This window comes from Pollutimonas bauzanensis, from assembly GCF_040393045.1.
GTDB lineage: Bacteria > Pseudomonadota > Gammaproteobacteria > Burkholderiales > Burkholderiaceae_B > Pollutimonas > Pollutimonas bauzanensis_A.
On the sequence record NZ_JBEBUX010000010.1, the window covers coordinates 1 to 53,894 of the forward strand.

At 54.8% G+C, this 53,894-nt stretch carries 51 protein-coding genes and 1 tRNA gene; 27 read left to right on the forward strand and 25 right to left on the reverse strand.

What is annotated here, in order from left to right:
* Both nhaA and ABWO67_RS02825 read left to right on the forward strand, forming a co-directional pair.
* Window positions 1-1,212: Na+/H+ antiporter NhaA (gene nhaA, locus ABWO67_RS02820; RefSeq protein WP_353147197.1), on the forward strand; the 1,212-nt coding region annotated here is incomplete at its 5' end.
* 112 nt (window positions 1,213-1,324) lie between these two features.
* The gene (locus ABWO67_RS02825; protein ID WP_353147200.1) at window positions 1,325-3,229 is read left to right on the forward strand and encodes a potassium transporter Kup; all 1,905 of its coding nucleotides are present in this window, start codon (window positions 1,325-1,327) and stop codon (window positions 3,227-3,229) included.
* Window positions 3,230-3,295: 66 nt separating this feature from the next.
* On the opposite strand, the gene ABWO67_RS02830 is transcribed toward ABWO67_RS02825, so the two are convergent.
* The 3 genes from ABWO67_RS02830 to ABWO67_RS02840 form a co-directional block, all read right to left on the reverse strand.
* Complete coding sequence (locus tag ABWO67_RS02830; RefSeq protein WP_353147203.1) at window positions 3,296-3,595, reverse strand: hypothetical protein; 300 nt, start codon at window positions 3,593-3,595, stop codon at window positions 3,296-3,298.
* A 100-nt stretch (window positions 3,596-3,695) separates the two neighbouring features.
* A complete protein-coding gene (locus tag ABWO67_RS02835; RefSeq protein ID WP_353147205.1) occupies window positions 3,696-3,854 on the reverse strand; it encodes a hypothetical protein in 159 nt (52 codons plus the stop codon).
* A 137-nt stretch (window positions 3,855-3,991) separates the two neighbouring features.
* Window positions 3,992-4,207, reverse strand: a complete 216-nt coding sequence (locus ABWO67_RS02840; RefSeq protein ID WP_353147208.1) for a hypothetical protein — start codon at window positions 4,205-4,207, stop codon at window positions 3,992-3,994.
* 538 nt (window positions 4,208-4,745) lie between these two features.
* Between ABWO67_RS02840 and ABWO67_RS02845 the strand changes: the two genes are divergently transcribed.
* The 6 genes from ABWO67_RS02845 to ABWO67_RS02870 all read left to right on the forward strand — a co-directional run bounded on the left by ABWO67_RS02845 (window position 4,746) and on the right by ABWO67_RS02870 (window position 9,630).
* The gene (locus ABWO67_RS02845) at window positions 4,746-5,324 is read left to right on the forward strand and encodes a TetR/AcrR family transcriptional regulator (protein ID WP_353147211.1); all 579 of its coding nucleotides are present in this window, start codon (window positions 4,746-4,748) and stop codon (window positions 5,322-5,324) included.
* Window positions 5,321-6,490: a YbfB/YjiJ family MFS transporter gene (locus ABWO67_RS02850; RefSeq protein ID WP_353147214.1), complete on the forward strand. Its 1,170-nt coding sequence runs from the start codon at window positions 5,321-5,323 to the stop codon at window positions 6,488-6,490. The genes ABWO67_RS02845 and ABWO67_RS02850 overlap by 4 nt, the downstream gene beginning before the upstream one ends.
* A 44-nt stretch (window positions 6,491-6,534) precedes the next feature.
* Window positions 6,535-6,909, forward strand: coding sequence for a glutaredoxin family protein (locus tag ABWO67_RS02855; RefSeq protein WP_353147217.1), 375 nt, complete (start codon window positions 6,535-6,537; stop codon window positions 6,907-6,909).
* A 186-nt stretch (window positions 6,910-7,095) separates the two neighbouring features.
* A complete protein-coding gene (locus ABWO67_RS02860) occupies window positions 7,096-7,515 on the forward strand; it encodes a multidrug/biocide efflux PACE transporter (RefSeq protein WP_353147220.1) in 420 nt (139 codons plus the stop codon).
* The gene (gene mntP, locus ABWO67_RS02865) at window positions 7,512-8,075 is read left to right on the forward strand and encodes a manganese efflux pump MntP (RefSeq protein WP_353147223.1); all 564 of its coding nucleotides are present in this window, start codon (window positions 7,512-7,514) and stop codon (window positions 8,073-8,075) included. Before ABWO67_RS02860 ends, mntP begins: the two co-directional genes overlap by 4 nt.
* Window positions 8,076-8,247: 172 nt before the next feature.
* Entirely contained in the window at window positions 8,248-9,630 is a 1,383-nt protein-coding gene (locus ABWO67_RS02870) for a methyl-accepting chemotaxis protein (RefSeq protein WP_353147226.1), read from the forward strand.
* Window positions 9,631-9,733: 103 nt separating this feature from the next.
* Here the strand turns inward: ABWO67_RS02870 and ABWO67_RS02875 are convergent.
* The 3 genes from ABWO67_RS02875 to purB form a co-directional block, all read right to left on the reverse strand.
* A tRNA-Lys gene (locus ABWO67_RS02875) sits at window positions 9,734-9,809 on the reverse strand.
* A 131-nt stretch (window positions 9,810-9,940) separates the two neighbouring features.
* A complete protein-coding gene (locus ABWO67_RS02880) occupies window positions 9,941-10,393 on the reverse strand; it encodes a c-type cytochrome (protein ID WP_353147229.1) in 453 nt (150 codons plus the stop codon).
* A gap of 51 nt (window positions 10,394-10,444) precedes the next feature.
* A complete protein-coding gene (gene purB, locus ABWO67_RS02885) occupies window positions 10,445-11,821 on the reverse strand; it encodes an adenylosuccinate lyase (protein WP_353147232.1) in 1,377 nt (458 codons plus the stop codon).
* Window positions 11,822-12,074: 253 nt separating this feature from the next.
* Between purB and ABWO67_RS02890 the strand changes: the two genes are divergently transcribed.
* Window positions 12,075-12,689: a glutathione S-transferase N-terminal domain-containing protein gene (locus tag ABWO67_RS02890; RefSeq protein WP_353147235.1), complete on the forward strand. Its 615-nt coding sequence runs from the start codon at window positions 12,075-12,077 to the stop codon at window positions 12,687-12,689.
* Window positions 12,690-12,788: 99 nt separating this feature from the next.
* Here the strand turns inward: ABWO67_RS02890 and ABWO67_RS02895 are convergent, their stop codons facing one another.
* The 7 genes from ABWO67_RS02895 to aroG form a co-directional block, all read right to left on the reverse strand.
* Window positions 12,789-13,601, reverse strand: a complete 813-nt coding sequence (locus tag ABWO67_RS02895) for a sulfite exporter TauE/SafE family protein (RefSeq protein ID WP_353147238.1) — start codon at window positions 13,599-13,601, stop codon at window positions 12,789-12,791.
* Window positions 13,602-13,666: 65 nt separating this feature from the next.
* Window positions 13,667-14,782 carry a tRNA 2-thiouridine(34) synthase MnmA gene (gene mnmA / locus ABWO67_RS02900; RefSeq protein WP_353147241.1) on the reverse strand — a complete coding sequence of 372 codons (1,116 nt, stop codon included), beginning with the start codon at window positions 14,780-14,782 and terminating at the stop codon, window positions 13,667-13,669.
* 26 nt (window positions 14,783-14,808) lie between these two features.
* On the reverse strand, window positions 14,809-16,059 hold the full coding sequence (gene glcF, locus ABWO67_RS02905) for a glycolate oxidase subunit GlcF (protein WP_353147244.1): 1,251 nt from the start codon (window positions 16,057-16,059) through the stop codon (window positions 14,809-14,811).
* A 10-nt stretch (window positions 16,060-16,069) separates the two neighbouring features.
* Window positions 16,070-17,170: a glycolate oxidase subunit GlcE gene (gene glcE, locus ABWO67_RS02910; RefSeq protein WP_353147247.1), complete on the reverse strand. Its 1,101-nt coding sequence runs from the start codon at window positions 17,168-17,170 to the stop codon at window positions 16,070-16,072.
* A gap of 9 nt (window positions 17,171-17,179) precedes the next feature.
* The gene (locus ABWO67_RS02915; RefSeq protein WP_353147250.1) at window positions 17,180-18,667 is read right to left on the reverse strand and encodes an FAD-linked oxidase C-terminal domain-containing protein; all 1,488 of its coding nucleotides are present in this window, start codon (window positions 18,665-18,667) and stop codon (window positions 17,180-17,182) included.
* 46 nt (window positions 18,668-18,713) lie between these two features.
* Complete coding sequence (locus ABWO67_RS02920; protein ID WP_353147254.1) at window positions 18,714-20,126, reverse strand: FAD-binding oxidoreductase; 1,413 nt, start codon at window positions 20,124-20,126, stop codon at window positions 18,714-18,716.
* A gap of 52 nt (window positions 20,127-20,178) precedes the next feature.
* Window positions 20,179-21,273, reverse strand: coding sequence for a 3-deoxy-7-phosphoheptulonate synthase AroG (gene aroG / locus ABWO67_RS02925; RefSeq protein ID WP_353147257.1), 1,095 nt, complete (start codon window positions 21,271-21,273; stop codon window positions 20,179-20,181).
* 376 nt (window positions 21,274-21,649) lie between these two features.
* Between aroG and ehuB the strand changes: the two genes are divergently transcribed.
* From ehuB to ehuA, 4 genes are read left to right on the forward strand one after another with little or no spacing between them, the layout of a single operon-like run.
* Window positions 21,650-22,507: an ectoine/hydroxyectoine ABC transporter substrate-binding protein EhuB gene (ehuB, locus tag ABWO67_RS02930; protein ID WP_353147260.1), complete on the forward strand. Its 858-nt coding sequence runs from the start codon at window positions 21,650-21,652 to the stop codon at window positions 22,505-22,507.
* Between the two features lie 12 nt (window positions 22,508-22,519).
* A complete protein-coding gene (gene ehuC / locus ABWO67_RS02935) occupies window positions 22,520-23,191 on the forward strand; it encodes an ectoine/hydroxyectoine ABC transporter permease subunit EhuC (protein WP_353147263.1) in 672 nt (223 codons plus the stop codon).
* Between the two features lie 2 nt (window positions 23,192-23,193).
* A complete protein-coding gene (gene ehuD / locus ABWO67_RS02940; RefSeq protein WP_353147266.1) occupies window positions 23,194-23,886 on the forward strand; it encodes an ectoine/hydroxyectoine ABC transporter permease subunit EhuD in 693 nt (230 codons plus the stop codon).
* Entirely contained in the window at window positions 23,883-24,659 is a 777-nt protein-coding gene (gene ehuA / locus ABWO67_RS02945) for an ectoine/hydroxyectoine ABC transporter ATP-binding protein EhuA (RefSeq protein ID WP_353147268.1), read from the forward strand. The genes ehuD and ehuA overlap by 4 nt, the downstream gene beginning before the upstream one ends.
* Before the next feature lie 5 nt (window positions 24,660-24,664).
* On the opposite strand, the gene ABWO67_RS02950 is transcribed toward ehuA, so the two are convergent.
* The 4 genes from ABWO67_RS02950 to ABWO67_RS02965 form a co-directional block, all read right to left on the reverse strand.
* A complete protein-coding gene (locus ABWO67_RS02950) occupies window positions 24,665-25,909 on the reverse strand; it encodes an aminotransferase class III-fold pyridoxal phosphate-dependent enzyme (protein WP_502929952.1) in 1,245 nt (414 codons plus the stop codon).
* Between the two features lie 76 nt (window positions 25,910-25,985).
* On the reverse strand, window positions 25,986-26,531 hold the full coding sequence (locus ABWO67_RS02955) for a MarR family winged helix-turn-helix transcriptional regulator (protein ID WP_353147271.1): 546 nt from the start codon (window positions 26,529-26,531) through the stop codon (window positions 25,986-25,988).
* 115 nt (window positions 26,532-26,646) lie between these two features.
* Window positions 26,647-28,104 (reverse strand): metalloprotease TldD, encoded by a 1,458-nt coding sequence (gene tldD / locus ABWO67_RS02960; protein ID WP_353147274.1) that lies wholly within the window; start codon window positions 28,102-28,104, stop codon window positions 26,647-26,649.
* Between the two features lie 22 nt (window positions 28,105-28,126).
* Window positions 28,127-28,945: a carbon-nitrogen hydrolase family protein gene (locus ABWO67_RS02965; protein ID WP_353147276.1), complete on the reverse strand. Its 819-nt coding sequence runs from the start codon at window positions 28,943-28,945 to the stop codon at window positions 28,127-28,129.
* Window positions 28,946-29,117: 172 nt separating this feature from the next.
* Between ABWO67_RS02965 and ABWO67_RS02970 the strand changes: the two genes are divergently transcribed.
* The gene (locus ABWO67_RS02970; protein ID WP_353147279.1) at window positions 29,118-29,480 is read left to right on the forward strand and encodes an H-NS histone family protein; all 363 of its coding nucleotides are present in this window, start codon (window positions 29,118-29,120) and stop codon (window positions 29,478-29,480) included.
* 20 nt (window positions 29,481-29,500) lie between these two features.
* On the opposite strand, the gene ABWO67_RS02975 is transcribed toward ABWO67_RS02970, so the two are convergent.
* Entirely contained in the window at window positions 29,501-30,148 is a 648-nt protein-coding gene (locus ABWO67_RS02975) for a DUF4136 domain-containing protein (protein WP_353147282.1), read from the reverse strand.
* A gap of 131 nt (window positions 30,149-30,279) precedes the next feature.
* On the opposite strand from ABWO67_RS02975, the gene pepN reads away from it, so the two are divergent.
* Both pepN and ABWO67_RS02985 read left to right on the forward strand, forming a co-directional pair.
* Window positions 30,280-32,988: an aminopeptidase N gene (pepN, locus tag ABWO67_RS02980; protein ID WP_353147285.1), complete on the forward strand. Its 2,709-nt coding sequence runs from the start codon at window positions 30,280-30,282 to the stop codon at window positions 32,986-32,988.
* Entirely contained in the window at window positions 32,985-34,004 is a 1,020-nt protein-coding gene (locus tag ABWO67_RS02985; RefSeq protein WP_353147288.1) for a class 1 fructose-bisphosphatase, read from the forward strand. The genes pepN and ABWO67_RS02985 overlap by 4 nt, the downstream gene beginning before the upstream one ends.
* A gap of 64 nt (window positions 34,005-34,068) precedes the next feature.
* Here ABWO67_RS02985 and ABWO67_RS02990 read toward each other — a convergent pair whose 3' ends face one another.
* Complete coding sequence (locus ABWO67_RS02990) at window positions 34,069-35,058, reverse strand: quinone oxidoreductase family protein (protein WP_353147341.1); 990 nt, start codon at window positions 35,056-35,058, stop codon at window positions 34,069-34,071.
* A 77-nt stretch (window positions 35,059-35,135) separates the two neighbouring features.
* Between ABWO67_RS02990 and ABWO67_RS02995 the strand changes: the two genes are divergently transcribed.
* Window positions 35,136-36,023: a DMT family transporter gene (locus tag ABWO67_RS02995; protein ID WP_353147291.1), complete on the forward strand. Its 888-nt coding sequence runs from the start codon at window positions 35,136-35,138 to the stop codon at window positions 36,021-36,023.
* Here ABWO67_RS02995 and ABWO67_RS03000 read toward each other — a convergent pair.
* Both ABWO67_RS03000 and ABWO67_RS03005 read right to left on the reverse strand, forming a co-directional pair.
* The gene (locus tag ABWO67_RS03000; protein WP_353147294.1) at window positions 36,007-37,074 is read right to left on the reverse strand and encodes a tartrate dehydrogenase; all 1,068 of its coding nucleotides are present in this window, start codon (window positions 37,072-37,074) and stop codon (window positions 36,007-36,009) included. The two genes, ABWO67_RS02995 and ABWO67_RS03000, sit on opposite strands and share 17 nt — an antisense overlap.
* An 89-nt stretch (window positions 37,075-37,163) precedes the next feature.
* A complete protein-coding gene (locus ABWO67_RS03005; RefSeq protein WP_353147296.1) occupies window positions 37,164-38,687 on the reverse strand; it encodes a helicase HerA-like C-terminal domain-containing protein in 1,524 nt (507 codons plus the stop codon).
* A gap of 109 nt (window positions 38,688-38,796) precedes the next feature.
* Here ABWO67_RS03005 and ABWO67_RS03010 point away from each other — a divergent pair, with 109 nt between their 5' ends.
* The 8 genes from ABWO67_RS03010 (at window position 38,797) to ABWO67_RS03045 (ending at window position 45,439) form a co-directional block, all read left to right on the forward strand.
* On the forward strand, window positions 38,797-39,528 hold the full coding sequence (locus ABWO67_RS03010) for a YebC/PmpR family DNA-binding transcriptional regulator (RefSeq protein ID WP_353147299.1): 732 nt from the start codon (window positions 38,797-38,799) through the stop codon (window positions 39,526-39,528).
* A gap of 64 nt (window positions 39,529-39,592) precedes the next feature.
* Entirely contained in the window at window positions 39,593-40,888 is a 1,296-nt protein-coding gene (gene purD, locus ABWO67_RS03015) for a phosphoribosylamine--glycine ligase (protein ID WP_353147302.1), read from the forward strand.
* 41 nt (window positions 40,889-40,929) lie between these two features.
* Window positions 40,930-41,835, forward strand: coding sequence for an oxygen-dependent coproporphyrinogen oxidase (hemF, locus tag ABWO67_RS03020; RefSeq protein WP_353147305.1), 906 nt, complete (start codon window positions 40,930-40,932; stop codon window positions 41,833-41,835).
* The gene (nadD, locus tag ABWO67_RS03025; protein ID WP_353147308.1) at window positions 41,826-42,431 is read left to right on the forward strand and encodes a nicotinate (nicotinamide) nucleotide adenylyltransferase; all 606 of its coding nucleotides are present in this window, start codon (window positions 41,826-41,828) and stop codon (window positions 42,429-42,431) included. The genes hemF and nadD overlap by 10 nt, the downstream gene beginning before the upstream one ends.
* Window positions 42,432-42,453: 22 nt before the next feature.
* A complete protein-coding gene (rsfS, locus tag ABWO67_RS03030) occupies window positions 42,454-42,849 on the forward strand; it encodes a ribosome silencing factor (protein ID WP_353147311.1) in 396 nt (131 codons plus the stop codon).
* Between the two features lie 11 nt (window positions 42,850-42,860).
* Window positions 42,861-43,331, forward strand: coding sequence for a 23S rRNA (pseudouridine(1915)-N(3))-methyltransferase RlmH (gene rlmH, locus ABWO67_RS03035; RefSeq protein WP_353147314.1), 471 nt, complete (start codon window positions 42,861-42,863; stop codon window positions 43,329-43,331).
* A 27-nt stretch (window positions 43,332-43,358) separates the two neighbouring features.
* Entirely contained in the window at window positions 43,359-44,798 is a 1,440-nt protein-coding gene (gene pyk, locus ABWO67_RS03040) for a pyruvate kinase (protein WP_353147316.1), read from the forward strand.
* Between the two features lie 23 nt (window positions 44,799-44,821).
* The gene (locus ABWO67_RS03045; protein WP_353147319.1) at window positions 44,822-45,439 is read left to right on the forward strand and encodes a Maf family protein; all 618 of its coding nucleotides are present in this window, start codon (window positions 44,822-44,824) and stop codon (window positions 45,437-45,439) included.
* Between the two features lies 1 nt (window position 45,440).
* On the opposite strand, the gene ABWO67_RS03050 is transcribed toward ABWO67_RS03045, so the two are convergent.
* From ABWO67_RS03050 to ABWO67_RS03065, 4 genes are read right to left on the reverse strand one after another with little or no spacing between them, the layout of a single operon-like run.
* A complete protein-coding gene (locus ABWO67_RS03050) occupies window positions 45,441-46,991 on the reverse strand; it encodes a tripartite tricarboxylate transporter permease (protein WP_353147322.1) in 1,551 nt (516 codons plus the stop codon).
* Between the two features lie 24 nt (window positions 46,992-47,015).
* Window positions 47,016-47,531, reverse strand: a complete 516-nt coding sequence (locus ABWO67_RS03055) for a tripartite tricarboxylate transporter TctB family protein (protein ID WP_353147324.1) — start codon at window positions 47,529-47,531, stop codon at window positions 47,016-47,018.
* Between the two features lie 14 nt (window positions 47,532-47,545).
* The gene (locus tag ABWO67_RS03060) at window positions 47,546-48,568 is read right to left on the reverse strand and encodes a Bug family tripartite tricarboxylate transporter substrate binding protein (protein ID WP_353147326.1); all 1,023 of its coding nucleotides are present in this window, start codon (window positions 48,566-48,568) and stop codon (window positions 47,546-47,548) included.
* Between the two features lie 35 nt (window positions 48,569-48,603).
* Window positions 48,604-49,809: a pyridoxal-phosphate-dependent aminotransferase family protein gene (locus ABWO67_RS03065; protein WP_353147329.1), complete on the reverse strand. Its 1,206-nt coding sequence runs from the start codon at window positions 49,807-49,809 to the stop codon at window positions 48,604-48,606.
* Window positions 49,810-50,027: 218 nt separating this feature from the next.
* On the opposite strand from ABWO67_RS03065, the gene ABWO67_RS03070 reads away from it, so the two are divergent.
* Both ABWO67_RS03070 and ABWO67_RS03075 read left to right on the forward strand, forming a co-directional pair.
* Window positions 50,028-50,756, forward strand: coding sequence for a GntR family transcriptional regulator (locus tag ABWO67_RS03070; RefSeq protein ID WP_353147332.1), 729 nt, complete (start codon window positions 50,028-50,030; stop codon window positions 50,754-50,756).
* Window positions 50,757-50,798: 42 nt separating this feature from the next.
* Window positions 50,799-53,828: an FAD-binding and (Fe-S)-binding domain-containing protein gene (locus tag ABWO67_RS03075; protein WP_353147335.1), complete on the forward strand. Its 3,030-nt coding sequence runs from the start codon at window positions 50,799-50,801 to the stop codon at window positions 53,826-53,828.
* The last annotated feature ends 66 nt before the right edge of the window (window positions 53,829-53,894 follow it).

Consider the following 53,894-nt stretch of genomic DNA (forward strand, 5'->3'; position numbering starts at 1 on the left):
ACATTCAAACAGTTCTTCGATTCGGAAAAAGCAGGCGGAATTTTATTGATAGCTTGCACCGCTATCTCGCTGCTCCTGGCAAATTCTCCGCTGGGGGAAAGCTATCTTCAGATATGGCGTGTGTATGTGGGCGGACTGAGCATCGAGCACTGGGTAAATGATGCCTTGATGGCCATCTTTTTCCTGCTGATTGGACTGGAGCTTAAGCGCGAGTTGTATAACGGCGAGCTATCGAACTTTAAGAACGCGCTGCTTCCTATTGTTGCTGCAGTAGGTGGGATCTGCGTACCGGCACTCATCCATTTCAGCCTGAACGGAGGAACGCCGACCCAAGCAGGAGTTGGCATACCAATGGCGACCGATATTGCATTCGCATTGGGCGTTCTTGCACTTCTCGGAAGCCGTGTACCAGCTTCACTTAAAGTGTTTCTTACCGCCCTGGCAGTAATGGACGATCTGGGCGCCATTATTGTCATCGCGGTTTTCTACACCGCAGAGATGTCCTTCATTTACCTGCTGGCCGCTGCGGCCGTGTTTGCGCTTCTGGCCGGCATGAACCGCTACCTGCGCGTCATGTCCCTCTCGCTCTACCTGTTAGGCGGCGCCGTGATGTGGGTATTGATGCTGAAGTCCGGAGTTCACGCAACGATCGCCGGCGTGCTCCTGGCATTCGCAATTCCTTTCTCTGCCAAGCAGGACGATAAAAAATCACCATCGCATCGGCTAGAGCATTTTCTGCACAAGCCTGTAGCCTTCATGATCCTGCCTATATTCGCCCTTGCAAATACCGGGATCATCATTAATACTGGCTGGACGCAGGAGCTTGCCTCGACGAACAGCCTTGGCATTATGGCCGGCCTGATCATAGGAAAACCGGTCGGAATAACGCTATTGTGTCTGCTTGCCGTTGCTGCCGGAATTTGCAAGCTACCGCTGGACTTACGCTGGCGCCACGTATTTGGAGCGGGGTTACTCGGTGGCATCGGCTTCACCATGTCAATCTTTATAACTAACCTTGCCTTCGTAGAAGAGGCGGAAGTCATTAATGCATCAAAAATGGCAATCCTTTTAGCCTCGTTAATCGCGGGAGTTATTGGCTTCGTCTGGCTGAAAATCTTCGGTAAACCGCTGGCGTCAGACACTGACATGGACACTATGGATTTTGAGGAAAGTGAACCCTCGCCAGTTCTGGGACGGTGCAGTCCGAAGTAGAATAGTTGGTGTCTGAGCGGTTTCGTTCTGCCAGACACCGCAACTCATCCAAAATCGTAATTATTAAATTTTATTATTGCCCAAATAAATAACTGGCTAATGCGACTGTTAAATGAATAGACAGAATAAAGACTTGAACGGTCCAGTAAAATTTGCACAGTCACCGAGCGCGGCTATTCTCTTGGGCGCCTTAGGAGTTGTCTACGGCGACATCGGCACTAGTCCGTTGTATGCGATGAAAGTTTCGCTTTCGGGATTTGCTGTTTTGAATCCCGGACATATTCTCGGTGTGCTCTCGCTCTTGTTCTGGTTGCTCATGGTCGTTGTCTCGCTTAAATACGTCATCTGTATTTTGCAGGCTGACAATCGTGGTGAGGGCGGCATTTTAGCTCTGATGGAACTGGCCATCAGCGGACTGTCCGGACGCAAAAAATGGATCTATACCATCGCTGGTCTTATCGGAGCTTCTTTATTCTATGGCGATAGCGTAATCACACCGGCTATTTCCGTGCTATCCGCCATTGAAGGCATTAGCGTCGTGTCCCATCGTTTTGATGAGTGGATTGTGCCCTTATCGCTCGTCGTGCTGGCCGGGTTGTTTGCGATACAGTCCCGAGGTACCGGCGCCATGGGTAAGCTATTTGGTCCCATCATGTTGCTGTGGTTCCTAACCTTAGGCGTCCTGGGCATTTGGCGCATTGCGGAAACCCCTGAAATCCTTCGCGCACTCAACCCAATTTGGGCCATCTCTTTCATAGGTGATGCACCATGGGAAGTGTTTTTACTATTAGGTGCGATTGTTTTAGCGGTTACCGGCGCAGAAGCGCTGTACGTCGATATGGGTCATTTCGGACGCCCGGCAATACGGCGAGCGTGGTTTGGTCTTGTCATGCCTGGGTTAATTCTTTCTTATTTCGGACAAGGTGCATTGCTTTTAGCCGACCCATCCGCAATTAAAAACCCGTTCTTTCTAATGGCCCCATCATGGGGGCTTGTTCCCTTGGTGGTTTTGGCAACACTTGCCACTATCATCGCATCGCAAGCGGTTATTTCCGGCGCATTTTCGATTACGCGACAAGCCGTTCAACTCGGCTATTGGCCTCGCATGGTGATTCAGCACACCTCAGCCAGTGAAGAAGGACAAATTTACTTGCCACGCGTAAATGGCCTGCTGTTCGTGGCTGTACTAGTGCTGGTCGTGGGATTCGGCTCATCGGATCGCTTGGCCCATGCTTATGGCTTTGCTGTCACCGGCACGATGCTGATGACATCGGTGTTGGCTTTTTTGGTACTGCCTAAAAACTCCAAGGGAGCAACGCGAGCGCTATGGCTAGCACTCCTGAGTACCTTCCTGGTAATCGATGTGCTGTTGTTCTCTTCAAATGCCCTAAAACTATTTGAAGGTGGCTGGCTGCCTTTAGGAATTGGGTTAAGCATACTGGCGCTGATGATTGCATGGAAGCAAGGCCGGGAAAAGTTGCATGAAGCTTTGGCAGATGGCCAACAACCCCTTAAAGAATTCATGACTTCCCTTGAGGCTTATCCGCCGACGCGCGTACCGGGTACTGCCATATTCATGAGCATGATCGTCAACACGGTACCACCGGCCTTATTACATAACTTAAAGCACAACAAGGTTTTACACGAGCAAGCTTTATTTTTGACTGTACAAAGCGCCGGCATTCCTTATGTCCCAACCCAGGAGCGATACCAGTTGGAACGTTTGGGCCCGTCTAGCTGGCAAGCCATAGCAACTTGGGGGTTCAAGCAAGACCCGCATGTGCCACAGCTGCTGGAACAAATGGCCAAAGAGCATCCCGAGCTTAACCTTGAACCATTGCAGCTTTCCTATTTTCTATCGAGGCAAACAGTTCTAGTGGTGCGCAAACTGTCGCTGGTGTCGCGCTGGCGCCGAACATTATTTGCTTTTATGGCCCGCAACTCAAGCACCAGTACACGATTCTTTAAAATTCCGCCTAATCGGGTGGTTGAGATGGGAATGCAACAGGAAATATAGCGGCACCGCAATAATGTCGCATATATATGTATAGATTCCCATCTGAAACGCGTAGCGTCACGAACCTCAATCCAAATCGACGCCAATCCTGATAGCGGGGTCGATAATAATTGCGGGTCCGCCCGAGCGATACACCGGCTCGCGATCATAGTGCCTGTACTTCGGTTCCTTGCATTTGCGCTCTTCTTTATACTCGCCGTCTTTCTTGTATTCGCGCTTTATTTTGCAATTCCCTTCCCAGTACTCCTCCTTAAATTCTCGTCTATCTCGATAGCCGTGACCGCTTTCATCCTTCCAGGAATCTGCGCTAGCGGAAAACGGCAACACCATCATTGCGCCAACGATAATCAGCCTTTGAACTTTCATAATCCTGCCTTTCTGAATGCAACGGATGACGTTTACATAAATCGATCCAGCCGCAGACGAGCGAGCTACGAGCCGCCCAACTTATCCACACCAGCCTGAACTAATCGTCATCATCATCGTCGTCATCGTCCCCGTGGCCCCGATGGTGGCGGCGGCCGCGGTCGTCATCATCGTCGTCTTGCGAATACCAACCATCGCCACCACGACGAGGGTAATACCCATCGTCATACACCACACATCCGGCCAGAACGGAGAGCATCACAGCAGTCAACAGCAGTTTCATCACGAACCTTTATTACTTGTAACGGCGACGATTCTATCGAGACTGCGCCTATCCGGGCCTTGCAAACGGTAACTGAGCATGACGACCTACGGTGTGCTGCGAAATGAGCGGCGTTAACAGCGCCCCTTTTTCGCCTGCCCGGGGGGACAGAAGTTTCCACCGCCATGGCCACGACGATCCCTCTCGTAGTAGTCGCCATGGTAGTAATCGTCGCGGTAGTAGCCGTCATCGTAGCCCCAACCGGTTCCGATAGAGACCGACGCGCCAGGTGTACGGACAGAACAACCAGCTAGCAAAGCCACACCCAGAATCATTACGAAGATTTTCATATTTCAATTTAGAAGTAACAAACGCGCTAATTCTAGGCCGTCATGGAATCTTTCGTATGTGTGGGCGTAACAGAATAGGACACAAGGAAACCTTGATCACCACGCAAGCATAAGCTCCTGCCATCATTGTCAAAGCTTGACAGTCAAAAAACCCGGCTCGGCCTACAATTTCCGGGTATTCAAAGTAATAAGCAAGAACTGATGAGCCCGAGCAAAACCGTTGCGGCTGTTGAACAAAATGAAAAACGAACAAATATAATCTGCGCTTCGTGCCTGCGACTGCCGCTAGGCACTGGCGGAGCAAATCCTCACTTCAACATGCAGCTTCAACCGTCTCAACCAAACATAGAACACGATGATATTGTTGAGCGAGAATACCTGTGCACCAAGTGCAGTACGGTTTGGCTAAGACGCAGGGACAAATGGGGCACTGACTGCGGATTCAGATTAAAGCCCTAGTCGTTACATCACGGCGTCTTGACGCTTGTTCATTCAGAAAATATACTGACTTGTCTATCTACAAGCAGCGTGAATAATCATGAACCGCCCTGCCACCTCGACGCCGTCTGCACGCGAACGCATCCTGTCTTGCGCATCCGCGCTCTTTTATCAAAAGGGCATCAACAACGTCGGCATCAACGAAATCATTGCATGCAGCGATATTGCACGCATGACGCTCTATCATCATTTCAAATCGAAAGACGATATCGTGGGCGCTGTACTGGAACAGCGAATGGCGCAACGGCAAGCCGGCCTGCTGACGGCCATGGGCTCGGCGCGTACAGCACGTACGAAAATCCTGGCGGCCTTTGACTACCTGTCCGACATCATTGACGACAACGAATTCCGCGGCTGCGCTTTCATTAACGCCGCAGTCGAACTGGCCAACCCTGAGCACCCGGGCGCAGCATTGGCGGCAGCGCATAAACAGTGGATGACGCTGCAATTCGAACAAATAGCACGCAACGCACAATGGCGTGACCCTGCCCTGTTCGGCCTGCAATGCCAGCTGTTGTGGGATGGTGCTACCGCTGCAGCCCAGGTTGCCTGTGCCAGCAAGCCAGCTCGCGCCGCACGACTCGCGGCTGCGACACTGATCGCGGCAGCGCAATCATGAGGCCCGGCCTCGTCCCCTGGGCTTTGTCTGGCGGTGCTGCCGTTTCGGTAGGCTTCGCACGGTTTGGCTATGCTCTGATCCTGCCCGCGATGCAAACCGATCTGCATTTGAATTATGCAGAGGCAGGTTGGCTGAATACGGCAAACTCGCTGGGTTATTTACTAGGCGCCTTGTTGACCATTTACTTTGTATCAAAGCTAGGTAATCGGACACTTTTCACGGGCGGTGTCATTCTGACCACCCTGTCATTGCTGGCTAACGGCATGACGCATGACTTTCAATTTCTGACGCTGTTTCGTTTCCTGGCAGGCTTTGGGGCCGCAGGCACCTTCATTTGCGGCGGTGTGCTCTCGGGTGTGCTGGGCACACGGGCCATTGTGATTTTCTTTAGCGGCGGCGGTATCGGCATGCTGCTTACCGGCGCGGTGCTTCCCTGGATGTTCAGCCATGCCGGTGCGCCCGCGTGGCCTTTGGCCTGGCTGGCGATCGGCGCCATTTGCATACCTTTGTCCATGGCTGCCGCCATGGCCGCCAGAACGATCACCGAGCCAAGCACTCCTGGCCGGACGGCAAGCTGGCCGTGGCGACATTGCGCACCAGAACTCATCGCCTATTTCTTTTTCGGTCTGGGTTATATCGCCTACATGACTTTCATGATCGCCTGGGTAAAACATCACACTGTCGACCCGACGCGCGTTGCCAGCACGACCTCTGTCATGTGGGTCATCCTTGGCGCCATGACACTTGTTGCGCCCGTATTGTGGCAGCGCCTGTTCAATGGCCGCCGCAACGGCAAACCGATGGGAGCCGCGCTATTGGTGCTGGCCCTGGGCGCCGCATTACCCTTGACCATGCCAAACCAGGGTGGCATCTGGCTTTCAGCTTTGCTCGTCGGAGGCAGCGTATTCATGGTGCCGTCGGCAGTCACCGGCTTTATTAAATCCAACCTGCCTGTTCCCGCCTGGGGCAACGCCATGGCTGTGGCAACCAGTCTGTTTGCTATCGGCCAAACGATTGGCCCAGTCGCTTGTGGCTGGATTAGCGATCAGACCGGTTCGCTATCAATCGGCTTAGCGGCGTCGGCTGCCGTGTTGCTTCTGGCGGCGCTCCTTGCCTTATATCAGAAACCACTGGAACTTATCCCCACATTGGCCAAGGCTGAATGAAGTAAACTGCGCAACATTCATTTTGCCTTTCGAGATTGTGCCCCATGTTGATAAAAGCCCTGCGTATTGGCCTCGGTCAATTAATCGTAATTGGTGACGCCGTCAGCCGTCCCCGCCCACAACGCCGTTCGGCGCAAGGCCAGGCAACTGTTGCTAAAGAAGCCGCCAACTTATCGCTTTATCAGTTCCATGCCTGCCCATTTTGTGTCAAAACTCGACGTGCGATCCATCGACTGAATGTTCCGATAACGCTGCATGATGCCAAGAACGACCCCGCTGAACGCGACCGCCTGCTGGCGGGCGGCGGCAAAGTCAAAGTGCCTTGCCTGCATATTCAGGACGGCGACCAGTCCCGTTGGCTATACGAATCAAACGACATCATTGCTTATCTGGAACAACGCTTCGCGGCAGTCGCCTGATTTGTTTTCCTGCTAAACCCGAAGCAAACGTCGATAGCATAGAAATGGTTGGCTTTACGCCACCATTTTTTCTCTTTTATTGCCCTGAACAAGGGTTTCCCCTAATATAACAACTGATTCTTGGGCGTGGACGACCTCGCTTTACTCTCTCGACCGTGGTGACGACACCACCATTGGAAAGATGCAATGCAAGTGTACGAACGCAGTCTCACAGAAAGAACATTCCACGCCCTCTTGTTTGAAATCCTAGCCATAGGCATTTCCGCTCCATTGGCCGCATGGATCACAGGGCAATCAATACTAAGCATGGGCGTACTCACTGCGGTTATCGCCACGATGGCCGTGCTGTGGAATATGACCTACAACTGGCTTTTCGATAAGCTGCAAGCCCGCTATGGCTTTGATCGCACATTGTGGATACGGGTGGCGCATGCTTGTGGCTTTGAGCTTGGCCTGATCTTTGCCGCCATTCCGTTCGTTGCGTGGTGGCTGGATACAACGCTGTGGCACGCCCTGGTACTGGATATCGGCCTTGTACTGTTTTACTTGCCCTATGCGTTCTTCTTCAATTTAGGCTACGACAAGCTCAGGCAAAGGCTGGTATGAACTTTGCATCAACGATGATTCTTGCGTTGGCCATGTCTACCGACGCGTTCGCCGCTGCCGTAAGCAAAGGCATTGCGCTTCGCAAGCCCCACATATCGGAAGCGCTACGAACCGGGCTGATCTTCGGCGTGATCGAAGCCATTACACCGTTGATAGGCTGGGCGCTCGGCTCTATCGCTGCTGGATTCGTGGCTGACTGGGATCACTGGATTGCGTTCTGTTTGCTCTTGATTCTGGGCATTCTGATGATACGAAACGGGCTGAAAAATGAACAAGCCGAAACAGCTCCTGTAGCTCGCCACTCGTTCTGGTTATTAGCGGCGACCGGCTTTGCCACCAGCATTGATGCGATGGCCGTCGGTGTAAGCCTCGCATTCATCGATAACAACATTTTGATAACCGCAGCAGCTATCGGACTGGCCACACTGGTAATGGTGACGCTCGGCGTTATGGTCGGCAGAGTGATTGGAACCGTGGCCGGAAAGTGGGCCGAAATACTCGGCGGAGTGGCCCTGATAGGTATCGGATCAGCCATTCTTTATGAGCATACCGTCATGTAGCAAGCGCGTGGGACGTGCGGATTCAGTATGATGGGGAGTTCGGTGCAATCTAGGGAAATCCCTTGGTGACTGATTAATAGACTGCTGATTAGATGTTGCACATCCAATGTTACATACCCAACCTATAGTGAGACCCGCCATGACAATTGACGACCCGAAAGTAAAGTTGTCAATGAAAGCAGATCGTGTGTTTCTGCCGATATTATGGCTGCTGTTACTGCTCTCATTTGTACTGTCAACGCAGCACTCCACCGTATCACTCTCACTGATGATTGGCCTGCCACTGGCGATTGTCCCGAGCCTTTTTATTTTCCTGAAGCCTGGTTCTTTTATCACCCGCGTCGCCGTTGCGATAGCTCTCATGCTATTCAGCGCATTACATATACACCAGGCCATGGGAATGGCCGAATTCCACTTCGGGATATTCGTTCTGCTTGCGTTTCTGCTCTGCTATCAAGATTGGCGAGTGATTGTCATCGCTGCTGCCGTAGCAGCGATACACCATCTAAGTTTTAACTATCTACAACAACTGGGCTACAACACAATCTGCTTTACTGAGCCTGGCATCAACATCGTGCTGATCCACGCAGCGTATGTCGTTGCCGAGGCTGGCGTACTCTCGTATCTGGCGCGTGTTTTATATAACGAACATACAAAATCAGAAACCAGCAAAAAGAAGCTGCAAAGCATGCTCGCAACCGCCCAAAAAATCTCAAATCAGGTCCAGATAGACACCGATGCCCTAACCAGCACTTCCCGCGATATCGCCCAGGCAAGCGCCGAACTGGCAACCCAAATAACGGGGCAAGCCCAGGGATTAAGATTGGCGTCCGCGTCGGTGGGTACCTTTAGCTCAACAGCGCACGATACGGCCAACGCGTTAGTTCGGGCTGATCAGCTTATTACCACCGCATCGTCACTGGCGGCTTGCGGCGGCGACTCCGTTAAAAATGTCGTAGCGTCCATGGCTACCATAGACGCCTGCTCCAGTAAAATTGTCGATATAGTGAGTTTGATTGACGGCTTTACTTTCCAGATGAACATTCTGGCCCTTAACGCGTCAGTCGAAGCCGCTAATGCCGGAATGCATGGGAAAGGGTTCGCGGTAGTGGCGACAGAAGTCCGGGCGCTTGCCCAGCGCAGTGCGGCTGCCGCCAACGACATCAGGCAGCTCGTCGAAACAACCGTAAACGAAGTCAAAACGGGCGGGCAATTAGTAGAAAAAGCGGGCAATGACATGGACTCCATCGTACGCGCCGTCAAACAAGTAGCCGACCTTACCCTGAGCATTACCCAGGCTGGGCAGACACAAAGCGAAGAGATTTCTTCGATTAGCGGAGAAATCGCGCAGCTAGACCAGATGACTCATAAAAACATGGCGCTCACTCAACGGATGACGCAGGCTGCAAACGACCTATACAGCAGTGCCCTTCATGTTTCTGGTACGGTCGCGCTCCTTCATCAAAGCGCTGAAAAAACAATCGCGGCGCCAGCTACGCCAGCGCAGGAAGCATCGCACCGGGAGCCGGCAGCGCCCGCCCCTGCTTTGCTATAAGCAAAACCACGATTACTGTCCAACTTTTTTGCTCGCAGCAGGAGCCAGAAAAGATTAAGGCCGCTTGAGGCGGCCTTAATTATGCTGATTTACAGGGTGATTATGGTGGGTTGTGACAGGCTCGAACTGTCGACCGACGGATTAAGAGTCCGCTGCTCTACCAACTGAGCTAACAACCCATATCCTGCAAAGAAAAAGATTCTACCTCGAAAAAACCCGCTGCGCCAAGAAAACCCCGAAATTTTCGGAAAAAATTGCCGGTACGTTACAAAAAACGCAGGGCCAGTGGCGCCCATGCGTCAATTGGGGCTTATTTTTTCTTACGATAAGAATCATGACAGGATTTGCAGCTTTTGCCGACTTCGCCAAATGCAACCCTGAAGGCGTCGAAGTCGCCGGCGTCGGCCGCAACGGTAAGCTTTCCAAGGCCCGTCTTGAACTTGTCTTGCGCTTGCTTGAAGCCTTCAGGATCACGCCAGATATCGGCCTTGGCCTCGCCGCCTTCAGTGCCTGCACCGTAAGCAACCCAAGGCAATGCAGCCAATGTATTCAACACGGCAACATTAGCTTTGATTTGCTCTTTATCATAGGGCGCTTCTTTCTTCGCTACAGGCCCCATACGGCCGAAGTGCGAACCCATCAGCGTCATGGCTGCTTCCCGATATTTGATGGCGTCTTCAGCCTTAGCAAATTGGGCCATGGAAGGCGTTGACGCCAGGGCAATCAAACCAGCAACAGCAAACAAACCAAGTTTCTTTTTCATTAAAACAGCTCCTGATTCAAGACGATATAAGCAAAAACGCAGAAGGAGAACCTAAATTTTTCTGGCCAAATCCGCTGCCAGCCCGATGTAGCTACGCGGCGTCATGGCAAGCAGACGGGCCTTGGCTTCGGCGGGCAAATCCAACCCGGTAATGAATTCAGTAAGGCCAACCTGATTAATGCCTTTGCCGCGGGTCAGCGCTTTTAGCTGTTCGTAGGGTTGCGGCAAGCCGTAGCGGCGCATGACAGTTTGGACGGGCTCGGCCAAGACTTCCCAGCAATTATCGATATCGTGGTCGATGGCGGCTGCGTTGAGCTCCAGCTTGTGCAGGCCGCGCAGACAAGCATCGTAAGCCACGGCGCAATAGCCGAAGGCCACGCCAAGATTGCGCAGCACCGTGGAATCGGTCAGGTCGCGCTGCCAGCGCGATACAGGCAGTTTTTCGGACAAGTGGCGCAACACAGCGTTGGCCAGCCCGATGTTGCCTTCGGAATTTTCAAAGTCGATGGGGTTGACTTTATGTGGCATCGTAGACGAACCGACCTCGCCTTCTTTCAGCCGCTGCTTAAAATAGCCCAGGGCGACATAACCCCAGATATCGCGGTCAAGATCCAGAATAATGGTATTTGCACGGCCGACGGCATCGAACAGGGCCGCCATCCAGTCGTGCGGCTCTATCTGTATGGAGTATGGATTTTGCGTCAGGCCCAGGCTTGCCAACACCCGTTCGCTGAATGCGGGCCAGTCGATCTCGGGATAGGCGGACATGTGGGCGTTGTAGTTGCCAGTAGCGCCATTCAACTTGGCCAGAGGCTCGACGGCTTCGATAGCAGCGATAGCGCGATCCAGACGGGCGGCAACGTTGGCAAATTCCTTGCCTAGCGTGGTGGGGCTGGCAGGCTGACCATGGGTGCGCGACAGCATGGGCTGATCGGCAAACTGGCGAGCCATGGTTTTCAGGTGCTGGCACAGTTCGTTCAATTTAGGCAAAATGAACTGCGACCGGGCTCGCGTCAACATCAAGGCGTGCGACGTGTTGTTAATATCTTCCGACGTGCAGGCAAAGTGAATGAACTCGGCCGCGGCAGAGAGTTCGGCATTATCGGCCACACGCTCTTTCAGCCAGTATTCGACGGCTTTGACATCGTGATTGGTGACTTTCTCGATTTCCTTGATGCGTGCAGCATCGGATTCCGAAAATTCATCCACCAACTGTTTCAAGGCAGCTTTGGCATCGGCGGAAAATGCCTGCAGTTCCGGTAGGCCGGCTTCGGATAGACCCAGTAGCCAAGCCACTTCCACTTCGACCCGATGCGCCATGAATGCGGCTTCAGACAAAGTTTCTCGCAGGACTTGCCCTTTCGCGGCGTAGCGGCCGTCCAGGGGGGACAAGGCGTTCAAATGGCTAAGTTGTGGAGCAATTAACATGGCAGTTCACGTAAAGGAAAATTAGCCTGGATTCTAACATCCGCGCCGCCGCAACAAGAAACGCCCCGCCGATCTTCCCCACCGCGGCGGAGCCGCTGATATCGAATTCGTCAAGCCCACTCAAGCCCGATTCCACATATAAACGACACATTCCTGGTTGCCAGGCCAAGAGCTGCCATTTGTCCAGGGTTACTGGGTAATAAGCGACGGTATCCTGCTATACTTTTTTTGCCTGTAACTCATAACCTTTGCCATGAAACTAATTGGTTCGCTAACTAGCCCTTACGTGCGCAAAGTGCGCGTCGTTATGGCTGAGAAAAAACTCGATTACGAATTCGTTCTCGAAAATGTGTGGGCCGAAGACACCCAAATACAAGCCCATAACCCCTTGGGTAAAGTGCCCTGTCTCATTATGGATGACAGCGGCAGCCTGTTCGACTCCCGCGTCATTGTCGAATACCTGGATACCCTGTCCCCTGTAGGCAGACTAATTCCGCAGCAAAGCCGCGACCGTGCAGCTACCAAATGCTGGGAAGCCATTGCCGATGGCGTACTCGATGCTGCTGTTGCCATCAATATCGAAATCAATCGCCGGCCCGCCGAACTGCGTAGTGAACCCTGGATAGAACGCCAATACGCCAAGATCTCGGCCGCGCTCGACTCCATGAACAAAAGCCTGGACGAGCAGCCGTTTTGCATGGGCGTGAATTTCAGCCTGGCCGATGTCGCAGTAGGCTGTGCACTGGGTTATCTTGACTTGCGCTGCGACCACTTGAACTGGCGCTCGCACTATGCCAACCTTCAACGCCTGGACGAAAAGCTGCAAAGCCGTCCATCGTTCAGCGCCACGCTGCCTCCCAAAGGGTAAGACCTCGGGCCCATTGGCGCCACGCAAAGAAAAGCACCATCAACAGACGGTGCTTTTTTTATGCCCGCCGGGGACTGGCCCCCAGCAATACTGCCACAATCAAAACGCTTTATAAGCCTCAAACAACATATATCCGGCCAGCGCGAAAAGCAGGCAGGCAAACACACGCTTCAAGGTACGCACCGGCAAACGATGGGCGCAACGTGCACCATAAGGGGCTGTAAGCACACTCATGGCCGAAAGCACCACCAGTGCGGGCCAATAGACATAGCCCAACATGCCTTCCTGGCCAGCGACTTCGTGAAAGCCTGAATAGATATAGCCTGCACTATTGGCTATGGCAATAAAAAAGCCCAAGGCCGCGGAAGTTGCCACGGCGTTATGCACGGCGACATTACTGCGTGTCATAAAAGGAACTGATAAGAAACCTCCCCCGGCGCCTACCAAGCCGGAGGCGAAGCCGATACCCACCCCAACGCCACCGGTCACCACTTTTCCGGGCATGCTGCGATTGGCGACAGGCGGCTTGCCACTAAGCATCTTCATGCCGGAGTAAGCCACAAATATTCCGAATATTAACGATAGCCAGGCGCCGCTCAGATAAGAGAAAACCGCGCCTCCAGAAACCAGGCCGCCGATTATCATTCCAGGGGCCATAACAGAAACAATGTCCCATCGGATAGCGCCTTTGGCGTGATGGGCCCGCATGCTGGAAATAGAAGTGAAAATAATAGTCGTCATGGACGTGGCAATAGCCGCGTGCACCACAAGTTGCTCGGGTACGCCATATAAGGCAAGCAGTATGGTCAGGAATGGCACCAGTATCATTCCGCCCCCTATGCCCAACAAACCAGCCGCAAAGCCTACTGCAACGCCCAGGCATGCCAGGCTGACAATAAAAACCGGATCCATAACAACCTTGAAAAATAAGAGGTGAAAGACAACAACACGCAGAGGCTGGCGAGTAACGCCGACCTTTATAAAATAATGCCGCCGCCCAGGCAGACGTCACCTGAATACAACACGGCCGACTGCCCGGGCGTCACCGCCCATTGTTCCTGCTCGAATGATAAGGTAAAGCTTTGCGCGCCAGCATCCTTCAGGGAGCATGCCGCGTCAGTCTGCCGATAACGGGTTTTAGCCGCGTAGCTGCCTGGCTCGGGCGCGGATCCCGAAACCCAGCTGGCATCCTGCGTTTGCAGCTCCCTCGCCAATAGCCAAGGGTGATCATGGCCTTGGACGACATACAGGGTGTTGTGCTCAAGGTCTTTGCGGGCGGTGTACCAGGCGTCGGCAGTGCCGTCGTCACGCTGCTTGCCTTTGATGCCGCCTATGCCCAGCCCTTTACGCTGACCCAGTGTATAAAACGACAATCCTTCGTGCTTGCCTACCACGACACCTTCCGGCGTCTTGATCGGCCCCGGTTTGGTAGGTAAGTAACGATTCAGGAATTCACGAAAGGGGCGTTCGCCAATAAAGCAAATACCAGTGGAGTCTTTTTTGGCGGCATTGGGTAGTTGCAACGCCTGCGCCATGCGCCGCACCTCGGTCTTGGGTATTTCACCCAATGGGAAAAGCGTCTTTGCCAGTTGCTGTTGATTCAGGCGATGCAAAAAATAGCTTTGATCCTTCGTGTGATCCACGGCCTTGAGCAATTGATGCTGTTCGCCACTCTCGGTTTGCACCGTGCGCACGCGTGCATAATGGCCCGTCGCAATATGATCGGCGCCCAAGGACATGGCGTGATCAAGAAACGCCTTGAATTTGATCTCGGCATTGCACAGGACGTCGGGGTTCGGCGTGCGGCCGGCGGAATACTCACGCAAAAAATCGGCGAACACGCGGTCTTTATATTCGGCGGCGAAGTTGACGGCCTCGATGTCGATTCCGATAAGGTCGGCCACACTTGCCGCGTCTAGCCAGTCTTGACGAGTCGAGCAATATTCGGAATCGTCATCGTCTTCCCAGTTTTTCATGAACAGGCCCACGACCTCGTAGCCTTGTTCCTTCAGCAGCCAGGCAGTCACCGACGAATCGACGCCTCCCGACATGCCCACCACGACGCGCCCTTTTGATGCAGATATTTTAACCATGCAGGTATTTTAGACGGTTCTGCCTTTTACGAAAGCGAATCGCCCTCGCCCGCCCCTAACGCCTGATCTACGACTTCGATCCAGTGCCGCACCGGTGTTGCCGTACCACTTTGCAGATGAGTAATGCAGCCTATATTGGAGGAGACAATGCAGTCCGGCTTGGCAGCCTGGATCGCATCCAGCTTGCGGTCACGCAACGACTTGGAGAGTTCGGGCTGCGTCACGGAATACGTTCCTGCCGAACCGCAGCACAAGTGCGACTCGACGAATGGGTTCAGTGTAAACCCCAGATCAACCAGCATGCGTTCGCTGACCCCACGCAGGCCTTGCCAGTGCTGCAAGGTGCAAGGCGGATGGAAAGCCACCGGCGCGGGCGCTGTTTTCATCATGGCCTTAAGTTCAAGCGCGTGTGGCGCCACGATTTCAGCCACGTCGCGCACTTTGTCTACCAAACGCAAGGCCTTGGCCACGTAATCGGAGTCGTAGCGCAAATGATGGGCGTACTCTTTAACCATGGCGCCACAACCCGAGGCATTCATGATAATCGCCTCGACCTGGCCGCTATCGATAAGCGGCAACCAGGCATCGATATTGACACGCATTTGTTCAAGTGCGGCTTCCTGGGCATCCAGGTGAAAGTTGATAGCCCCGCAACAACCGGCCCCCGGAACGACTTGCGTACCGATACCCAAGGCATCCAGCACGCGTATGGTTGCCGCATCGATGGTCGGCATCATGGCCGGCTGTACGCAACCCGCCAGCATCAATACTTGTCGCGGATGCCTGCCGCCATTGGTGGGCAATGCGCCGACGGCGCGCGCTTGGGGGATCTTGTTCTTCAAGGCCTGCGGCAAAACCGGGCGCATCAGCCGGCCCAGTTTCATTGCGGGACCGAACAAAGACGAATTCAATGTGTGACGCAATAGCGTCCGCGTAAGCCGCTGCGACAATGGGCGCTGAACTTTCTGATCGACCAGATTGCGGCCAATATCAACCAGGGCGCCATATTCCACCCCCGACGGACACGTGGTCTCGCAGTTACGGCAGGTAAGGCAGCGATCCAGATGCTTCTGCGTGGCCTGGGTAGGCTCGACGCCTTCGAGCACCTGCTTCATCAGGTAGATACGCCCACGCGGGCTATCGCGCTCATCGCCCAGGATTTGATAGGTGGGACAAGTGGCCAGACAAAAGCCGCAATGCACGCAGCGACGCAAGATTTCGTCAGCGTCCTGACCCTGGTCAGTATCACGCACCCACGATGCCAGATTTGTTTGCATGATGAAGATCTCAGAAGTCAGGAAACAGACGTTTAGGATTGAAAATACCGGCAGGATCGATTTCCTGCTTCAGACGCAGGCTGATGTTCTTGATGGCGGGCGGCAAAGGCTGGAACACCGGCAAGCCAGCCAGCTTGGAGTCATGACGATAGAGCGTGGCATGGCCACCGCGCTGGATCACGCTTGCCCGCAGTTCGGGCCCTGACTCTACCGCCGAAAGCCACCGCAAGCCGCCATTCCATTCGATCAAGGTCGGCCCGGCACCCAGCACCGGGGTTTGCGGCGGCACTGCCACGCGCCACAAAGGCCGCGCCTCGAAAAAGGGGTGTGTCTGGTCACGCAGACTATCCCAAAATGCCTGCGCCTGGGCTGAACCCAGTTCCTGGCCTCCGAGTTTTCTTATGGCATTCAGCACAGCGGGTTCGCTACCTGACAAGCGCAGATGCAATAAGCCGTGCGCCTCGCCCTCCCCTGCACTCCATGCCGTCGCCGAAATCGGCAAAGGCTGGCCCCGCCATTTCGTAAAAAGGCTCAAGGCCGTCGCTTCGTCGACCTCGATGACCAAGGTTTTTTCCTGGAAAGGTTTAGGCGCGACCTTGATCGATACTTCAATCAACGCACCAAAAATTCCCAACGAACCTGCCAGCAAACGCGACACGTCATAGCCCGCCACATTCTTCATGACCTCGCCGCCAAACGACAGCACACTGCCGGAAGAGTCCAGCAACTTGGTACCCAGAACGAAATCGCGGACGCTGCCTGCCGCCATGCGGCGCGGCCCCGAAAGCCCGCTTGCAATGCAACCGCCTACGGTCGATGCAGGACCAAACCGCGGCGGCTCGAAAGCCAGCATCTGGTTTTGTTCATCAAGCGCTTTTTCAATATCGCTAAGCAAAGTGCCTGCACGGGCTGTAATGACCAATTCAGAAGGCTGGTAATTAATGATGCCCTGATAACCCGCCAGATTCAGCATGGCCATGTCGGAAATATGGTCGCGATTGCCAGGTTCGCCATAAAAGCTTTTGGTGCCGCCACCCTGTATACAAACAGGGCGCTCTGCGGCACGGGCTGTCATCACTTGCTGACAAAGTTCAGATAATTCGAAGTCCATTGCCGGCTCTTAAAAACGAGGTAAATCGGGAAAGCGGATTTCACCGTTATGCACATGCATTTTGCCGTATTCGGCACAACGCGCCAGAGTAGGTATGACCTTTTCCGGGTTTAGCAGCCCGTAAGGGTCGAATCCCCTTTTCAATGCCCCGAAAAACTCCAGTTCTTCACGCGTAAACTGGATGCACATTTGGTTGATTTTCTCGACGCCAATGCCATGTTCGCCGGTGACCGTTCCGCCGACCTGAACGCACAGCTCAAGTATGGCTGCGCCAAATTTCTCGGCACGCTCCACCTCGTTGGGCTGATTGGAGTCAAACATGATCAACGGGTGCAAGTTGCCGTCGCCAGCGTGAAACACGTTAGCGCAACGCAAGCCGTACTCGTCTTCCATTTGCTCGATAGCGCCAAGAACCCGCCCCAGGTGGCGACGCGGAATCGTACCGTCCATGCAGTAATAATCCGGCGAAATGCGGCCCGCTGCGGGAAAGGCGTTTTTACGGCCAGCCCAGAATAGCAAGCGTTCGGCTTCCGAATGAGACACTTGCAGGCGCGTCGCGCCGGCAAGCCTGAATACCTCTTCCATGCGGGCGATTTCGTCGGCCACCTCTTCGAGCGTGCCGTCGGATTCACATAGCAGGATAGCATCGGCGTCCAGGTCGTAGCCGGCCTTGACGAACGGTTCGACCATGTGAACGGCCCGTTTGTCCATCATCTCGAGTCCTGCGGGAATAATGCCGCCGGCAATGATGTTGGTCACCGCCAGGCTGGCTGCCTCGACGCTGGCAAAGCTTGCCATCACGACTTGGGCGCATGCCGGCTTGGGAATCAGTCTGACGGTGACCTCGGTCACCACACCCAACATGCCTTCCGAACCGATGAAGGCGGCCAGCAAGTCCAGCCCAGGGCTATCAGGGGCCTCGGAACCGAGCTCTACAATTTCCCCGTCTATTGTTACGACACGCACGCGCAATACGTTGTGGATGGTCAAGCCATACTTGAGACAATGCACGCCGCCGGAGTTCTCGGCAATATTGCCACCAATAGAACAGGCAATTTGACTGGACGGGTCGGGCGCGTAATACAAGCCGTAAGGCGCTGCAGCTTCGGAAATCGCCAGGTTTCGCACGCCGGGCTCAACAATGGCTGTCGCCGATTCCAGGTCGATTTTCCGTATGCGATTCAGTTTGGCAAGCCCCAGCAGAATACCCTGCGCATGCGGCATGGCCCCGCCCGACAACCCCGTACCGGCACCACGAGCCACGATAGGAACGTTGAAGGCTTTACAGGCCTGCAGCACAGCAACGACCTGGGCTTCGTTTTCGGGCAGTATCACGACCGGAGGCAAGCAGCGATACAACGACAGGCCATCACATTCGTAAGGCCGAGTATCTTCAATACTGGACAAAATACAGTGCTCCGGCAGACTAGGCTTGAGCCTGGCCAGCAACCCTGCAAAATCCGGCGCCGGCGCCGGACTTGTTGTGGAATCGTTCATTGTCTCTCTTATATTAATTATTATGCCGCTGGGCGGCATCCGGCTTTTACGATGCGGGAAGAATCTTGCCTGGGTTCAAAATATTATGCGGGTCAAAAGCTTTTTTCAAGCTGGCCATTAAATCCAGCGCATCGCGGCCATGCTCGGCAAGCATGAATTCCATCTTGTGCAAGCCCACGCCATGTTCCCCAGTGCACGTGCCTTCCATTTGAATAGCCCGTTCAACCAGCCTCTGGTTCAAGCGCTCGGACTCTTCCCACTCCTGTGGATTATCGGCGTCCAGCAACATCAGGACATGGAAATTTCCGTCGCCGACGTGACCAACAATCGTATAGGGGAAACTGGCCTGATCAAGCTCGGCCGCAGTGTCTGAGACGCATTCGGCCAACCGGGAAATCGGCACGCAGACGTCAGTGGTGCTGGCGCGGCAGCCGGGCCGCAACTGCAAACCGGCAAAATAGGCGTTATGGCGCGCCGTCCATAGCCGGCTGCGGTCTTCGGGCTGTTCCGCCCATTCGAAGTCCATGCCGCCGTTATCGCGTGTAATGCCTTGTACGATTTCCGCCTGCTCCTTGACACCGGCTGGGCTGCCATGGAATTCAAACAGCAATAAGGGCGATTCTTTCAAGCTAAGTTTGCTATAGGCATTTGTTGCCTTTACAGCCCAGGCATCCATGAACTCCACACGGGCCACTGGAACACCCATCTGGATGATTTCGATCACGCTTTGCACAGCGGCTTGCAAGGTATCGAAATTGCAAATCGCCGCCGAGATGGCTTCCGGCTGAGGATACAAGCGAATGGTGACCTCGGTAATGATACCCAAGGTGCCTTCGCTGCCAACGAAAATCCGGGTCAGGTCGTAACCTGCCGATGATTTCCGCGCGCGATTCGCCGTTTCAATAATGCGGCCATCGGCAGTGACCACTTTCAGGGACATCACGTTTTCACGCATGGTTCCATAGCGCACGGCATTGGTGCCCGACGCGCGGGTAGCCGCCATGCCGCCCAGACTGGCGTCGGCACCCGGATCAATTGGGAAAAACAAGCCGGTATTGCGGATTTCGTCGTTAAGCTGTTTTCGTGTCACCCCGGCCTGCACCGTAGCGGTGAAGTCTTCCGCATGAACGGACACCATTTTATTCATGCCCGACAGATCAAGACTTATGCCGCCATGGATTGCCAGCAAATGGCCTTCCAGTGAAGACCCGACACCATACGGTATCAGGGGAACGCTATGCTCGTGGCAATGCCGCGCCACCCAGGACACCTCTTCTGTGCTCAAGGCGAATACGACGCCATCGGGCAACATCGGCGGATAGGGAGACTCGTCGCGGCCGTGATGTTCACAGACCGCGTGGGCGGTCGAGAAGCGATCGCCAAAGCGGGCGCTGAGCGCATCGAGAAAACCAGCCGGAATAGCACGGCGCAGACTCTGCGCATGAGCTGGGGCATTCATACAGTAACTCCTTAACCTTGTCGGCATATCGACCGACCTAATACTACGACTTTTAGGCCTGGCTGCCGATCAGGGCATTTGCTGATTGCGCACGAACCTGGCGACGGGTCTTGACTGCCTGCGCGAGGCGCTCAAGCACCTTGACCGAAGCATCCCAATCAATACAACCATCGGTAATACTTTGCCCGTAGACCAGGGGCTTCCCGGCGACCAAATCCTGACGGCCACCCACCAGGTGGCTTTCGATCATGACACCGAAAATACAGTCGCTGCCGGCTTCCATCTGGCCGGCGATGTCGTCGATGACCAGCGGCTGGTTCAAGTAATCTTTGTTGCTGTTGGCGTGGCTGGCGTCTACCATCAACCGGGCCTTCAACCCGGACTTCACCAGCGCCTGACAAGCTCCGGCAACATTTTCGGCATCATAGTTAGGCGTTTTTCCGCCGCGCAGAATGGCGTGGCAGTCGTTATTACCCGCGGTAGAGACAATGGCTGAATGGCCGCCCTTGGTAACGGAAAGGAAATGATGAGGCTGCGATGCGGCCTTGATGGCATCGATCGCGATCTTGACATTGCCATCGGTGCCGTTCTTGAAACCTACCGGGCACGACAATCCCGATGCCAATTCGCGGTGGACCTGGCTTTCCGTTGTACGCGCGCCAATAGCCCCCCACGAAACCAGATCGGCAATGTACTGGGGCGTAATCATGTCGAGGAACTCGCAACCAGCAGGCATACCCATCTGATTCACGTCGATCAGCAATTCACGCGCAGTGCGTAAGCCCTGATTGATATTGAAGCTGCCGTCGAGCCCCGGATCGTTGATCAAGCCTTTCCAGCCAACCGTGGTGCGGGGCTTTTCAAAGTAAACCCGCATGATGATTTCAAGTTCGTCCTTGAAATGTTCACGCTGGGCCAACAACCGCTTGGCATAGTCCAGTGCAGCCGCAGTGTTATGAATGGAGCAAGGTCCAATTACGACGGCCAGGCGATCATCGGTGCCCTGCAAAATGCCATGTAGGGCCTGGCGCGCGCTGTAAACCGTTGCGGAAATTTCGGTAGTGCAGGGAAACTCGCGCATGACATGGGCGGGCGGGCTAAGTTCTTTGATTTCCCGGATTCGTAAATCATCAGTATTGTGCGACACAGCTTAACTCCAGAGTAAATGTCAACTTAGCAAGCGGTACAAAAAAAGCCGCCTAGCGTAGCTGGCGGCTTTTTGGGAATTTGGTTCTTCTTACTGCGTACAACGCTTCCCGTTCTCCACCAGCGGCTGGGGAAAAATAAAATAAAAGAAAGCAAAGGACGAAGCGCGATACATGCATAGATCCTAGCACAGAGTTACCCCCACTGCCAAGAAAAAATTAAATATATGCTGCGACGCCGCAAGTAAAAGCAAGCCCAATTGATTTGAGTTGAAATGATTTTGTAGTGTATGATTTTTATAGCTATCATCGTTAAGCGAACAATAAAGATACCGTGGCGAGCCTCGTCATGCCTCTTCTTAACAAAAGGACATGCACATGAAAAAAACTCATATCGCAACGTTATGCACACTGGCGGCGACCGTGGCTGTTGGTCTGCCGGGCTTGGCTTCGGCCGCAACGCTACAAGAAGTCAAAGACCGCGGCTATATCCGCGTAGCGGTGGCAAACGAAATTCCTTATGGCTATATGGACCTTGACGGAAAAGCAAAAGGCATGGGTCCCGATGTAGCCAAACAAGTCATGAAGCAGTTGGGAATCCCTGAGATCAAATGGGTGACAACCAATTTTGGCTCGTTGATTCCTGGTTTGCGCGCTGATCGCTACGATATGGTTGCCGCTGAAATGGCTGTCTTGCCACAGCGCTGCAAAGAGGTCTTGTTCTCGGAGCCCAATAGTTCATATGGAGAAGGCCTGCTTGTCGCTAAAGGTAACCCCGATGACGTCCATAGCTTCGAAGCCTTCGTCAAGTCTGACAAGAAAATAGCGATTATGGCTGGCGCCGACCAGTTGGAAATCCTTCAAGCACTGGGCGTACCCGGGGACCGCATGGTTACCATCTCGAATAACGCGGACGCCATTTCTACCGTATCCACCGGGCGTGCAAGCGCCTACGCTGCAACCAGCCTTACCGTAAGCGAACTGGCAGGGAAAAGCGACAAAGTGGAAGCGGCTCAAAACTTTACCGACCCGGTCGTGAAAGGCGAGCCTGTACGCAGTTGGGGGGCCTTTGCATTCTCGCAAGAGTCCGAAACATTGCGCGATGCCGTCAATGCCGAAATGGCAAAATTCAAAAAAAACCCAGACTGGGAAAAAACCATGGCGCACTATGGGTTTAGTCCCGACGATGCGAAGAGTTCATTTAGCAAAACCACCGAGCAGCTTTGCACTGAATAAGCGATACCGCTAATGGATTGGATCAGTTACAGCACGCCGCTGTTGCAAGGCGCTTGGGTGACAATACAGCTGACCCTGTACTCCACCGTGTTAGGTGCATTTTTCGCCTTCGCCTTTGGCCTGGGGAAATTGTCGCAAAACTGGCTGCTAAAAAGCGTAGCTATTCTTTTCATCGAGGTTTTTCGGGGCACGTCCTTACTAGTCCAGTTGTTCTGGCTGTATTTCGCCCTGCCTATCCTGGGTCAGGCTATCGGCCTGGACCTGAGGCTGCCCCCGGTGGTGGCGGGCACGCTTGCCCTTGCGCTGAATATCGGCGCATACGGGGCCGAAGTCGTACGCGGCGCCATCCAGGCAGTGCCTGCATCCCAGCATGAAGCGGCCAAGGCGCTGGACTTCACGCCCAAACAAGTGCTCTGGCGTATTTCCCTGCCGCAGGCTATTCCCGAAATGATGCCCAGCTTTGGCAACCTTGCGGTACAAAACCTGAAAGATACGGCCCTGGTTTCCTTGATCAGCCTGGGAGACCTTGCCTTTCGCGCGGAGCAAATCCGCAACTTCACCCAAGACAGCACTACTGTTTATACCTTGCTGCTCTTTATGTACTTTGGTATGGCCCTGGTCTTGACTGCCATTATGAAACTGCTGGAACGCCTGGTTGGGCGCTGGCGCGCAGGGGGGACCTGACCATGTTTTTCGGTATTGAATGGGACACCACGACTAATTGGACATTTGCCGTTTCCATACTGCCCATTTTGCTTAAAGGCCTGGTCATCACGATTCAGGCCACCGTAGTGGGTTTTGCCATTGCGGCGGTGCTTGGCCTGATTCTGGCGGCACTCAAGTCGGCGCGCTTGAAGATCATTTCCTGGCCTGCCCGGCTGATTACTGAATTTATCCGCGATACGCCTTTGCTGGTCCAGCTTTTTTTCCTGTATTACGTGCTACCCGACTACGGGATAGTGCTGCCCGCGTTCCTGACTGGCGCGCTTGCCCTGGGCGTACAGTACAGCGCGTATACGTCCGAAGTGTACCGAGGCGGTATAGAGTCGATTGCCCGGGGGCAGTCCGAAGCGGCGCGCGCTCTCGATCTATCCGCGCTGCGCACGTTCTTTGTGATTATTGTTCCGCAGGCAATCCCGCGCATCATCCCGGCCCTTGGCAACTACCTGGTGTCCATCATGAAAGACGTGCCGGTGCTGTCAGTGGTTTCAGTGTTGGAAATGCTTAATGTCGCCAAGATTATCGGCGACCGTACTTTCAACTACCTTATCCCCCTCTCCATGGTGGGCGGGCTGTATCTTGTGCTTACCCTATTCGCCTCAGCGGCCATACGATACCTTGACACCCGGCTGCCCAAGCAAGGAATACCCCTGCGATGAATGAACCCATCATCAAATTCGACAAAGTCGTCAAGCGCTTTGGCGATGTTACCGTTCTGGACTCCCTCGATTTCGAGGTAAAAAAAGGCGAAAAAGTCACTATCATCGGTCCTTCCGGTTCTGGTAAGTCGACAGTGCTGCGCATTCTGATGACACTGGAAACGATCAATGAGGGCATGATACATGTGGCCGGCAAACCGCTCTGGCATCAATACAAAGATGACCAGCTCGTGCCTGCCAGCGAAGATCATCTACGTGAAATGCGCAAGGAAATGGGGATGGTTTTCCAGCAGTTCAACCTGTTCCCGCATATGACCGTGCGCCGTAATGTCACCGAAGCGCCTGTCCATGTACTTGGCCTGTCTAAAGAAAAGGCCGGCGAACGCGCCGACAAATATCTTGATCTGGTGGGTCTTTCTGATCAGGCGGATAAATTTCCCAGCCAGCTATCGGGCGGACAACAACAGCGGGTTGCCATTGCCCGCGCTCTGGCCATGCGCCCTAATATCATGCTGTTCGACGAGCCCACCTCTTCGCTGGATCCCGAGCTGGTTGCTGAAGTGCTTGGCGTCATCCAGCGACTGACCGAAGAACACGACCTGACGATGCTGCTGGTTACGCACGAAATGCAATTTGCCAAACAAGTCTCCGACCGCATCTGCTTCTTTGACAAAGGAAAAATTGTGGAAGAAGGCCCGCCCGAAACGCTCTGCACCAATCCCAAAGAAGAGCGCACCCGTGAATTCCTGAAAAACTTCATCCACCCGGAATAAACACGCTACAGCCCCAACACCTCGGAAACGCTGCGGTCTATGATCTCGAGACCGCGAACCAGCAAATCGTCTTCGATGGTCAACGCCGGCAACAACTTGAGAATTTCGTCTTGAGCCCCAGACGTCTCTACAATTAGGCCGTAGGAGAACGCTTTCCTGGATATCTTCTCGGCCAAATCACTATTGGCGGGCGTCACCAGGCCTTGTATCAATCCACGCCCGCGCACGCCTAGCTGAGCCCAAGGGTAACTATGCACGATATTTTCCAGGCAATCGCGCATCAGACGCTCTTTGCGCTCGACGGCGACAGCGAACGCATCGTCGAACCAGTAGGCTTCCAGCGCCTGCGCCGCCGTTAACAACCCCAGTTCATGGCATGTACCACTATCGCGGTAGACAGGCCGCCGCGCGTAACCCAAATCAGGCTTGGTCAACAGTATGGACATCGGAAGGCCAAACCCTGACAAGGACTTGGATAACGCAATCATATCGGGCTGAATGCCTGCCATTTCAAAACTGAAAAACTTGCCCGTACGGCCACAACCGACGAGCGTGTCGTCCAAAATCAGCAACATGTCATGGCGTCGGCACAGCGCCTCAAGCTCTCTTAGCCACCGCCACGTCAAGACGTTGACGCCGCTCTCGCCCATGATCGTTTCAACCACCACAGCGGCGGGCGTGGCCTGCCCCGTCAGCCGGTTACCAAGCAAACCTTCCAGGTAACCGACCGTGTCGACATCCGGGCCGAAACAGCCGTCGTAGGGCATGAACAAAGTATTGCCCAACGCCCGTGAAGATATCGGTCCTAGTGTCGCGCTGGCCATAGACTGCGCCGAACTGCCGTAGGCTGCCGAAAACGAATGGGTAAACGACACGACATTCTGTCGACCCTTGATGTGTCGCGCCAGCTTGAGCGCTGCCTCTACGGCGCATGCACCGGTGCGTCCGGTAAGCTGGGCGACATAATTCACATTCCTGGCACTCGGCACCAAGGCATTGACGGTTTCGGCAAAACGCTGAACAGAGCAGGCCCCGTTCAGCGTTTCTCCAACACCCGGTCTGGCATGCCGCCCGAGATAATGAGCCAGCTTACGCTCCAGAATGGGATTGTTGTAGCCGTAATTGAGCGCGCCCGAAGCGCTGTAGAAATCAAGATATTCCCGGCCTGCGTCGTCGACCAGAATCGAGCCGGCAGCCTTGTTGAATGCTGTTGATATCGATCGCACGTAACCTCGTGCATGGGACTGCATCCTGGCAAATATCGTGGACGCTATCAAGTGCTTTCTCCCCTGAATAAAAGAACGCAAGGGTAAAACAGAAAACGCATCAAACCACTATTCCGGACTCGGGCTGAGCGCCATCGGCAACTGGAACATCAAGGATAGGAGACGATGGATCGCTAGGGGCTTCGGGTGCTGCCGCGCTGGTCGATTCCATCAAGTAAACGATGCGCTCCAGGGACATCGTAATGGTTGCCTGTTCAAGTGCTGGCAGCGCATTGAGCGCATCGGCCAATTTCTTTTGCAACGGCGAAGGAGTGTCTTGCACCAACTGCACACCTGCATCCGTTGCCGTTACGAAAACAATACGGCGGTCTTCGCGCCCGCGCTCTCGCTTGATCCATCCTTTGTCTTCCAGTCGGTCGAGAATGCCGACCACCGTGCTAGGACTGACATGGATTTCCCGGCTGATGGCAGTAGCGGTAAGAGGACCGTTTTCGACCACTGCGCGAAGGCAAACCAACTGCGGCGCGGTGATATTGCTGTAAGCCGCCAACTGCCGTGAATGCAACGCAATAGAACGGGTAATACGTCTTAGTGCGCGCAAGATACGCAAATCGTAGTGCGGATCTGTTGCTGTCGAATTAATCATGGATATAAACAATTCAAGTAAATTGATTTCAACCAGAATCGTAGAGCGGCATCTTGAGGCTTGTCAACATACCGGCGGAATAAGGTATTCACCCTCTTCCGCCCTTGCCTGCCGTCTACGCCGTACCGCCCACCGTAAGCCCATCCATGCGCACGGTAGGCATACCCACGCCTACTGGCACGCTTTGGCCTTCTTTGCCGCAGGTTCCAACCCCTGAGTCCAGTTGCAAATCGTTGCCGATGAGGCTGACCTGGTTCATGGCGTCGGGACCGTTGCCGATCAGCGTAGCCCCTTTCACAGGGTAAGTGACCTTGCCATTTTCTATCATATAGGCTTCCGAGGTCGAAAACACAAACTTGCCGCTGGTGATGTCGACCTGGCCGCCGCCGAAGTTGACGGCATACAAGCCTTTTTTCACCGAAGCAATGATTTCCTGCGGCGGCACTTGCCCAGGAAGCATAAACGTGTTGGTCATGCGCGGCATGGGCAAATGGGCGTAGGACTCGCGACGGCCATTTCCTGTGACCGGCATTTTCATAAGCCGGGCGTTCATTGAGTCCTGCATGTACCCCTTCAGGATGCCGTCTTCGATCAGGACATTGCGCTGCGTCGCGTTGCCTTCATCATCGATATTGAGCGAGCCGCGCCGGTCGGCAATGGTGCCGTCATCGATGACGGTAACGCCCTTGGATGCGACCCGTTCGCCTATGCGCCCCGAAAAAATACTGGAACCCTTGCGATTGAAATCGCCTTCGAGGCCATGGCCTACGGCTTCGTGCAACAAGATGCCTGGCCAACCTGACCCCAGCACAACCGTCATTTCTCCCGCAGGGGCCGGCTTGGCGTCAAGATTCGTAAGCGCTTCGTGGGTAGCGCGCTGCACATAAGAGCGCAATATGTCGTCCGTAAAGTATTCCAGCCCACAGCGTCCACCCCCGCCCCCATGCCCCATTTCACGGCGGCCATTGCGCTCGGCAATGACGGTCAGGGAAAGTCGCACCAGCGGACGGATGTCGGCCGCCAGTCGCCCGTCACTGCCGGCAACCAGGATAACGTCGTATTCAGCGCCCAGCCCTGCCATGACCTGAATAATATGCGGATCCGCGGCGCGAGCCATGGCTTCGAAGCGCTCCAGCAAGGCTACTTTTTCAGGCGCGGACAAGGTATTGACGGGATCAATTGCGGGATATAGCGCATGGCCCGCCGGCGGATGCCCGCTGATTACTTTCTGGCGACCCGCGCCTTGGCGGGCAATGGTGCGTACGACCCGTGCCGACGACAACAAAGCGTCGGGCGACAGCGTATCGGAATAGGCGAAGGCGGTTTTTTCGCCGCTGATGGCACGCACGCCAACCCCTTGCTCGATAGAGAAACTGCCGGTCTTGACGATGCCTTCTTCAAGGCTCCAGCCTTCGCTACGCGTATATTGAAAATACAGGTCGGCGTAATCGACCTTATGAGTAAAAATTTCGCCCAGCGCGCGCGCCATATCCGTTTCGCTTAACCCCCAGGGGTCGAGCAAAACCGACTTGGCGGTGGCTAGTGCGTTAATAGCAGGATCAGCAAGTTTCATAAAGAAGTACCGTTGCAACGAATTACATCGTTCGATGTTTAAGGGCGGGCAAGGATGCACGCACGTCGGACAAGCGCTGGAGGTCGATGTCGCCAATGGCGAATCCGGCCCCCTCTGCGAGGCAGTCGACAACGTCGCCCCATGGGTCAATTAGAACAGAATGCCCCCAAGTGCGGCGGCCATTCTCGTGTTTGCCGCCCTGAGCCGAAGCCAGGACATAGCATTGATTTTCAATGGCACGGGCACGCAACAGGATTTCCCAATGCGCGCTACCCGTGGTGTAGGTGAAAGCAGCCGGCAAGACAATAAGATCCACCTCGCCCATGGCCCTGAAAAATTCCGGGAAGCGCAGGTCGTAGCAAATAGAGAGGCCTACTTTGCCGAAAGGCGCCATAAAAGTTTGCGGGGAATTTTCCCCTGGTCGGATGGAAATCGATTCGTCGTACGATTCCTGGCCTTTATTGAATCCGAACAAATGAATTTTGTCGTAGCGCGCAACCTGCGTACCGGACGGATCATAGACCAGCGTAGCATTATAAATGCGGCCGGGATCATCATTATCAAGTGGCAGCGTCCCGCCTACCAGCCAAATACCATGCTTGCGCGCCTGATCGGCGAGAAACTCCTGAATGGGTCCGCTGCCTGGCATTTCCTTGAGTGGCAGTTTGTCGCGATCATTGCGGCCCATAAAACAAAAATACTCTGGCAACACAATAAGCTGAGCGCCTGCCGTGGCGGCCTGCTCTATCAGTACTCCGGCGTTGCGCAAATTGTCTGCAAGCTGAGTGGATGAGACGGTTTGAATAGCCGCCACACGAAAATTATTTTTAATCGCAGCCATCTTATTTACAATACTCGATGCCAATCCAAGGAATTAATATAAAAAAATAAATAATAACGGTGATTATCGTTATTAAATATAAATCGAACGCGTTAGAATCCGAATTGGCCTTGAGTCCGCATTAGCTTGTTTTTGCGGCAAGTACCTTAGACCCTTCAGACCAGGAATAACAATGACCCGCGATACGTACTCTTCATTGAAGCAAAAAATTGAAAAAGAGATACTAAAGTTGCAAAAACAGGCCCAGGCACTACAAACAAAACAACGCGGGCCAGTTATTACATCAATTATCCGTTCAATGCGTGAATACGATATCACGCCAGAAGAAATTGCCGAAGCCTTCAATAAGAAAGCAACGCGATCCAGCCCACGTAAAACAGCAGCTAAACCGGCTACGGCAAAACGGCCTGTGGCGGCAAAATACCGCCACCCCCAGACTGGCGCTACCTGGACTGGCCGCGGCAAAGCCCCGCGCTGGATCACCGCTGCCGAAACTGAAGGCCAGAACCGCGATGACTTTCTAATCAAAGCGTAAACAGTTCCAGTGGTTATATCTTAACGCGTGCGTTTGTAATTTACTTCGCGCACCTGGCCGTTATTACCCGGGAAGCCGTCAAATACTGCTTGAGCCAGATAAGGCATTGCCAGTGCCAGATTATCAGATGTGCTTACATTGACGGCACTCGACCGATAAACTTCGGCGCCACCGCTCTGCATGTCCTTGATAATAACGGTCAACGTATTTTTATAAACTTCGACTGGCACATTTTGATAGGCTGGCGAGTAATACATGCCACCGCCCCAACCGCCATATCCGCCATAATAACCGCCGAACGCGGGGCCAAACCCCCAGCCATCCATATAGGGGTCATAGCTGCGTTGCACTAAAACCTGACTGATCGGGTTTTCATAACTGATGGATACGTCGAACCTTGCGGTCTGGCCTGAACGCGCTTCTACCAGGCCGACCGGGCCGATCGCGGCGCGTACCATGTCTGCCACCGAGTCGAACTCAAGATTATTGACTTGAGTCGTAGACGGAACAATACGATACGACTGACCTTGCACATTGGCAGGCCACTTTTCATAGCTGGTGACGCGGGCCGACAACGTTGATGCGCAACCGGCAACCAATAAAAGACTTGCCACCGCCGCCCAAAACCGTAACATCGAGCCCGTGGCCGGGCGTGATTTACCTTGCATACTCCCTCCGTGACACATTGCCCTTGTCAATAAGACCATCAAATTGAATCAAAGGTTGCATTCTTCACTAAAAAACCACAATGCGGCGCAAATACTACAATAGGCGCATCATTGAATATTGAGCTCCCGCCATGCGTACTGACTCTGTGCCCACCATATCCCGCCACGACTACCAACCCTATCCTTATCGCCTGCCTGAAGTGTGCCTGGAATTCGATCTCGATGCAGCGCAAACACGCGTTTACGCGCGACTTACGTTTGAACGGTCAAGCGAAGGCAACCCTCCCCTAGTCCTTAACGGGCAAGATTTGGGCCTGGAGTCGGTCATCCTAAATGGGCAGGCCTTGACGCCAGAACAATACCAGCTGGAAGACGAAACGCTCACCGTTTTCCCCCACACGTCACGATTTACGCTTGAAATCGTCAGTTTGTGTCAACCTGCACAGAATACTAGCCTGATGGGCCTGTATGTATCCGGGAATAAACTGTTCACTCAGTGCGAAGCCGAAGGGTTTCGGCGCATTGCGTGGTTTCCCGACCGTCCTGACGTGATGTCGCGTTATCAGGTTACGCTGCGCGCGAATAAAGAAAGCTACCCTTTGCTTCTGTCCAACGGCAACCTTTTGCGCGCCAGCGATTTGCCCGATGGGCGGCACCAAGCGGTGTGGGAAGACCCGCACCCCAAGCCCAGCTATTTATTTGCCCTGGTAGCCGGCGATTTTGCATGCCGCGAACAAACCATCCAGACGATGAATGGCCGCGATGCGCTGCTGCAAATTTATAGCGACCGAGGTTCGGAAAACAAAACGCAATGGGCGCTGGACTGCCTGGTACGGTCTGTGAAATGGGACGAGCAGCGCTTCGGCCTTGAACTGGACCTGGACCGCTTTATGGTGGTTGCGGCCAGGGATTTCAATATGGGCGCCATGGAAAACAAAGGCTTGAATGTTTTTAATTCAGCCTACGTCCTGGCCGACAAGGACTCCGCGACCGATGCGGCCTACCGTGCCATTGAAGCCGTTATCGGCCATGAGTATTTTCATAACTGGACCGGCAATCGCGTTACCTGCCGAGACTGGTTCCAGCTTTCCCTGAAAGAAGGCCTGACTGTGTTTCGCGACCAGGAGTTTTCAGCCGACATGCTTGCACAAGACTTGTCGGGTCCGGAAGCCGACAGCGCGCGCGCTGTCAAACGCATTGACGATGTCAGTACCCTGCGCATTGCGCAATTCCCGGAAGATGCCGGCCCCATGGCTCACCCTATCCGGCCGGAAAGCTACCAGGAAATCGGTAATTTCTACACTGCGACGGTGTACGAAAAAGGCGCCGAAGTCATACGCATGCAGCACACGATCCTGGGAGAAGCCGGATTCCGGGCCGGGATAGATGAATACTTCCGGCGTCACGATGGCGCGGCCGTGACCTGCGATGATTTCGTCAGCGCCATGGAGTCCATCTATGTGCAGCAACACCCGGGAAGAAACCTTGATATTTTCCGCCGCTGGTACAGCCAGGCCGGCACCCCCCGCGTTAAGGTTGAACTGAAGTACAACGCTGATGAAAAAACCTGCGCGATCACGTTGCATCAGCACTGCGAGCCGGTTGGCATAGAAAAACTGCAGTCGCCGCCAAGCCCCAAGCCGCCGCTGCATATCCCCTTCGCCTTGGGCCTGCTGGATCAGCAAGGCAAACCCCTGGCTATCGAATACAACGGTCAAATGCTGGACACTGTCCTGCTGGAACTCACTGACGAACAGCACACTTGGGAATTCAGCAACATTCCTGAAAAACCCGTGCCTTCGCTACTGCGCAATTTTTCAGCCCCGGTCATTGTGGATTTCGAAAGAAGTGATAGCGACCTGGTGCTTTTGGCGCAACACGATACGGATCCCTTTGCACGCTGGGAAGCCGTGCAGGAATTGGCCACGCGGCAGTTGCTGTCATTGATCGACGCATTTACTCAGGGCCAGCAGCCCGGCATCGACTCCGCCGTGGTTGACACCTGGCGCGCCCTGCTGCTCGACGAACAACTTACCGCCGCCTACAAGACTCGCATACTCAGCCAGCCCGCCGAAAAGGAGCTGCTGGAAAAAACCTCGCCTATGGATCCCGTTGCCGTTGTGCAAGCCAGCCGGTTTTTGCGTGCGGAACTGGGTAAAGCGCTGGCGCATGAGTGGCAGCAAGCCTATCAAGCCTGCGCCGATGCAGCTACGCCGTACCAACCCGACCCGCTGTCATCGGGCCGCAGGTCGTTGCGCAACCTCTGCCTGCAATATCTGATGGCCGCAGGCGTGGCTGAAGCCACCGATCTGGCAACAGCCCAGTATTACGAAGCCAAAAACATGACGGATCGGATCGGCGGGCTGTCAGCGCTGGTCAATTTTGCCGCTCCCGCCGCAAGTTCTGTTGCAGTTAACCACTTCTACGAACAATGGCAGCAAGACCCGTTAATCATCGATAAATGGTTTGCACTGCAGGCAGCCGCGCCTGGCACCACGGTGGAAACCGTAAGGGCCTTAATGTTGCACCCCGCGTTTTCCTTACGCAACCCCAATCGGGCAAGATCGCTGGTGTTCCAGTTCTGCATGAATAATCTGCAAGGCGTGCACACGCCGCAAGGTTACGAATTCTGGGCTGAACAAGTCGTGGCACTGGACAAGCTCAACCCTGAAATCGCGGCACGCCTGGCGCGGGCATTCGACAACTGGGCGCGCTTCGCCGCCCCCTACCGCGACGCCATGCACAAAGCACTGCAACATATTCAACAGCAACCCGCGCTATCGCGCAATGTCGCTGAAATCATTTCCAAAGCCTTGAAAATACAGCAGGAGTTCAAATGAAGCACAAAACGCTAACGCAATATCTGGTCGAGCAGCAAAGAAAAAAGCAGGCCGTCTCGGCAGAGGTGCGCCTGCTTATTGAAACCGTGTCGCGCGCGTGCAAGGCAATTAGCCATGCCGTCAGCAAAGGCGCACTGGGCGGCGTCCTGGGCAGCCTGGAAAGCGAAAACGTCCAGGGCGAAGTCCAAAAAAAGCTGGATGTGCTGTCCAACGAAATCCTGCTGGAAGCCAACGAATGGGGCGGCCACCTTGCCGCCATGGCCTCCGAGGAAATGGAGACCATACACCGCATTCCAAACCGCTATCCCAAAGGCGAATACCTGTTGTTGTTTGATCCCCTGGACGGCTCGTCCAATATCGATGTGAATGTATCCATCGGCACCATATTTTCCGTGTTGCAGGCGCCGCACCACGCTTCGGGGCGCGATGTCGATGAAAGCGACTTCCTGCAAGCCGGCGTGCGCCAAGTCGCTGCAGGCTATGCCGTGTATGGCCCCCAAACGATGCTGGTGCTGACCGTGGGAACAGGCGTGGTCGGTTTCACCCTGGATCGCGAAATGGGTTCATGGGTGCTGACCGATGAAAATATCACCATCCCCGAACAAACAGCCGAATTCGCCATCAACATGTCGAACATGCGCCACTGGGAAGCCCCGGTCAAACGCTATATAGACGATTGTCTGGCTGGCAAGACGGGCCCCTTCGGGAAGGATTACAACATGCGCTGGATCGCTTCCATGGTGGCCGACGTGCATCGTATCCTTACACGCGGAGGCGTCTTTATGTATCCGCGCGACGAACGCCCCTCTGGCAAGGCCGGCAAGCTACGTTTGATGTATGAAGCCAACCCCATGAGCTTCATTATCGAGCAGGCAGGCGGAGCAGCCACGGATGGCAACCAGCGTATCCTGGACGTGCAGCCCACCGCATTGCACCAGCGTATAGGCGTTGTGCTGGGTTCGAAAGAGGAAGTCGAACGAGTACAGCGCTACCACCAAGAAGCAGAAGCGCTGTAAGACGCGTTTAGATACCGGCAGGATTCGAATGAGCCCTGCCGGCTACAACGCCTTATAAGCGTGATCAGTCCAGCGTAAGAATTGTGGCGCCGGTTGTTTTACGGCCCTGCAATGCTTCCTGGGCTGCGCCAGCATCTTCCAGTGCAAAGCGCTGGCCGATGGTGATGCCGATTTTCTTTTTCGCCACCAGGCCAAAAAGTTCGTCGGACGCCGACTTCATTTTTTCCAAAGTCGGCACATGCGTTGCAAGCGTCGGGCGAGTAACGAACAAAGACCCCTTGCCCGCCAATACCCCCAGATTCACGCCGTCGACAGCCCCTGACGCATTGCCAAAGCTGACCATCAGGCCGCGCGGTTCAAGGCAGTCAAGCGATGTAAGCCAAGTATCTTTACCCACACCGTCGTAAACGACCGGTACTTTCTTTCCGTCGGTAAGTTCTTTCACCCGCTCGACGACGTTCTCTTTGGAGTAATCGATAACTTCCCAGGCGCCGTGGGCCTTGGCCAGCGCGGCTTTTTCAGGCGTGGACGCCGTACCAATGAGCTTGACCCCCAAGGCCTTTGCCCACTGACATGCAATCAGGCCCACACCGCCCGCCGCAGCGTGAAACAGTATGGTTTCGCCGCCTTGCAAACGGTACGTCTGGCGAAACAGATACTGCACCGTTAGCCCTTTAAGCATGATCGCGGCGGCCTGATCAAAATCTACCCCTTTGGGGATTTTTACGACACGGTCGGCAGGAACATTGCGGGCCTCGGCGTACGCGCCCAGGGGGCTTTGCCCATAAGCGACACGATCACCCACTTTAAGATGGCGGACATCGCTGCCCACAGCCTCGACCACCCCCGACGCCTCGAAACCCAAACCATGAGGCAAGGGATGCGTATAAAGCCCCGTTCTGAAGTAGATGTCGATAAAATTCAGGCCTACCGCTTTCTGGCGTATAGTTACCTCGTTTTTTTCGGGCGCCGGCACTGTGACCGAAACGAGCTGTAGTACCTCGGGCCCACCATTTTTTTCTAGACGTATTGCTTTGACCTGGTTTTCCAAAATGGACTCCTTGCTTAGAAATTGCATGCGCGATGATAGTGGCTAGTTTAAATCCTTATTGCAAGCTTGTACCTGAAAATATGCATCGTCAAAGCGCTCTATTTGCGATTCATATCGCTGCCGTATTATTTGGTCTTACCGGTATTTTCGGCGAGCTGATCCAGGCTGACGCCATGGTCATTACCGCCGGGCGAGCCAGCTTTGCCGTTATCGCGTTGTTTGCCTTCATCCGCTACCAGGGCGGTTCGCTGATGCAAGGCATGAAAGCAAGGAATATATGGGTACTGCTGGCCGCCGGCGCCATGCTGGCCGTGCACTGGGTGACCTTTTTCATTGCGGTAAAAATTGCCGGCGTTGCGGTCGCTACGTTGGGCTTTGCCAGCTTCCCCGCCTTTATCACTCTGTGCGAATGCATTTTCTTCAAAGAAAAAATCAGCATTTCCGAATGGCTGATACTGGCGCTGGTTACAGTGGGGCTGGTTCTGGTGACGCCTTCCTTCGATTTCCAGGACGAGGCCACGATCGGCTTGGCGTGGGCCATTTTGTCGGGGCTGACCTTTGCCATCTTCACATTGATCAATCGCCGTGCGGCGGCCCACATGCCCGCGCAACAGGTGGCATGCTGGGAAAACCTGGTTGTCGCCCTGCTTACCCTGCCTTTCTCATTTCCGGCGATTGCGCAATTGGACGCGCTTAACTGGTTATGGATAGTCCTGCTTGGGGTATTTTGCACAGCACTGTCGCATTACTTGCTGGTATCAAGCCTGATGGTCTTGAAGGCTCGCAGCGCCGGTATTGTGATCGCGCTGGAGCCTGTTTATGCTATTTTCTTCGCGGCTGTCCTGTTTGCCCAGTACCCGTCCACCAGGGCGTTATTCGGTGGCGCCTTGATGATAGGCGCCATCGTATGGTCGGGCTTGCGGCAGTCAGAAAAAAAAGCCGCTAAACGAACTAAAGCTGCGCAATGATATCTGCAATGGCCTGGCCCACCTCTTGGGTGCTTGCCTTGCCTTGCATATCGGGCGTACGCGGGCCTTTTTCCAGTACCGTTTCTATGGCTTGAACCACTTCCTGCGCCGCCTGCGGATAACCCAGGAAGTCCAGCATCATCGCGCCGCTCCAGATTTGCCCTATGGGGTTGGCAACGCCTTTCCCATAAATATCGGGCGCGGACCCGTGCACCGGCTCGAATAGAGACGGGAACTTGCGATCGGGGTTCAGGTTGGCCGAAGGCGCAATACCGATCGTGCCAGTGCATGCTGGACCCAAGTCCGACAAAATATCGCCAAACAAATTGGATGCCACCACCACATCAAACCAGTCTGGATGCTGGACAAAATGGGCGCAGAGAATATCGATATGATATTTATCCCAGCGCACGTCGGGATACTGCTGCGCCATCTCGGCAACACGCTCGTCCCACCAAGGCATGGAAATGGAAATACCATTCGATTTGGTGGCCGCCGTCAGGTGCTTGCCGCGCTTTTGCGCCAATTCAAATGCAAACTTCAGCACGCGCTCAGCGCCGACCCGGGTAAATACGCTTTCCTGGATCACGACTTCGCGTTGAGTACCTTCGAATAGCCGACCACCGCTATTGGAGTACTCGCCTTCGGTATTTTCCCGAACGATGTAAAAATCGATATCGCCAGGCTTGCGGTCGGCCAGCGGCGACTTTACGCCAGGCATCAATCGTACCGGACGCAAATTGATGTATTGATCGAATTCACGGCGGAACTTGAACAACGATTCCCACAAGGCCACGTGATCGGGCACCAATTCAGGCCAACCTATCGCACCAAAAAATATGGCCTCATGGCTGCTCAGGCGCTGCTTCCAGTCCTCGGGCATCATGCGGCCATGTTTTGCGTAATAGTCGCAGCTCCAGTCAAGAACATCCCACTCGAACTGTATGCCATGACGGCTGGCGACGGCTTGCAATACGCGCAGCCCCTCCGGCATGACTTCCTTACCAATACCATCGCCTGCAATGACCGCAATTTTGTGGACTTTAGACACCCTAAACTCTCTTTCTTTTCAGTTAAAAACAACACAGGCAATCGATGCGCAATGATTGCTGAAGGCCTGTTCCCAATAAATCCTTGCTTTTACTTCCGGCCCGTCAGCGACCCAAGCACGCCTCTAATAAGTTGATTGGCTGTGCGCCTGACAGCGCTTTTGACCGCTGATTGCACAAGACCGTCGCGACGCCCTCCTCGTGGACCGGTTGAGCCAAACAGAAAATCATTAACTGTCCCCATAAGGCCGGAATCAGCTTCCTGCGCCTTGCCGGACGCATCCGTGCCTGCCGCCGTTGGGACAGCGCCCCCTGATGGCGCCGACGCTCGGCCGTTTTCGGTGCGCTTCTGCAGCACTTCATAGGCCGATTCACGATCAACGATTTGGTCATATTTGCCGCCAAACAGGGAAGCATTGCGTATCGCCTGGCGCTCGGCATCGGTAGCCGGCCCTATGCGGCTACCCGGAGCCATCATCCATACCCTTTCAGTCGCCGTAGGGCTGCCCTTGGCGTCCAGCAAGGACACCAGGGCCTCGCCCACTCCCAGCTCGGTAATGGCCGCCTCAATGTCAAGGCCAGGATTCGGCCGCATGGTCTGGGCTGCCGTCTTGACCGCTTTCTGGTCGCGCGGCGTAAAGGCCCGCAAAGCATGCTGCACGCGATTACCCAACTGTCCAAGGACAGTTTCGGGAATGTCCAGCGGATTCTGGGTAACAAAATAAATACCTACCCCCTTGGATCGCACCAATCTGACGACTTGCTCTATTTTTTCCAACAACGCTTTGGGCGCGTCATTGAATAACAAATGCGCTTCATCAAAAAAGAAAACGAACTTGGGCTTTTCCGGGTCGCCGACTTCTGGCAGCCCTTCGTACAGATCGGCCAGCATCCACAACAGGAAAACGGCATACAAACGCGGCGACTGCATCAGCTTGTCGGCCGTCAGGATATTAATGATGCCTTGCCCTTTTTCGTTGACACGGATCCAATCGAAAATATCCAGCATGGGTTCGCCGAAAAATTGATCGGCCCCCTGCGATTCCAGTCGCAGCAGGCTGCGCTGAATAGCCCCGATGGATGCCGACGACACGTTGCCGTAGCGTGTGCGCAGTTCCGCCGCACGATCAGCCACGTTTTGCAGCATGGCGCGCAGGTCTTTCAGGTCGAGGATAAGCTGGCCTTCGTCGTCGGCAACTTTAAAGACCAGGCTCAACACCCCTTCCTGGGTGTCATTCAGTTCAAGCATCCGGGCCAGCAACAAAGGCCCCATGTCGGATACCGTGGCCCTTACCGGATGCCCTTGTTCGCCGAAAATATCCCAGAACACAACCGGGCTGGCGCCCCACACGGGTTCAGGCAAGCCCAGTTTGCTTAGCCGTTCCTGCAGCTTGGGGCTGGCCTGACCGGCCTGAGAAATTCCGCTCAGGTCGCCTTTGACATCAGCCATGAATACAGGCGTGCCCATACGGGAAAAGGCTTCGGCAAGCAGTTGTAATGTTACAGTCTTGCCCGTACCCGTGGCACCGGTAATGCAGCCATGTCGATTGGCAAGTTGAGGAAGCAGCGTTGATTCTGCATTGGTATTTTTTGCGATAACAATTGGATCAACCATTTTTTCAGCTTTCCTGACAAGGGCAAATAGAATGCCCAAGTGTAATTCGATGCTCGTTCCTCTGCACGCGTTAAAATCACCTTCTTTACCTTGAATTCACTGAAAACTTATGGCCGGTCATAGTAAATGGGCGAATATCCAGCACCGCAAGGGTCGCCAAGATGCCAAACGAGGCAAGCTCTGGACAAAGATCATCCGCGAAATCACTGTCGCCGCGCGCGCAGCTGGGGCTGACCCGGATACCAATCCACGTCTGCGCATGGCGTGGGACAAGGGTATGGCCGCCAATATGCCCAAGGAAAACATCCAGCGCGCCATTCAGCGCGGCGCGGGTGGGGCCGATGGCGCCAACTACGAAGAAATCCGCTACGAAGGGTATGGGGTCGGCGGTGCGGCTGTCATCGTCGACTGCATGACCGACAACCGCCAGCGCACGGTTTCCGACGTACGTCACGCATTAAGCAAGAATGGCGGCAATCTCGGCCAGGAAGGCTCCGTTGCCTTCATGTTCCAGCATTGTGGCCAGTTCCTGTTCGCCCCCGGTACGTCCGAAGAACAGGTAATGGAAGCCGCGCTGGAAGCCGGCGCCGAAGACATCCAGACCGACGAAGAAGGCATGATCGAAGTCACCTGCCCCGTGCCCGTTTATGCGGCGGTCAAGGTGGCGTTCGAGCAGGCCTCGCTTATACCCGAGGTGCAAGGTGTCGTCATGAAGGCGCTTAACGAAACGGAACTCGTCGGCGACGACGCCGTCAAGATGCAAAAGATGCTGGACGCGCTCGAAAGCCTGGACGATGTCCAGGAGGTCTATACCACTGCTGTGCTCGACGAGTCGGACTGACCAGCCAAATTTGCAGATTTTCTTTCTTTTCATCACTGCCTTACGGCATTAACAAGCTCTCACTATGAAACTACTCGTAATCGGTGGCGGTGGCCGCGAACATGCCCTGGCCTGGGGACTGGCAAAGTCAGCCCGAGTCCAGACCGTCTATGTGGCTCCCGGAAACGGCGGCACGGCCTTATCACCGAAATTGCAAAATGTAGCGCTAAGCCGTATTGACGAACTTGTCGCCTTTGCGCAAAAAGAAAATATCGCATTTACAGTGGTAGGCCCTGAAGCGCCGCTGGCAGCCGGGGTGGTCGACGCCTTCCAGGCGGCTGGACTGAAAATATTCGGCCCCACTCAGGCGGCCGCGCAACTCGAAAGCTCCAAGGACTACGCCAAGGAATTCCTGGTGCGGCACCATATTCCTACTGCCGCCTACCAAACCTTTACGGATCCCGCTAAAGCCAAGGCCTATATCACCGCGCAGGGCGCTCCCATTGTCGTCAAGGCTGACGGCCTTGCTGCCGGCAAAGGGGTCGTCGTCGCCACGACAGTCAGCGAAGCACACGACGCCATAGACATGATGCTGGGTGACGGTTCGCTGGGTGCGGCCGGCGCGCGCGTCGTCGTCGAGGAATGCCTGGTTGGAGAAGAAGCCAGCTTTATCATTATGTGCGATGGTCGCAACGTGCTTGCCATGGCGACCAGCCAGGATCACAAGCGCTTGAAAGATCAAGACCAAGGGCCGAATACCGGCGGCATGGGCGCATACTCTCCGGCTCCCATCATCAGCCCCGCCCTGCATGACCGCATCATGCGCGAAGTCATACACCCCACTATTTCAGGCATGGCCAAAGACGGCATTACCTATACGGGTTTCCTGTATGCCGGCCTGATGATAGACAGCGGTCCGGACGCTACCCGCTCCATCAAAGTGCTTGAGTTCAATTGCCGCATGGGCGACCCTGAAACCCAGCCCATCATCATGCGTGTCAAAAACGACTTGGCGCAAGTGTTCGAGCTTGCTGTTGCCGGACGCCTGGATGAAGCGCAAATCGATTGGGATCGGCGCACGGCGCTAGGCGTAGTCATGGCTGCCCATAACTACCCGGCTACGCCCCGCAACGGCGATGCCATCACCAGTTTGCCGCAAGACACCGACGAATGCATGGTATTTCACGCCGGCACCAAACTGGATGACGGTATATTGAAGACATCGGGCGGGCGCGTCCTGTGCGTCACCGCATTGGCTGACTCGGTAAAACAGGCGCAAGCGGCGGCCTATGCCGCCATCAGTCAAACCCATTTCGATGGGCAGCAATACCGCAGCGATATCGGATGGCGCGCCATCCCGGACGAGAGCACCCCGACGTAACGGCATGCCTCAATCCACGCAGACGACACAAGGAAACTGATATGACTGTTCCCATTTCCGCCGCCTACGATTATTTTCTGGATTTACAGGCACGTATTGTAGAAACACTAGAAGCCGCCGACGGCAGCCGTTTTGAAGCCGACCAGTGGTCGCGCGACGAAGGCGGCGGCGGCTTGTCGCGCTACCTGGAAGGCGGCCCGCTCTTTGAGCGTGCCGGCGTCCTGTTCAGCCACGTGCAGGGCAAAACCCTGCCTGCATCCGCAAGCGCGCATCGCGGTGAACTGGCCGGGCGCTCTTGGGAAGCGATGGGCGTATCCCTGGTGTTGCATCCACGCAATCCCTATGTGCCCACAGTCCACATGAACGTCCGCCTGTTCGTAGCGCATGCGGCAAAAGCCGACGAGGACGACGTTTTCTGGTTCGGCGGCGGTCTGGACTTGACGCCCTATTACGCTTTCGAAGAAGACGCCCGCCACTTCCACGAAGTATGCCACCGCGCGCTGGAACCCTTTGGCGCGGATAAATACCCAGCGTACAAAAAATGGTGCGATCAATACTTTTACCTTAAACACCGGGACGAAACGCGGGGCGTAGGTGGGCTCTTCTTCGACGATCTTAACGAACAGGGCTTCGACCACAGCTTTGCGCTGACCCAATCGGTAGGCAATTCCTTTTTGGACGCCTACATGCCTATCGTCGAAAAGCGCCAACGCACGCCCTATACAGAAAAGCAGCGGGATTTCCAGGCTTATCGCCGGGGCCGCTACGTCGAATTCAATCTGGTTTTCGACCGCGGCACACTTTTCGGCCTTCAATCCGGTGGGCGCACCGAATCGATTCTACTTTCCATGCCGCCTATGGCCGCATGGCGCTACTGCTGGGAGCCCAAGGCAGGAACCCCTGAAGCTGCTCTTTCAGACTACCTGAAACCGCGCGAATGGCTATAAAAAGAACAGGCTTGCTGGGCGGCAGCTTCGACCCCGTACATCTGGCCCACATTGCCTTGGCTGAAACCGCCAGACAGACCCTGGACCTTGAAGAGGTCCAGCTCATACCCGCCGCCGACCCCTGGCAGCGCAGCCCACTGGCAGGCACCGGCAAGCAGAGACTGGCAATGCTGGAGATCGCGACGCGAAACCATCCCCATTTACATGTCAATCCAGTAGAAATTCTGCGCGGCGGCACTACCTACACCATCGATACCCTGAGGCAGCTGCCGCCAAACGAAGAGTATTATTGGATACTAGGTGCCGATCAACTACGCAATTTTTGTTCATGGCACTGCTGGCAGGAAATCGTCAGCCTCGTCAAGCTGGCCGTGGCCCAGCGCCCCGGCGCATCCCTGACGCCCCCGCAGGAGTTGGCCGACCACCTGGCCCAAAATGGCGCCACGCTGATCGAACTGCCCCTGGAACCGACATCCATATCCGCCACACAAATACGCCAGCATCTGGCTGCGGGCGAACCCACCGATATGATGCTGGATGTTGCTGTTGCACAATATATTCACCAAAATGGGCTCTACCTAGCGCCTGTTGCCTAACGTCTCACGGTATAGTTCACCCATGGATATTCAAAAACTGCAACGCCTTGTTATTGACGCCCTTGAAGACGTCAAAGCACAGGACATCAAAATCTTCAATACGATGCACATTACGGGGCTATTCGACCGCGTCGTGATTGCCACGGGTTCGTCTAATCGCCAGACCCGCTCGCTTGCTTCCAGTGTGGCTGACAGCGCCCGGGAACAAAAAATCCCCATTGTCGCTTTCGAAGGCGAAGACACGGGTGAATGGGTTCTGGTCGACCTCGGCGACATCGTCGTGCACTGCATGACCCCCGCAATTCGCCAATACTACAACCTGGAAGAAATCTGGGGCGGCAGGCCTGTCAACGTCAAGCTGCTGCCGCAATCGATGCAACCCAGCATGCCCGAAACCTTCGATTACGACGAGGAATAACAGGCGGCGCCATGAAGTTGATCGTCGTCGCCGTTGGTATGCGCATGCCCAACTGGGTTGAAACCGCCTGGGACGAGTACGCGCGGCGCCTGCCCTCTGACTGCGCGCTGGAACTGAAAGAAGTCAAGCCAGAACCGCGAACATCAGGTAAGACGGCTGCACAAATGATGCAAGCGGAAGCGCGCCGCATTGAAGCGGCCATACCCCCGCAGGCCATGCGCATTGCTCTGGATGAACACGGCAAAGATATGGACACCATGGGTTTGGCCCGACAGCTGGAAGGCTGGCGCGGCAGCGGCCAGGATATTGCTTTCCTGGTCGGTGGCCCGGATGGCCTTGACGCGGCACTCAAGCAAAGCTGCAATGGGCGTCTGCGCCTGTCGTCGCTTACCCTGCCCCACCCTATGGTACGGGTAGTATTAGCCGAGCAGTTGTACCGAGCCTGGGCTATCATGACCGGTCATCCCTACCACCGCGCCTGATGGCGCAACACATGGATCAATGCTGTCATGACCAAACGCCGCACAAAAATCGTAGCGACTTTAGGGCCTGCGAGCTCTAGCCCTGAAAAAATCGAAGCGCTCATCCTTGCTGGCATGGATGTCGCACGTCTGAATTTTTCACATGGCAACGCCGAAGACCATCGGCAGCGAGCGCATCTGGTCCGGTCACTAGCCGAAAAGCATGGCAAGTACGTCGCCATCATGGGCGACTTGCAAGGCCCGAAAATCCGTATCGCCCGCTTCAAGGATACCCGGGTCACACTGAATGTTGGACAGCCCTTTACCCTATCCAACCGCCATCCGGCGGAAGAAGGCGACGAACACATCGTGGGCATTGACTACCCCAGCCTGGTGCAAGATTGCCACCCTGGCGACGAGCTGCTGCTGGATGACGGGCGTGTGGTGTTATTGGTAGAGAACGTAGACGAGCATGCCGTCCATACAGTGGTAACGGTAGGCGGCCCGCTATCCAACAACAAAGGCATCAATCGGCGCGGCGGCGGAATTTCAGCGCCAAGCCTCACAGATAAAGACCGCGAAGACATCAAGATTGCGGCTGAACTCGAGATGGATTATGTCGCGGTGTCATTTCCACGCTATGGCCACGACATCGAAGAAGCCCGCCAATTGGTGGTGGCAGCGGGCAGCAATGCATGGATTATCGCCAAGATAGAACGCGCCGAGGCCGTGGCCGATGATCTCGCCCTGGATGCCATCATCAAAGTCAGCGACGGCGTCATGGTGGCGCGCGGCGATCTGGGTGTAGAAGTAGGCGATGCGCGCCTCGTTGGAATTCAGAAGCGAATTATTCAGCACGCTCGCACGCACAATAAACTGGTGATCACGGCCACTCAAATGATGGAATCTATGATCAACAGCCCTTTGCCGACACGAGCGGAAGTGTCTGACGTGGCCAATGCCGTGCTGGACTATACCGATGCCGTCATGCTGTCGGCCGAAAGCGCATCAGGGCAGTATCCGGTAGAAGCAGTAACCGCGATGGCCAGGGTTTGCCTGGGTGCCGAACAGGAACCAACCACAACACGTTCGCAGCACCGCTTGGGCGAGACCTTTACACGCTGCGATGAAACCATCGCACTGGCAACCATGTATGCAGCGAATCACTTCCCCGGCGTCAAGGCAATCATCAGCCTGACAGAAAGCGGCCATACACCGTTGATCATGTCGCGGATACGTTCTGGCGTCCCGATTTACTGCTATACGCGCCACGCAGATACGCAGCGGCGGGCAGCCATGTTCCGCGGGGTGTATACGGTCGCGTTCGATGCCGCCCAGCTGGATCCGGCACTGGTCAGCGATGCAGCCATTGAAAAACTGAAAGAGCAATCTCTGTTGCAAGAAGGCGACTGGATCATTCTTACCAAGGGTGATTTCTTCAGCGATAGCGGCGGCACCAATGGCATGAAGATACTCAAAGTCAGCTAAGCCTCTACTGCATCTGCCCTTTTATGACACTCCCCATCATTTATCTGGCGTCGGCCAGCCCGCGCCGTCACGAAATCCTTATGCAAATGGGCGTGGGGCACGAAATATTGACCGTGCCGGCGCCCGAGGGTGAAGATGAACCCCGGCTGGCAAATGAAGCGCCGGAAGTTTATGTACTTCGCACCGCCCGTGAAAAGGCGGTTCGTGCCCGGCAATGGTTGAAGGCCCAGTCCCCAACGGCGGCAACGTCTTTACTGGATGCCGAGCGGCCAGTGTTGTCAGCCGACACCACGGTAATTTTAGGCAACGATATTTTAGGTAAACCCGCCAATCAGGATGATGCATGCCGCATGCTGGCACGGCTATCCGGGCAGACCCATTCCGTCCACACCGCTGTGGTGCTGGCGCACGGCGATCAGCTGCTGGAAGATGTTTCCATTACCCAGGTCCGGTTCAAACCACTGTCAACGATAGAAATCGAAGCCTATTGCGCTTCCGGCGAGCCTATGGGCAAAGCCGGTGCATATGGCATACAGGGTAAGGCGGCCGTGTTTATTGAACATATCGCAGGCAGCTACACCGGTGTCATGGGCTTGCCGGTGTTTGAAACCTGGCGGCTGTTAAACGCCCTGGCCTCCTGAGTCATTTGCCAACTGGCGTATCGACATGATCGGTACGACCGACTGAAGCCTGACCGCCCGCCATCCTGCGCGCAGAGCGCCACAGCCAGGGGATAAGCGGCCAGAACAGCATGACCAGCGCCAACGTGGTTATCGTCCCAACCAGTCCGTTCGACCAGAATACATGCAAACCGGTATCAGGTCCCAGCATGGATTGACGGAATGCATCTTCCATGCGGTCGCCCAGCACCAGTGCCAGAATCATGGGAGCCAAAGGGTAAGACAGCTTTTTCAGCACATAACCCACTACCCCGAACAGCAACATAAACCAAACATCCAGCATCGCGCTATGCACGGAATAGGCGCCAATAGCGCACACAACAATAATAATGGGCGCAACAATAGCAAAGGGAATACGCAGAATCGCTGCAAACAGGGGCACGGTGCTAAGCACCAGAATCAAGCCCACAAAATTGCCCAGATACATACTGGCGATCAGCCCCCAAACAAATTCTTTCTGTTCGACAAACAACAACGGCCCTGGCTGCAGGCCCCAAATCATCAAGCCGCCCAACAACACCGCTGCCGTCGCCGAGCCAGGAATACCAAGCGCCAGCATAGGCAGCAAGGCAGACGTTCCCGACGCATGGGCTGCCGTTTCAGGCGCAATGACGCCTTCTATTTCGCCGGTACCGAACTTGTGCCCATTACGCGAAAACCGCTGTGCCAGCCCGTAACCCATGAACGATGCCGCAGTGGCTCCGCCCGGCGTCACGCCCATCCAGCACCCTACCAGAGTGCTGCGAACCAGCGTCATCCAGTATTTCGGCATTTCCTTCCAGGTTTGCAACACCACTTTCAGATTGATCTTTCCGTTCTTGCCCTCGAACGCCAAGCCTTCTTCCATGCTGACCAGAATTTCGCCAATCCCGAACAAACCAATGACCACCACCAGGAAGTCAACGCCGCGCAACAGTTCGGACCAGCCAAACGTCATCCGCAGCCCGCCGCTGATGGTATCCATGCCGATTGCCGCCAGGCCAAAACCCAGCATCATGGATATCACTGTCTTGAAGGGCGTCTTCTTGTCGGTTCCGACAAAGCTGCAAAAGGTAAGCAGGAACACTGCAAAGAATTCAGGCGGACCGAACCTGAGCGCAAACTTGGACACCAGCGGCGCCAGGAAAGTGATCAGCAACACGCCCGACAACGCGCCGAAAAAGGATCCGGTAAAGGACGCCGTCAGCGCATTCCCCGCCTTGCCTTGCTGGGCCAGCGGATACCCATCAAAGGTAGTTGCCACCGATGAGGTCTCGCCCGGGATATTGAACAAGATCGACGTGATCGCCCCTGCAAACAAGGATCCCCAATAAATGCATGACAGCATGATAATGGCGGACGTCGGCGGCATGGTAAATGTAAGCGGCAACAGGATCGCAACACCGTTGGGCCCACCAAGCCCAGGCAACACACCGATGATGACTCCCAGTACCAGACCGATCAGCATCATGCCGATGTTGTACCAGCTTAATACGGTGGCAAACCCATGAAATAACGCATTGACTTCATCCACTTGGCAATTCTCCTGCCGTTGGTTTCAATAACCGAATAAGGCCTCGAGCGGACCTTTGGGTAGCGGCACCATGAACTGAATCTCAAACATCCAGAACAACAGCAGGTTGACGCCCACGCTGATCAGTATCGTCTTAAGCCAGTTGATCTTGCCCAGCACACGCATGAAAGCTGCAATAAAAAATACAGAGGCAAGGTAAATGCCAAGAAACTGTATTGCCAGCACATAAAGCGCTGTCGGCAGCAACACCATCAGCACCAGCCTGAATCTGGCCCAACTGACAAAAACCGTGTGATTGCGTTGCTTGCCGAATAACGACTTGAGCAACACGGCCAGCCCTGCTATGCACAAGATAAGGCCGATATGAAAAGGGAAGTAGCCCGACTCGGGCCCATCTGCTGCCCAGCTTGAACCGATACGGTGGTTGTCCACCATCATGACGACGCCAATCGCAAAGATCACGACTGCTGTTATGGCATCGACGACGCTATAGGACAACCCGCCTCCCGGCGGGCTATCGCCTGTTTGCTCGTGCTTCATTCAGGCCCCCTGCATTATTTCTTGCTGGCCAGTCCGGCCTCCTGCATCAAGGCCTTGTGCTTAGCCTCGTCCTTTTTCAGGAACTCCACATAATCGTTGCCAGTCAGGTACTGCCCATTCAACGCCTGCTTGGCCAGATAGTCTTTCCACTCTTGCGTTTCGACCACTTTCTTAAGCAGATCGGCGTAATACGTAACCTGCTCGGGTGTCGTATCGCTAGGCAGGAAAAAGCCGCGCAACATCTGATACTGAACGTCGTAGCCGGCTTCCTTACATGTGGGAATATCGCTCCAGGACAGGTCTTTAGTGACTTTTTCTTTATAGACCATGCGTTCATCGGAGAATACGCATAAAGCACTTATTTGACCGGCACGCCATTGAGCGATATTTTCACTGGGGTTATTGACGTTGGATTGGGTATGTTTGCCTACCAACTGGGTGGCCGCTTCGCCGCCGCTTTTATAGGGCACGTAGGTAAATTTGACGCCCGCCGCTTTTTCCAGTGCAACGGTGATGATTTGGTCTTCACGCTTGGCGCCCGTCCCGCCCATTTTGAAAGAACCTGCTGGCGCGGCTTTCACGGCCTTCAGGTAATCTGCCGCAGTCTTGTAGCCATCTTCGGCGTTGGTCCAGAGCAGGAATTCGTCTTGCGCAATCATGGCAACCGGATTCAGATCGGTCCAGTTAAACGGTAAATCGACAGCGATAGGCAATGTGTAAATAGCAGAAAAAGCAACCATCAGCTTATGCGGATCACCCTTGGAAGCTTTGGTGTCCATAATGCCTTCGGCCCCGCTCGCTCCGCCCTTGTTCAAGACCAGCGTGGACTGCTTCATCAACTTATGCTTGAGGATGATGCTTTGGATCGTCCGGGCCATTTGGTCGGAAGCGCCGCCCGCCCCGGCGGGCACAATGATTTCGACCGTTCGTGTGGGTTCCCAGGCGGCATGGACGGGAGCCATGCCAAAGCAGGCCAGTACAGCCAGCGACGAAAGCAAATAGGTTTTTCTTGGTAGCCTGCGAGTTAGATGCTTCATGTGGTGTCTCCTCCGGTTGGTGCTACGAAAACGGTCTACGCAGCTCGCGTCAAGGCCGCCGTACTTGATTCACTCAGGTAATCCATGGCTGCTTGCACCCCGCCTTTTTTATGCGGTATTGCCGACATTTCCAAGCCCATTTCGACACCTGCCAACGTGCCGCATAAAGTCAGCTCGTTCAGGTCCCCAAGATGGCCGATCCGAAAAACCTTATCGGACAGTTTGCTTAGCCCCTGACCCAGCGACATATTGAAGTGTGTCAGAACAGTCTTTCGAAATGCATCGGCGCTATGGCCATCAGGCATGACCACCGCAGTCAGCGCGGAACTGTATTCGTCCGGGTTCAGGCATAGGATCTCCAGCCCCCAAGCGCGTACCGCTCGCCGCGTTGCTTCTCCGAAACGATCGTGCCTGGAAAAAACATTATCCAGCCCTTCGGCAAACAACATTTCCAGGGCTTCATGCAGCCCATACAACAAGTTGGTAGCTGGTGTGTACGGGAAGTAGCCCGTCGGATTGATGGCAAGCATTTCCTTCCAATCCCAGTACGAACGCTGCAGCGTCGCGCTACCGGACGCCGCCAGCGCCTTGGCGCTGATTGCATTGAAAGACAAGCCCGGAGGCAACATCAAACCCTTTTGCGACCCGGCAACCGTTACATCGACGCCCCACTCATCATGGCGATAATCCATGGAGCCCAGCGAGGAAATCGTGTCAACGAGCAGCAAAGCGGGATGCCCACTGCTGTCGATGGCCTTGCGCACCGCAGCAATATTGCTGGTGACACCAGTCGCGGTTTCGTTATGGACCGCGCAGACCGCTTTGATTTGATGTGCCGTGTCGGCCTTTAAGCGCGCTTCGATTTGTGCGGCATCAATGCCATGTCGCCAATCGCCCGCCATAAACTCGACCTGCAATCCGAGTTTGCTGGCCATTTTTTTCCAAAGCGTCGCAAAATGGCCGGTTTCAACCATCAGCACATGATCGCCGGACGACAAGGTATTGACCAATGCCGCTTCCCACGCGCCAGTTCCAGATGCGGGATAAATCACCACATCCGCCTTGGTCTTGAACACCTTCTTCATTCCTGCCAATACTGACTTGCCCAGCTCACCAAATTCTGGACCACGATGATCAATGGTGACATTGTCAATGGCACGCAGCACACGGTCGGGCACATTGGTGGGACCAGGAATCTGCAGAAAATGACGCCCGGACGGATGGGAATGCAACGGAATCATGGATAGCCTCACGCGTTACTTGGTATACAAGATACAAATTTCAGTGAATAATAAACAGTAAGCGGGCAGTAGGCAAGCATAATTTATGCTGCATCACAGTATAAAACTGAACAAAATTAGCTTACAATTAAGCGAATAGGAGTGTTTTCCATAGAGTGCTGCTATATATACGCTTTGCTTGCACGACAAGCAATCATCCCCCTTGTTTTGTATACCAAATGAAATTCGAACAATACGCCAGCGCGATCGACGCATCATCAACAACAGAGGCCAACACCGCCTCGCCGGTTGATCGGCGCACTCTACCTACAGCAGTCGCCGCCAGCCTGCGTGAAATGATTATTGAAGGCGCACTCCCCGCCGGCACGCGGCTGAACGAACGCGCCTTATGCGACCAACTTCAAGTGTCGCGTACACCGCTACGCGAGGCATTCCGTCTCCTTGCCGCTGACGGTCTCGTTCAGATCCAGCCGAACAAAGGCGCCCAGGTTATTGCCTTATCCGAAAAAGACATCCGTGAAAGTTTCGAAGTCATGGGCGCCCTTGAAGCGCTTTCCGGCGACCTTGCCTGCCAACATATTACTGATCAGGAAATCGCCGAAATCCAGGCTCTTACCTTTGAAATGCAGGCCTGCCATGCCCGCCGCGATCTTCCTGCTTATTACCACGTCAACCGCGAGATTCATGACCGCATCAATGCCGCGGGAAAAAATCAATTGCTATCCCAGGTTTACACCACGATCAATCTTCGTCTGCAAAACCTGCGCTTTCGCTCCAACTTGAACCACGAAAAATGGGACAAGGCCATGCTCGAACATATCGACATGGTCAACGCCCTGATCGCACGGGATGGCGCCCGGTTGGCGTCCATCATGCGCACCCACCTCAAACGCAAAGGCGAAGCCGTGCTCGAAGGCCTGAAGCTCGGATCGTCCAGCCCCCCTTGACCCAGCTTGACCGCATCAAGCGAGACCTGAAGCAGGAACCCGATGAACGCTCCTTTAACTCAGCAGTCTGTACTTCACTCAACCACAGACCTGAAAGAATTCGCGGCTCGCCTGCAGCTTGAGGCGGAAGGCGAGGTCTTATTCGATAGAGGCTCCCGAGGGCGTTACGCTACCGATGCCTCCATTTACCAAATCGAGCCGTTGGGCGTACTGATTCCCAAAAGCATCGACGACGTACGGGCAGCGCTCAGCTTGTGCCGGCAATTCAATATTCCCCTATTGGCGCGTGGCGCCGGCACATCGCAATGCGGCCAAACCGTTGGCGCAGCCTTGGTCATCGACAACAGCAAGTATTTGAATGCCATCAGCGACCTTGACCTTGACGCCATGACCGTCGCGGTTGAGCCAGGCACGGTGCTTGATCACTTGAATGCCTGGCTGAAGCCACATGGCGTGTGGTTTCCGGTCGACGTCAGCACCGCAGCGCAGTGCACACTGGGCGGCATGGCCGGCAATAACTCCTGTGGATCGCGGTCGATCGCCTATGGCAACATGGTGCATAACGTGCACAGTATCGATGCCCTGCTGTCTGATGGCACCGAAGCCGTTTTCTGCGACGAACGGCACATGCAGAGTCAAGGACCACGGATCACCCAGATCTTGAAAGGCCTGCACACAATTGCCGAGCGCGAGCAAGAACAGCTTCAACTCCAAGTACCGTCAGTCATGCGTCGGGTCGGGGGTTATAACCTCGACATCTTTCACCCGCAAAGCGAAAGGCCTTATAGCGCTGATGGCAGCGTCAACCTGGCACATCTTCTGGTTGGCAGCGAAGGCACACTCGCCTACTCAAAAAAAATCACACTAAAGCTCGCCCCGCTACCAGCCAACAAAACGCTGGGCGTCGTCAATTTCCCCAGCTTCTATCAGGCAATGGACTTAACCCGCCATATCGTCAAGCTGACACCTTGCGCGGTAGAGTTGGTGGATCGCACCATGATAGATCTGGCCCGCAGCAACCCTGCGTTCAGGCCGGTAATAGATAAAGCGATCATAGGCGAACCTGAAGCCATTTTGCTGGTCGAATTTGCCGGCGAATCCAAGGCGGAACAGCTTGGCAAACTAGCCGAACTCGTCGAATTGATGGGAGACCTGGGGCTGCCAGGATCCGTCGTCGAGATGAGCGACGCCGCCGCCCAGAAATCATTATGGGAAGTGCGCAAGGCTGGTTTGAACATCATGATGAGCATGCGCGGCGACGGTAAGCCGGTTTCCTTCATCGAAGACTGTGCAGTGCCGCTGGAACATCTGGCCGAGTACACCAGCAAACTGACCGAGGTATTTCAGAAGCACGGCACGCGAGGCACTTGGTATGCCCACGCATCGGTAGGCACGCTGCATGTACGCCCCATTCTGGACATGCGTGCCGGCGGCGCAGAAAAAATGCGTGCAATCGCCCAGGAAGCCGCCGAGCTGGTGCGTCAATACAAAGGGGCCTTTTCAGGCGAACACGGCGACGGCCTGGTACGTAGCGAATGGGTGTCATGGCAATTCGGCCCACGGTTGACCAAGGCATTTGAAGACATCAAGGATCTCTTCGACCCCGACGGCCTGATGAACCCAGGCAAGATCGTCCGTTGCAGCAAAATGGATGACAAGTCCCTGTTCAGGTTTGCGCCTGGGTATAAAACCATCGCCTTCATGCCGGCGCTGGACTGGTCCGCCTGGAACGTAAGCAATGACCCAGCTACTGACACGACCACAGCGCCAGGAACCGGAGGCGACCCTACGCATGGATTCTCCAAAGCGGTTGAAATGTGCAACAACAACGGCCATTGCCGCAAGTTCGATGCCGGCACCATGTGCCCCAGCTACCGCATTACGCGGGATGAACAGCACTTAACCCGCGGACGTGCCAATACTTTGCGTCTGGCGCTATCGGGCCAGTTGGGCCCTGATGCCTTCACGTCCGATGAAATGCGGGAAACGATGGACTTATGTGTCAGTTGCAAAGGCTGTAAGCGCGACTGCCCCACTGGCGTGGACATGGCCAAAATGAAGGTTGAATTTCTTTATCAATGGCAGCGCAAACATGGACTTAAATTCAAAGACAGGCTTATCGCGACATTGCCCCATTGGGCCCCGTGGGCAGCCCGCATTCCTTTCCTGTTCAATCTGCGGGACACCATTCCCGGTGTAGCCGCGTTGACCGAACGCTATCTCGGATTTTCCGCAAAACGCGCCTTGCCAAAATGGCGCAGCGACACCTTCTTGAAGCACGCCGATACGACCGACGCCGAAACAGCCGATGTCGTGCTATTTGCCGATACCTTCAATAATTATTTTGAATCCGAGAATGCACGCGCGGCTTACAAGGTGCTTCAAGCCGCTGGCTACCAAGTGCATATTGCCAAACCGCTGGCAAATGACGCAACCCCCAAAAGGCCACTTTGCTGCGGCCGTACGTTCTTGGCGGCAGGCATGGTCGACGAGGCAAAAAAGGAAGCTCGCCGAGTGGTAGAGGCGTTGCAGCCTTTCGTAAGCCGCGGCATTCCAGTCGTCGGCCTCGAGCCATCTTGCCTGTTGAGCCTGCGTGATGAATTCCTGGTAATGGACCTGGGCGACGACGCGCAGCGTCTGGCAAGCAACGCTTTTCTTTTCGAAGAGTTCCTGGCGCGTGAAGAGGTGACCGCAAGACTGAAACCTAAGTTAGGCCCGCTGCCTGAAAAACGTGCGTTACTACACGGGCATTGCCATCAAAAGGCATTCGATGCCGTAAGACCCATACAACAAGTGTTGGCGCTGATCCCAGAACTAAAAACAGAACTGATCGAGTCCAGTTGCTGCGGCATGGCCGGCAGCTTCGGTTATGACGCAAGTCATTATGATGCTTCGATGAAGATGGCTGAACTTTCGTTGCTGCCGGCTATTCGCAAAGCGGAGCCTGGCACACTGCTGATTGCGGATGGAACCAGTTGCCGTCATCAGATAGCAGATGGCCTCGCGCATGACACGGTTAACAATCGTGCTCTACATGTAGCCTGTGTGCTGGAGCGCGCACTGATATCTTGATTGAGTCGCGGTATCCCTTACCGCGTGCGTATCGAGCGCGCAAACAAAAACCCCCAGCCTTTTTAA

Excerpts from the sequence above, each read along its gene's own strand:
- ABWO67_RS02825 (WP_353147200.1), top strand. The coding sequence starts at position 1,325 with ATGAATAGACAGAATAAAGACTTGAACGGTCCAGTAAAATTTGCACAG.
- ABWO67_RS02830 (WP_353147203.1), bottom strand. The coding sequence starts at position 3,595 with ATGAAAGTTCAAAGGCTGATTATCGTTGGCGCAATGATGGTGTTGCCG.
- ABWO67_RS02835 (WP_353147205.1), bottom strand. The coding sequence starts at position 3,854 with ATGCTCTCCGTTCTGGCCGGATGTGTGGTGTATGACGATGGGTATTAC.
- ABWO67_RS02840 (WP_353147208.1), bottom strand. The coding sequence starts at position 4,207 with ATGAAAATCTTCGTAATGATTCTGGGTGTGGCTTTGCTAGCTGGTTGT.
- ABWO67_RS02845 (WP_353147211.1), top strand. The coding sequence starts at position 4,746 with ATGAACCGCCCTGCCACCTCGACGCCGTCTGCACGCGAACGCATCCTG.
- ABWO67_RS02850 (WP_353147214.1), top strand. The coding sequence starts at position 5,321 with ATGAGGCCCGGCCTCGTCCCCTGGGCTTTGTCTGGCGGTGCTGCCGTT.
- ABWO67_RS02855 (WP_353147217.1), top strand. The coding sequence starts at position 6,535 with ATGTTGATAAAAGCCCTGCGTATTGGCCTCGGTCAATTAATCGTAATT.
- ABWO67_RS02860 (WP_353147220.1), top strand. The coding sequence starts at position 7,096 with ATGCAAGTGTACGAACGCAGTCTCACAGAAAGAACATTCCACGCCCTC.
- mntP (WP_353147223.1), top strand. The coding sequence starts at position 7,512 with ATGAACTTTGCATCAACGATGATTCTTGCGTTGGCCATGTCTACCGAC.
- ABWO67_RS02870 (WP_353147226.1), top strand. The coding sequence starts at position 8,248 with ATGAAAGCAGATCGTGTGTTTCTGCCGATATTATGGCTGCTGTTACTG.
- ABWO67_RS02880 (WP_353147229.1), bottom strand. The coding sequence starts at position 10,393 with ATGAAAAAGAAACTTGGTTTGTTTGCTGTTGCTGGTTTGATTGCCCTG.
- purB (WP_353147232.1), bottom strand. The coding sequence starts at position 11,821 with ATGTTAATTGCTCCACAACTTAGCCATTTGAACGCCTTGTCCCCCCTG.
- ABWO67_RS02890 (WP_353147235.1), top strand. The coding sequence starts at position 12,075 with ATGAAACTAATTGGTTCGCTAACTAGCCCTTACGTGCGCAAAGTGCGC.
- ABWO67_RS02895 (WP_353147238.1), bottom strand. The coding sequence starts at position 13,601 with ATGGATCCGGTTTTTATTGTCAGCCTGGCATGCCTGGGCGTTGCAGTA.
- mnmA (WP_353147241.1), bottom strand. The coding sequence starts at position 14,782 with ATGGTTAAAATATCTGCATCAAAAGGGCGCGTCGTGGTGGGCATGTCG.
- glcF (WP_353147244.1), bottom strand. The coding sequence starts at position 16,059 with ATGCAAACAAATCTGGCATCGTGGGTGCGTGATACTGACCAGGGTCAG.
- glcE (WP_353147247.1), bottom strand. The coding sequence starts at position 17,170 with ATGGACTTCGAATTATCTGAACTTTGTCAGCAAGTGATGACAGCCCGT.
- ABWO67_RS02915 (WP_353147250.1), bottom strand. The coding sequence starts at position 18,667 with ATGAACGATTCCACAACAAGTCCGGCGCCGGCGCCGGATTTTGCAGGG.
- ABWO67_RS02920 (WP_353147254.1), bottom strand. The coding sequence starts at position 20,126 with ATGAATGCCCCAGCTCATGCGCAGAGTCTGCGCCGTGCTATTCCGGCT.
- ehuB (WP_353147260.1), top strand. The coding sequence starts at position 21,650 with ATGAAAAAAACTCATATCGCAACGTTATGCACACTGGCGGCGACCGTG.
- ehuC (WP_353147263.1), top strand. The coding sequence starts at position 22,520 with ATGGATTGGATCAGTTACAGCACGCCGCTGTTGCAAGGCGCTTGGGTG.
- ehuD (WP_353147266.1), top strand. The coding sequence starts at position 23,194 with ATGTTTTTCGGTATTGAATGGGACACCACGACTAATTGGACATTTGCC.
- ehuA (WP_353147268.1), top strand. The coding sequence starts at position 23,883 with ATGAATGAACCCATCATCAAATTCGACAAAGTCGTCAAGCGCTTTGGC.
- ABWO67_RS02950 (WP_502929952.1), bottom strand. The coding sequence starts at position 25,909 with ATGCAGTCCCATGCACGAGGTTACGTGCGATCGATATCAACAGCATTC.
- ABWO67_RS02955 (WP_353147271.1), bottom strand. The coding sequence starts at position 26,531 with ATGATTAATTCGACAGCAACAGATCCGCACTACGATTTGCGTATCTTG.
- tldD (WP_353147274.1), bottom strand. The coding sequence starts at position 28,104 with ATGAAACTTGCTGATCCTGCTATTAACGCACTAGCCACCGCCAAGTCG.
- ABWO67_RS02965 (WP_353147276.1), bottom strand. The coding sequence starts at position 28,945 with ATGGCTGCGATTAAAAATAATTTTCGTGTGGCGGCTATTCAAACCGTC.
- ABWO67_RS02970 (WP_353147279.1), top strand. The coding sequence starts at position 29,118 with ATGACCCGCGATACGTACTCTTCATTGAAGCAAAAAATTGAAAAAGAG.
- ABWO67_RS02975 (WP_353147282.1), bottom strand. The coding sequence starts at position 30,148 with ATGCAAGGTAAATCACGCCCGGCCACGGGCTCGATGTTACGGTTTTGG.
- pepN (WP_353147285.1), top strand. The coding sequence starts at position 30,280 with ATGCGTACTGACTCTGTGCCCACCATATCCCGCCACGACTACCAACCC.
- ABWO67_RS02985 (WP_353147288.1), top strand. The coding sequence starts at position 32,985 with ATGAAGCACAAAACGCTAACGCAATATCTGGTCGAGCAGCAAAGAAAA.
- ABWO67_RS02995 (WP_353147291.1), top strand. The coding sequence starts at position 35,136 with ATGCATCGTCAAAGCGCTCTATTTGCGATTCATATCGCTGCCGTATTA.
- ABWO67_RS03005 (WP_353147296.1), bottom strand. The coding sequence starts at position 38,687 with ATGGTTGATCCAATTGTTATCGCAAAAAATACCAATGCAGAATCAACG.
- ABWO67_RS03010 (WP_353147299.1), top strand. The coding sequence starts at position 38,797 with ATGGCCGGTCATAGTAAATGGGCGAATATCCAGCACCGCAAGGGTCGC.
- purD (WP_353147302.1), top strand. The coding sequence starts at position 39,593 with ATGAAACTACTCGTAATCGGTGGCGGTGGCCGCGAACATGCCCTGGCC.
- hemF (WP_353147305.1), top strand. The coding sequence starts at position 40,930 with ATGACTGTTCCCATTTCCGCCGCCTACGATTATTTTCTGGATTTACAG.
- nadD (WP_353147308.1), top strand. The coding sequence starts at position 41,826 with ATGGCTATAAAAAGAACAGGCTTGCTGGGCGGCAGCTTCGACCCCGTA.
- rsfS (WP_353147311.1), top strand. The coding sequence starts at position 42,454 with ATGGATATTCAAAAACTGCAACGCCTTGTTATTGACGCCCTTGAAGAC.
- rlmH (WP_353147314.1), top strand. The coding sequence starts at position 42,861 with ATGAAGTTGATCGTCGTCGCCGTTGGTATGCGCATGCCCAACTGGGTT.
- pyk (WP_353147316.1), top strand. The coding sequence starts at position 43,359 with ATGACCAAACGCCGCACAAAAATCGTAGCGACTTTAGGGCCTGCGAGC.
- ABWO67_RS03045 (WP_353147319.1), top strand. The coding sequence starts at position 44,822 with ATGACACTCCCCATCATTTATCTGGCGTCGGCCAGCCCGCGCCGTCAC.
- ABWO67_RS03055 (WP_353147324.1), bottom strand. The coding sequence starts at position 47,531 with ATGAAGCACGAGCAAACAGGCGATAGCCCGCCGGGAGGCGGGTTGTCC.
- ABWO67_RS03060 (WP_353147326.1), bottom strand. The coding sequence starts at position 48,568 with ATGAAGCATCTAACTCGCAGGCTACCAAGAAAAACCTATTTGCTTTCG.
- ABWO67_RS03065 (WP_353147329.1), bottom strand. The coding sequence starts at position 49,809 with ATGATTCCGTTGCATTCCCATCCGTCCGGGCGTCATTTTCTGCAGATT.
- ABWO67_RS03070 (WP_353147332.1), top strand. The coding sequence starts at position 50,028 with ATGAAATTCGAACAATACGCCAGCGCGATCGACGCATCATCAACAACA.
- ABWO67_RS03075 (WP_353147335.1), top strand. The coding sequence starts at position 50,799 with ATGAACGCTCCTTTAACTCAGCAGTCTGTACTTCACTCAACCACAGAC.